The organism is Azorhizobium sp. AG788 (genome assembly GCF_943371865.1).
Taxonomy (GTDB): Bacteria; Pseudomonadota; Alphaproteobacteria; order Rhizobiales; family Xanthobacteraceae; genus Azorhizobium.
The window spans coordinates 1-46,580 of the sequence record NZ_CALRWL010000051.1; the positions used below are offsets into that span (position 1 = coordinate 1).

At 64.8% G+C, this 46,580-nt stretch carries 35 protein-coding genes and 5 pseudogenes; 23 read left to right on the plus strand and 17 right to left on the minus strand.

The window, feature by feature from the left end:
• The 6 genes and pseudogenes from AAG816_RS22430 to AAG816_RS22455 all read left to right on the plus strand — a co-directional run.
• On the plus strand, positions 1 to 1,117 hold a 1,117-nt coding region (locus tag AAG816_RS22430; protein ID WP_341991916.1), incomplete at its 5' end, for an ABC transporter substrate-binding protein.
• A 36-nt stretch (positions 1,118 to 1,153) separates the two neighbouring features.
• Positions 1,154 to 2,095 (plus strand): ABC transporter permease, encoded by a 942-nt coding sequence (locus AAG816_RS22435; RefSeq protein WP_341991917.1) that lies wholly within the window; start codon positions 1,154 to 1,156, stop codon positions 2,093 to 2,095.
• Positions 2,092 to 2,979: an ABC transporter permease gene (locus tag AAG816_RS22440; protein WP_341991918.1), complete on the plus strand. Its 888-nt coding sequence runs from the start codon at positions 2,092 to 2,094 to the stop codon at positions 2,977 to 2,979. The genes AAG816_RS22435 and AAG816_RS22440 overlap by 4 nt, the downstream gene beginning before the upstream one ends.
• Before the next feature lie 26 nt (positions 2,980 to 3,005).
• Complete coding sequence (locus AAG816_RS22445; protein ID WP_341991919.1) at positions 3,006 to 3,980, plus strand: ABC transporter ATP-binding protein; 975 nt, start codon at positions 3,006 to 3,008, stop codon at positions 3,978 to 3,980.
• A complete protein-coding gene (locus tag AAG816_RS22450; RefSeq protein ID WP_341991920.1) occupies positions 3,977 to 4,978 on the plus strand; it encodes an oligopeptide/dipeptide ABC transporter ATP-binding protein in 1,002 nt (333 codons plus the stop codon). The genes AAG816_RS22445 and AAG816_RS22450 overlap by 4 nt, the downstream gene beginning before the upstream one ends.
• Positions 4,979 to 5,411: 433 nt before the next feature.
• Positions 5,412 to 5,513: pseudogene (locus tag AAG816_RS22455) on the plus strand (IS5/IS1182 family transposase); the annotation flags it as partial.
• Between the two features lie 81 nt (positions 5,514 to 5,594).
• Here AAG816_RS22455 and AAG816_RS22460 read toward each other — a convergent pair.
• A complete protein-coding gene (locus tag AAG816_RS22460) occupies positions 5,595 to 9,668 on the minus strand; it encodes a CheR family methyltransferase (protein WP_341991921.1) in 4,074 nt (1,357 codons plus the stop codon).
• Here AAG816_RS22460 and AAG816_RS22465 point away from each other — a divergent pair.
• The 4 genes from AAG816_RS22465 (at position 9,667) to AAG816_RS22480 (ending at position 13,021) form a co-directional block, all read left to right on the plus strand.
• Positions 9,667 to 9,981 carry a zinc-binding dehydrogenase gene (locus tag AAG816_RS22465; RefSeq protein WP_341991922.1) on the plus strand — a complete coding sequence of 105 codons (315 nt, stop codon included), beginning with the start codon at positions 9,667 to 9,669 and terminating at the stop codon, positions 9,979 to 9,981. The two genes, AAG816_RS22460 and AAG816_RS22465, sit on opposite strands and share 2 nt — an antisense overlap.
• 199 nt (positions 9,982 to 10,180) lie before the next feature.
• Positions 10,181 to 11,164, plus strand: coding sequence for a zinc-dependent alcohol dehydrogenase family protein (locus AAG816_RS22470; RefSeq protein WP_341991923.1), 984 nt, complete (start codon positions 10,181 to 10,183; stop codon positions 11,162 to 11,164).
• A 79-nt stretch (positions 11,165 to 11,243) separates the two neighbouring features.
• Positions 11,244 to 12,041, plus strand: coding sequence for a mechanosensitive ion channel family protein (locus AAG816_RS22475; protein ID WP_341991924.1), 798 nt, complete (start codon positions 11,244 to 11,246; stop codon positions 12,039 to 12,041).
• Positions 12,042 to 12,355: 314 nt separating this feature from the next.
• The gene (locus tag AAG816_RS22480; RefSeq protein ID WP_341991925.1) at positions 12,356 to 13,021 is read left to right on the plus strand and encodes a VIT family protein; all 666 of its coding nucleotides are present in this window, start codon (positions 12,356 to 12,358) and stop codon (positions 13,019 to 13,021) included.
• A 33-nt stretch (positions 13,022 to 13,054) separates the two neighbouring features.
• Here AAG816_RS22480 and AAG816_RS22485 read toward each other — a convergent pair whose 3' ends face one another.
• The 4 genes from AAG816_RS22485 to AAG816_RS22500 all read right to left on the minus strand — a co-directional run bounded on the left by AAG816_RS22485 (position 13,055) and on the right by AAG816_RS22500 (position 20,690).
• Positions 13,055 to 14,053 (minus strand): dihydroorotate dehydrogenase-like protein, encoded by a 999-nt coding sequence (locus AAG816_RS22485; RefSeq protein WP_341991926.1) that lies wholly within the window; start codon positions 14,051 to 14,053, stop codon positions 13,055 to 13,057.
• Between the two features lie 91 nt (positions 14,054 to 14,144).
• Positions 14,145 to 17,735: a pyruvate:ferredoxin (flavodoxin) oxidoreductase gene (nifJ, locus tag AAG816_RS22490; RefSeq protein ID WP_341991927.1), complete on the minus strand. Its 3,591-nt coding sequence runs from the start codon at positions 17,733 to 17,735 to the stop codon at positions 14,145 to 14,147.
• 16 nt (positions 17,736 to 17,751) lie between these two features.
• Positions 17,752 to 19,404, minus strand: coding sequence for an NAD(P)-binding protein (locus AAG816_RS22495; RefSeq protein WP_341991928.1), 1,653 nt, complete (start codon positions 19,402 to 19,404; stop codon positions 17,752 to 17,754).
• The gene (locus tag AAG816_RS22500) at positions 19,401 to 20,690 is read right to left on the minus strand and encodes an MFS transporter (protein WP_341991929.1); all 1,290 of its coding nucleotides are present in this window, start codon (positions 20,688 to 20,690) and stop codon (positions 19,401 to 19,403) included. Before AAG816_RS22500 ends, AAG816_RS22495 begins: the two co-directional genes overlap by 4 nt.
• Before the next feature lie 333 nt (positions 20,691 to 21,023).
• Here AAG816_RS22500 and AAG816_RS22505 point away from each other — a divergent pair, with 333 nt between their 5' ends.
• Entirely contained in the window at positions 21,024 to 22,247 is a 1,224-nt protein-coding gene (locus AAG816_RS22505) for an SbmA/BacA-like family transporter (protein WP_341991930.1), read from the plus strand.
• A gap of 230 nt (positions 22,248 to 22,477) precedes the next feature.
• Positions 22,478 to 22,730 (plus strand): annotated as a pseudogene (locus tag AAG816_RS22510) (hypothetical protein); the annotation flags it as partial.
• A 73-nt stretch (positions 22,731 to 22,803) separates the two neighbouring features.
• On the opposite strand, the pseudogene AAG816_RS22515 reads toward AAG816_RS22510, so the two are convergent.
• Positions 22,804 to 23,200, minus strand: a pseudogene (locus AAG816_RS22515) (ATP-binding protein); the annotation flags it as partial.
• Between AAG816_RS22515 and AAG816_RS22520 the strand changes: the two are divergent.
• Positions 23,195 to 23,336: pseudogene (locus AAG816_RS22520) on the plus strand (DUF932 domain-containing protein); the annotation flags it as partial. The pseudogenes AAG816_RS22515 and AAG816_RS22520 sit on opposite strands and share 6 nt — an antisense overlap.
• 513 nt (positions 23,337 to 23,849) lie before the next feature.
• Here the strand turns inward: AAG816_RS22520 and AAG816_RS22525 are convergent.
• The 7 genes from AAG816_RS22525 to AAG816_RS22555 form a co-directional block, all read right to left on the minus strand.
• Positions 23,850 to 25,067 carry a carboxymuconolactone decarboxylase family protein gene (locus AAG816_RS22525; protein WP_341991950.1) on the minus strand — a complete coding sequence of 406 codons (1,218 nt, stop codon included), beginning with the start codon at positions 25,065 to 25,067 and terminating at the stop codon, positions 23,850 to 23,852.
• A gap of 87 nt (positions 25,068 to 25,154) precedes the next feature.
• Positions 25,155 to 27,356 carry a molybdopterin cofactor-binding domain-containing protein gene (locus AAG816_RS22530; protein WP_341991931.1) on the minus strand — a complete coding sequence of 734 codons (2,202 nt, stop codon included), beginning with the start codon at positions 27,354 to 27,356 and terminating at the stop codon, positions 25,155 to 25,157.
• A 14-nt stretch (positions 27,357 to 27,370) separates the two neighbouring features.
• Positions 27,371 to 27,838, minus strand: coding sequence for a (2Fe-2S)-binding protein (locus tag AAG816_RS22535; RefSeq protein WP_341991932.1), 468 nt, complete (start codon positions 27,836 to 27,838; stop codon positions 27,371 to 27,373).
• A gap of 94 nt (positions 27,839 to 27,932) precedes the next feature.
• Positions 27,933 to 28,316, minus strand: coding sequence for a c-type cytochrome (locus AAG816_RS22540; protein WP_341991933.1), 384 nt, complete (start codon positions 28,314 to 28,316; stop codon positions 27,933 to 27,935).
• Positions 28,317 to 28,540: 224 nt separating this feature from the next.
• Positions 28,541 to 28,714, minus strand: coding sequence for an FAD-dependent oxidoreductase (locus AAG816_RS22545; RefSeq protein WP_341991934.1), 174 nt, complete (start codon positions 28,712 to 28,714; stop codon positions 28,541 to 28,543).
• Between the two features lie 135 nt (positions 28,715 to 28,849).
• Positions 28,850 to 29,545 (minus strand): RibD family protein, encoded by a 696-nt coding sequence (locus AAG816_RS22550; protein ID WP_341991935.1) that lies wholly within the window; start codon positions 29,543 to 29,545, stop codon positions 28,850 to 28,852.
• Positions 29,546 to 29,602: 57 nt separating this feature from the next.
• Entirely contained in the window at positions 29,603 to 30,670 is a 1,068-nt protein-coding gene (locus AAG816_RS22555) for an NAD(P)-dependent alcohol dehydrogenase (protein ID WP_341991936.1), read from the minus strand.
• Positions 30,671 to 31,078: 408 nt separating this feature from the next.
• On the opposite strand from AAG816_RS22555, the gene AAG816_RS22560 reads away from it, so the two are divergent.
• Positions 31,079 to 32,275: an MFS transporter gene (locus AAG816_RS22560; protein WP_341991937.1), complete on the plus strand. Its 1,197-nt coding sequence runs from the start codon at positions 31,079 to 31,081 to the stop codon at positions 32,273 to 32,275.
• Between the two features lie 267 nt (positions 32,276 to 32,542).
• Here the strand turns inward: AAG816_RS22560 and AAG816_RS22565 are convergent, their stop codons facing one another.
• From AAG816_RS22565 to AAG816_RS22575, 3 genes are all read right to left on the minus strand, one after another.
• Positions 32,543 to 34,756: a xanthine dehydrogenase family protein molybdopterin-binding subunit gene (locus AAG816_RS22565; RefSeq protein ID WP_341991938.1), complete on the minus strand. Its 2,214-nt coding sequence runs from the start codon at positions 34,754 to 34,756 to the stop codon at positions 32,543 to 32,545.
• An 11-nt stretch (positions 34,757 to 34,767) separates the two neighbouring features.
• On the minus strand, positions 34,768 to 35,214 hold the full coding sequence (locus AAG816_RS22570) for a (2Fe-2S)-binding protein (RefSeq protein WP_341991939.1): 447 nt from the start codon (positions 35,212 to 35,214) through the stop codon (positions 34,768 to 34,770).
• A 228-nt stretch (positions 35,215 to 35,442) separates the two neighbouring features.
• Positions 35,443 to 35,880, minus strand: a complete 438-nt coding sequence (locus tag AAG816_RS22575; RefSeq protein ID WP_341991940.1) for a cyclophilin-like fold protein — start codon at positions 35,878 to 35,880, stop codon at positions 35,443 to 35,445.
• Positions 35,881 to 36,199: 319 nt separating this feature from the next.
• Between AAG816_RS22575 and AAG816_RS22580 the strand changes: the two genes are divergently transcribed.
• Entirely contained in the window at positions 36,200 to 37,093 is an 894-nt protein-coding gene (locus tag AAG816_RS22580; protein ID WP_341991941.1) for a LysR family transcriptional regulator, read from the plus strand.
• Between the two features lie 161 nt (positions 37,094 to 37,254).
• Positions 37,255 to 38,373, plus strand: a complete 1,119-nt coding sequence (locus AAG816_RS22585) for an alpha/beta hydrolase (protein ID WP_341991942.1) — start codon at positions 37,255 to 37,257, stop codon at positions 38,371 to 38,373.
• 172 nt (positions 38,374 to 38,545) lie between these two features.
• Here the strand turns inward: AAG816_RS22585 and AAG816_RS22590 are convergent, their stop codons facing one another.
• Positions 38,546 to 39,451, minus strand: coding sequence for a LysR family transcriptional regulator (locus tag AAG816_RS22590; RefSeq protein WP_341991943.1), 906 nt, complete (start codon positions 39,449 to 39,451; stop codon positions 38,546 to 38,548).
• A 113-nt stretch (positions 39,452 to 39,564) separates the two neighbouring features.
• On the opposite strand from AAG816_RS22590, the gene AAG816_RS22595 reads away from it, so the two are divergent.
• From AAG816_RS22595 to AAG816_RS22625, 7 genes and pseudogenes are all read left to right on the plus strand, one after another.
• Positions 39,565 to 40,209: a DsbA family protein gene (locus tag AAG816_RS22595; protein WP_341991944.1), complete on the plus strand. Its 645-nt coding sequence runs from the start codon at positions 39,565 to 39,567 to the stop codon at positions 40,207 to 40,209.
• A 75-nt stretch (positions 40,210 to 40,284) separates the two neighbouring features.
• On the plus strand, positions 40,285 to 41,181 hold the full coding sequence (locus AAG816_RS22600) for an MBL fold metallo-hydrolase (protein WP_341991945.1): 897 nt from the start codon (positions 40,285 to 40,287) through the stop codon (positions 41,179 to 41,181).
• Position 41,182: 1 nt separating this feature from the next.
• Entirely contained in the window at positions 41,183 to 41,581 is a 399-nt protein-coding gene (locus AAG816_RS22605) for a nuclear transport factor 2 family protein (protein WP_341991946.1), read from the plus strand.
• 63 nt (positions 41,582 to 41,644) lie between these two features.
• Positions 41,645 to 42,451 (plus strand): annotated as a pseudogene (locus tag AAG816_RS22610) (TrbI/VirB10 family protein); the annotation flags it as partial.
• A 94-nt stretch (positions 42,452 to 42,545) separates the two neighbouring features.
• Positions 42,546 to 43,055 (plus strand): hypothetical protein, encoded by a 510-nt coding sequence (locus tag AAG816_RS22615; RefSeq protein WP_341991947.1) that lies wholly within the window; start codon positions 42,546 to 42,548, stop codon positions 43,053 to 43,055.
• Positions 43,056 to 43,540: 485 nt separating this feature from the next.
• Complete coding sequence (locus tag AAG816_RS22620) at positions 43,541 to 44,899, plus strand: integrase arm-type DNA-binding domain-containing protein (protein WP_341991948.1); 1,359 nt, start codon at positions 43,541 to 43,543, stop codon at positions 44,897 to 44,899.
• A gap of 495 nt (positions 44,900 to 45,394) precedes the next feature.
• Positions 45,395 to 46,423 carry an AraC family transcriptional regulator gene (locus AAG816_RS22625; RefSeq protein ID WP_341991949.1) on the plus strand — a complete coding sequence of 343 codons (1,029 nt, stop codon included), beginning with the start codon at positions 45,395 to 45,397 and terminating at the stop codon, positions 46,421 to 46,423.
• Positions 46,424 to 46,580 lie beyond the last annotated feature (157 nt).

Genomic DNA, 46,580 nt, shown 5'->3' on the forward strand with positions numbered 1-46,580 from the left:
GGCGGTCGCCATCGACGATACCACCGTCGAATTCCATCTCGCCTATCCCTGGGCCGCCTTCCCGAGCATCTTTCTGATCGACAACTTCCTGATCTGGGTGATGCCCACCGAGCATGCGAAGTCCGCCGGCCCAGACCTCAATCGCCGGCCGATCGGCGCCGGCCCCTACATGATGACGGAGTGGAAGCAGGACGACAGCATTACCTTCGAGAAAAATCCCAACTACTGGAATCCGAAGGCGCAGCATCTCGACAAGATCGTCATCCGTTTCCTGCCCGATGCCACTGCACGTTTCACGGCTCTGAAGACTGGCGACATCGACATTTTCTATGAGCCCCTCGGCAAGCAGGTCGTGGCGGCACGCAGCGACAAGTCTTTGCGGATCGTGGAGTATGTCGGCACCGGCGCCTCTACCGTCAACATCAACACCTCGGTGCCGCCGTTCGACGATGTCCGGGTCCGTCAGGCGCTGGCCCATGCCTTGGACCGCAACATCGAGCTCAAGGTCGGTTTCGACGGCGTCGGCAGTCTTGCCACCAGCTTCTGGGGGGTGAACTCCGAGTGGCATTGTGCGGACGTGGGCTATCCCGAATACGATCCGGAGAAGGCCAAAGCGCTCCTCCAGGCGTACGGCAAGCCTGTGAAGATCGTGCTCCAGGTGCAGCCGACAGCAAACATGACCATTCCTGCGCAGCTCTACCAGAGCTTCTGGCAGAAGGTCGGTATCGAGACGGAGATCAAGAGCATTCAGGGCGGTCCCTCCTACATCAAACCAGTGCTGGGAGGCGACTATCAGCTTGCGATGTGGGAAGTGGCGGATGTGCCCGACCCCGACTTTCAGGTCTATCAGGCCTTCTTTTCGAAGAGCGGTGGCAACATCACCAAGATCAAGGATCCGGTTCTGGACCAGGCCATCGAGACCGGCCGGCGCAGCCTCGACGTCGACGTCCGCAAGAAGGCATACTGCGATTTCAGCAAGGAGATGGCCAAGCAGATGCCGATCCTCCTGCGGCTCCAGTCGAACTATTTCGCCATCACGCTGCCGCGGGTCCACGGCATCCCGCTGATGCGGCGCGGGCTCGTGCGACTCAACGAAGTCTGGGTCGATCCCAAATAGTCTTCGCTTGCAGGAGCGCACCGCAGGGTGCAGGCCATGACCCACTATTTCCTGCGCAAGCTGTTGCCACTGGTCGTCGTCCTGCTGGTGGTTGCCGCGGCAAGCTTCCTGCTCATGAACCTGCTCCCGGGTGACGTCGCCTTAACCCTGCTCGGCAACGAGGCGACGCCGGCAGCGGTCGCGCAGGTCCGCGCCGAGCTCGGCCTCGACCAACCGCTCCTGCTGCGCTACCTGCACTGGCTGGCGGACTTCATGCGGGGCGACCTCGGCCGCTCCTACATCACGCAGGTCCCGGTGATGGAATCGATCCTCGATCGCCTTCCGGTGACGGTCGAGCTGATGCTGCTGAGCCAGGGACTGGCGCTGCTTATCGCGGTTCCCACTGGCGTGCTGTGCGCCTACCAGGCCGGTAGCAGGATCGACCAGTTCGCGAACGCGGTGGCGATGTTGCTGCTCGCGGCGCCCGTGTTCATTATCGCGATCCTCCTGATGTTCCTGTTCGCGCTCAAGCTGCGCTGGCTGCCGTCGACCGGCTACGTGCCGTTCACGACCGATCCCGTCGGAAACCTCGCGCATCTTGCGTTGCCTGCGCTCGCGATCGCGCTGGCGGAATGGCCGTCACTCTTCGCCGTGCTCCGTGCCGACATGATCAAGACGCTGCAGCAGGACTATATCGCCCTCGCCAAGGCCAAGGGCCTAAGTCCCGCTTTCATCCTGTTCCGCCACGCCTTGCGGCCATCGTCGTTCACGCTTGTGACGATTTCAGGCCTGCAGATCGCCGCGACGATTGCCGGCGCGCTGGTGGTGGAGACGATCTTCGGATTGCCCGGGATCGGCCGCATGCTGACAGGCGCGGTCTATAATCGCGACATGATGCTGGTGCAGGGATGTGTCGCGACCATCTCCATCGGTTATGTCCTGATCAACTTCGGCGTTGATCTCATCTACGCGCTGCTCGATCCGAGAGTGCGGCAATGACCTTTGTCGCCGACGATCCCGGACGTGAGACCTCATCGGCGATCGGCGCGCCGCGCCCGATGGTCGTGCGCGATCGGCTGGGACTTCGCTTCTGGATCCCAGTGGCCTGGATCGCGATCGTGGTCGCGCTGGCCGTGACGGCCAACCTTCTGCCGCTGCCGGGGCCGATCGAGACGGACTTCACCGCGCTCTCCACCTGGCCCGATCGCACCCATTGGTTCGGCACCGACCAACTCGGCCGGGACATCCTCTCCCGCGCGATCTTCGGCGCCCGGATCTCCCTGACCATCGGCCTGCTGGCGCCGGCTCTCGGGCTTGGCATCGGCATGGCCCTGGGCATGGCAGCCGGCTACTTTCGCGGGCGCGTCGAAGTCGTCATCGTCGCCGCCATGGACGCGGTCATGGCGTTTCCCGGCATTCTCGTCGTCCTGGCGGTCACAGCGTATGTCGGGGCCAGCGTCCCGCTTCTGATCATCCTGCTCGGCATCCTGACGGTCCCCATGTTCATGCGGGTGGCGCGCGCAAATACGCTGGTGTTCGCCCAGCACGACTTCGTCCTGGCGGCGCGCGCCATGGGCGCGACCCACTGGCGGGTCCTGTCGCTCGAAATCCTGCCGAACGTCGTGATCCCGATGCTGATCTACGCGCTTCTCGTGGTCTCGCGCATCATCGTGGTCGAGGGCGTGTTGTCCTTTCTCGGCCTGAGCCTGCCGGCGCCGTGGCCGACCTGGGGCAACATGATCGCGGACGGGCAGGTCGATCTTGCCACCTTGCCCTACATCCCCTTCATTCCCGCCGCGCTGATGTTTCTCACGGTGCTGTCGATCAATCTGATCGGCGAGCGCCTGCGGGCGGGGACAGATGTTCGTGGCAGCGTGCTGTGACGGACGCAGGCCCGGCGCTCCTTGAGGTGACCGACCTTGCAACGCAATTCCACACGCCGCGCGGCCCGCTGCGCGCGGTCGATGGCGTGTCATTTTCGGTCCGGCGGGGGCAGACGCTGGGGATCGTCGGCGAGTCGGGGTCCGGCAAGAGCGCTCTCGCCCGAACGATCATCGGCATCCTGTCGAAGCAGCGCACGACCACCACCGGCCGCATCACGTTCGAGGGCCGCGATCTGCTGAAAATGTCCGAACGGGACATGCGCGACATCCGCGGCCGGGACATTGCGATGGTCTTCCAGGATCCGACATCGTCGCTCAATCCGGTCAAACGGGTCGGTGTTCAAATCGAGGAGGTCCTCACCCGGCATCTTGGCCTGCGCGGCCGCGCCGCCCGGGCCCGGGCCACCGAGCTTCTCACATCCGTGGGTCTGTCTCTCCCCGAGGAGCGCCTGCACCATTATCCGCATCAGCTATCCGGCGGCATGCGCCAACGGGTCGCCATCGCCATCGCGCTCGCCTGTGAGCCCAAGCTTCTGATCGCCGACGAGCCGACCACGGCCCTCGATGTCACCATCCAGGCGCAGATCCTCGACCTGCTGCAACGCCGGCAGAAGGCCCACAACATGGCGTTGATCCTGATCTCGCACGACCTCGGCGTGGTGGCCGGATACACCGACGCGGTCGCGGTGATGTATGCGGGGCAGATGGTCGAACAGGCTTCGACACGATCGCTCTTCCGCAACTGCCGCATGCCCTATACGGCGGCCTTGATGCGGTCCGCGCCGAACCTGTCCGATCCGCCCCACACGCGGTTGCGCGCGATCGCGGGACGGCCGCCGGACATGTTGCTACCGCCGCCAGGGTGCCGCTTCGCACCGCGCTGCGACTATGCAACCGACATCTGCCGAAGCGACCAGCCGCCGCTGTCAGCGTCCGATGCGACCGGTACGCACCGCTATGCCTGCTGGCACCCGGTCGCCTCCCCCGGAGCAACCTCGTGAGCCCGGCAGAACTCCTCGTCATCGACGACCTGTCCGTCACCTACAAGCTGCCAGGCGGGCGACGGCTGACGGCGGTCGCGAACGTCAGCTTCACGGTCTACAAGGGTGAAACCCTCGGACTGGTCGGCGAATCCGGCTGTGGCAAATCGACGATTTCACGCGCGATCATGCAGCTTCCGCCGCCGACGGGGGGCTCGGTGATCTTCGAGGGGCGCAACCTCGCAAGCCTTGATACCGCGACGCTGCGCCGGACGCGCACACGCCTGCACATGATTTTCCAAGATCCGATCTCCTCGCTCAATCCGCGCCGCAAGGTGCGCGACATCGTCGCGGAGCCGTTGGCGATTGCCGGGATCGGCGACGCCGAAGACCGCACACGTCGCGTCCGCGCCGTGCTCGAAACCGTCGGCCTCGATCCCGATCAGGTTATGGACCGCCGGCCGCACGAATTCTCGGGCGGCCAGTGCCAGCGCATCGCCATCGCCCGGGCGCTCGTCACGGAGCCGCATCTCGTGATCTGCGATGAACCGGTTTCCGCGCTCGACGTCTCCGTACGCGCGCAGATTCTCAACTTTCTCGAGGATATGAAGGCGCGCTATGGCCTGACGCTGCTGTTCATCAGTCATGACCTCGCCGTGGTCAAAAACATCAGCGACCGCGTCGCGGTCATGTACCTCGGCCGCCTGTGCGAACTCGCGCCATCGGCCCGGCTCTACGAGGCGCCATTGCACCCCTACACGGCGGCATTGATGGCCGCCATTCCTGTCATGGACCCGGATTGGCGCCCCTCACCGTCACACCTGCTCGCCGGAGAGCTGCCCTCTCCCATGAACCCGCCGAGCGGCTGCCGCTTTCGGACACGATGCCCGCGCGCGGCGCCGCTCTGTGCGGCGCGCGAGCCGGCATGGCAGGAGGCCGAAGCCGGCCATTTCGTCGCCTGTCATTTTCCGCTCGTTGCATCGGAAGGCGCGACGATCTCCGCGGCGCGGCAACCATGATTTCCGCCAGTCGTTCCATGCGGGATCACGGACGTTGTGCGCCAACGCGGGTCACCGCGCATCCACTGCCGGCTTCGCTGCACTCAAGCGACAGATCGAAACCAGGCCAGCCGCTCACACATTCGACCAACGCCTAATTGCAGTCATGATCGGACACAACGGACATTACATCAAGCATCTCCGGATACCCACTGTTCACGGGGTAATAAACATAGGTTTCGGCTGTACCAGATACCCCTATCATGTTCGCGAGTTCGGCACCTCCCCCGAACGGCGGCGCAAGCTCGAGCAACTGGAGCTGATGCTTGGGGACGCCCGGGAGACCCTCATCGACCTGAAGCAGGCAGAGCTGATGCTCGACTGGTGCGCAGACGTGCTCGACACCGGATCGAAGGCCAGCAACGAGAGTCCCATGGCCAAGGTGGCGGTGAGCGAAGCGCTCAAAGGCTTCCATGTCCTGCCGCGTCGATGGGTGGTGGAGCAGACCTTCGCCTGGATCTTCAAGAACCGACGCCTCGTCCGCGCCTACGAGCAGATCACCGTCGTCGCCCCCCCCTCATCACGATCGCCGCTTCAGCCGCCCTGCTGCGCAGATGGCAGTGAACCACGCCCCTTCTCAAATGCCCTCCGAGATAGCTTCGTCCGGCTCCGCGGAGGTCGCAGCCACAGCCAGCCGCGCGAGGGCCGGAAGCGATCGGGCGCCGGTCTTGCGCATGATGGCGGCGCGATGGTTTTCCACCGTGCGCTGGCTGATGTGAAGATCAGCAGCGATGTTCTTGCTCGGGTGACCTGCGAGCACAAGGTTCATGATCTCCCGCTGGCGCGCGGTGAGCGCGGCGAGATGACCTGCTGCGTTCGCCCGCCAGGCCGATAGTTTTGACGTGTCGTGCGCCTGGTCCAGCGCGCGCCGGACACCGCTGGACAATTCGTCGTACGCCACCGGTTTCTCGATGAAGTCCGATGCCCCGGCCTTCATCGCGGCGATGGCCATGGGCACGTCGCTATTGCCGGTGATCATGATCGCCGGCAATCCGAAATTCCCGCTCTGAAGCCGCTTGAGCAGTTGAAGCCCGGTCATTCCCGGCAGGCAGGCATCCACCAGGAGGCACCCTTCGTGCCCAGGCCGATACGCCTCCAGGAAGGCCTCGCAGGTCTCGAAATCCTCGACCAGATGACCATCCGCCTCCAGCAGAGCGCGGATGCCATCGCGCACATGGCGATCATCATCGACCACATATATGATGGGCCGCGCCGTTGCGGGCGGAGCCTCCACACGACGTTCCACGGCGGGCGCAGGGACCGAGCTGGAGAGCAGGCGACGGATGTTCTGGACCACGTCCGCGGCCTTGATCGGCTTATTGAGCTGGACGCACTCCTGCCCGGCAATCCGCCGCAGGGTTTGTGTCGAGATATCGCCGGTCAGGATCAAGACCGGGATGGGGCGATGGAATCGCTCCCGGATCTTGGTCGCGGCGGCAAGCCCGTCCATGCCATGGGGCAGATTGTAGTCCGCGAGAATGAGGTCCGGAGCGATGGTGGCACGGGCCATCAGGTCCACCGCGGCAGCGCCGTCGGCCACAAGGATCGGCCGATGCCCCGCGTCCCGCAGCACCACCGCCAGCAACTCCCGCAGTTCCCGGTCGTCCTCGATGACGAGGATCGAACCGGACGGAGCGGCGCCGGCATCTGCAATGTCTGATGCCGTGTTGGACGCGCGCACCTCCGGACGACCATCGCGGCCCGTGGGCAGCATGACGTTGATGGAAAAGACCGACCCCCGTCCCGGTTGCGAGCGCACCTGGATCGGATGCCCGAGCAGGTTCGCCAGGCGCTTGACGATGGACAGGCCAAGCCCAAGGCCGCGCGCGTTTTCACGGGCCGCATTGTCGAGCTGGTGGTACTCATCGAAGATGGCATCGAGCTCCTGGGTGGCAATGCCGATGCCCGTATCCAGGATCTCCACGCTCAGCATGCCGCCGCGCCGACGGCAGCCCAGCAGCACTTTGCCACGCTTGGTATATTTCAGCGCATTCGACACCAGATTGCGGATCATCTGCTCCAGCAGGCGCGGATCGCTATGCACGGACAGGCCGCACGGCACCACGCGCAGGATCAGCTTCTGCGCACCGGCAGGATAGGAGAACTCGTCCCGCAGCCGTTCCAGCAGGTCGTTGATCGGGAAGGTCACAAGCTCGGGCCGAACGGTGCCCGCTTCCAATTGGTTGATGTCGAGCAGGGTGTTGAGCATCCCCGCCATGGCGGCCGCCGTCAGGTCGAGCCGCCCCACCAGTGCCAGGGCCTCCTCCTTCTTGTCGTCGCGGATCTTCCGCGCCAGAACGCCCCGCATCAGGCTGAGGGCTTGCAGCGGCTGGCGCAGATCATGGCTTGCCGCCGCCAGAAAGCGGGACTTGGCGACATTGGCCCGCTGCGCCTCACGGCGCGCCACCTCCAAAGCCTCATTGGTGTGACGGCGCTCGGTGATATCGGCGAAGGTGATGACCACGCCCTCGACAGCATCATTCTGGGCGCGATAGGGCAGGATGCGGCGGATGTACCACTGGCCATTGCGGGCCTGGATCTCGCATTCCAAGGGCGCGAGCGTTTGCAACACGGTGCGCGCGTCGGCCAGGAGCGCGCGGTCGGCCGCCAGCGAATTGAGGTCGGCGAGCGGCCGGCCGACATCGCTCGGAATGATGTTGAACAGCGCCCGGGTCGCCGGGGTGAAGAAGCGGATATGCAGGCCCATATCGAGAAAGATGGTCGCCACGTCGGTGCTGTAGAGGATGTTCTTCAGGTCGCTGGCGGTGGTGCGCTGCCGTTCCAGGGTTTCCTGGAGCTGGCTGTTCAGGGCCGTCAGCTCCTCGTTGAGCGACTGCAATTCCTCCTTTGAGGTCAGCAATTCCTCATTGGTGGACTGGAACTCCTCATTGACGGACAGCGCCTCTTCATTGACGGATTTCTGCTCCTCGTTGGATTTTTCCAAGCTGAGGATTGCCGCTTGCAATTCGCCCTGGGTGGCTTCGAGTTGCTGCTCCAGTTCGACAATCTGCGCGGTGCCATGGGGGGCATCCCCGCCCGCGCGCGAAGCGGCGGGTACCGGATCATCAATGAAGCAGATCAGCACCAGATCCTCGCCGTCGATCAGGGCGGGCTGGACCGCGATCCGGAACGATCCGGGCTTGCCTTCATGGGTGGTTCGCCCGCCGGAAATGACGACCAGCCTGCCCTCCAGCACGGTCTGCCGGATGGCGGCGCGCAGCTTGATGCGCAGATGCGGGCGCACCATGGCGAGCAGATCATAGCTGGGATGGCCCTGCGGCACGCGGAGATAGCGCTCCGTCGGTCCCAGTGAATACAGCCATTCCAGTTTTCGGCTGATCAGCACCGCCGCCGGTGCATAGGACTCCAGCACCAGCCGGCGGCATCCCTCGGCCAGAGTGGCATGCCGGGACGCGGCCGGGCCTTGCGCGGCGCGGGCCGGCAGCCGGGCGCCATCGGCGGTCCCGAATAGAAAGCCCGCCTCGCCGGGGCGGCTATGGCCGATGTGGCGATAGAGGCGCGCTTCCTTCGAGATCACCTCGAAGCGGCCATTGCTCTCCCCCACCGTCTCCGCACTGCCCAGCAGCAGCACGCCGCCCTGGCGCAATGCGAAGTGAAAGAACGAGATCACCTTGTGCTGCGCCTCGGGGCGCAGATAGATCAGGACGTTGCGGCAAGACACCATGTCGAGCCGCGAGAACGGCGGATCGGCCAGCACGTCCTGCACGGCGAAGACGATGGTGGCCCGCAACTCGGGCAGCACCCGGTAGCCATGGTCATCCTTCGAGAAAAAGCGCGTCAGCCGTTCGGGCGAAACCTCGGCCTCGATCGATGCGGGATAGAGCCCATCCCTGGCCGTCGCCACCGCTTCGACGTCCACATCGGAGGCAAAGATCTGCAGCTTGATCTCCCGCTTCGCCGCGGTCACCGCTTCCCGAAAGAGCATCGCCAGCGAATAGGTTTCCTCGCCCGTACTGCAGCCGGCGATCCACAGACGCAGCGGCTGATCGACCGAGTGGCTGCGGACCAGTTCGGGAATGATGGTTTTCGCCAGAACATCGAACACGCCGGGATCGCGGAAGAAGCTGGTGACGTTGATGAGCAGGTCGTTGGCCAGCTGCTCGAGTTCCTTGCCGTCGTTCTTCAATACCTCCGCGTAACGCGCCATGTCGTCGGCTGCGATGGAGGCCATGGCCATGCGGCGCTCGATCCTCCGCCGCAGAGTCCCTTCCTTGTAAAGCCTGAAATCATGGGCTGTGGCAGTGCGCAGCAATTCGATGATCTCAGGCAGCCAATCCGCGCGCGGATCCGGCGCTCCCGTCGGCGCCGGCGCCTCTGATTGGCCGGCGGGGCGCTTGGAATGCACCAGCGCATCGGGAATATCCGCCAATGGTAGGACGAGGTCGACGGCGCCGGTCTGGATCGCACTTTGCGGCATGCCGCCAAACGCGGCTTCTTCGGGATCCTGTGCGATGACGAAGCCGCCATTTTCCGTGATGGACTTGAGACCGAGACTGCCATCGGCTCCGGTTCCCGACAGGACCACGCAACGGGCTTTCTCGCCATAGGCCTCCGCCAGCGAGTGCAGCGGCGCCCATGGGGTGCTGATCACCGCCCCCACGCTCAGCGCCTTCAACCAGGGGGTCGGCATGACCCGCAAGCGCGGCACCTGCGTCCTGGTCGGCCTGCCGCCGGGCGATTTCCCGCTGCCGTTGTTCGACGTGGTGGCAAACTGCATCACCGTGCGCGGCTCATTCGTGGGCACCCGCGAGGATATGGCCGAATGCCTGGCGTTCGCCGCCGACGGCAAGGTCAAGGCCGACATTGAGTTGCAGCCGCTCTCCGCGATCAACGCGGTGTTCGATCGTCTGGAACGTGGCGATGTGCCCTCCCGCGTGGTGCTCGACTTCGCCCCGACGGTGGCATCCAGCTCCGCCCTGGCCCGGCCGCTTGAGACTGCGTGAAGTCAATGTGTCATCCCTCACTACATGAAACATCAGTGATCAGAAGCGCCTGATCGAAACACCGTCGCGCCGTTGCGACGGTGTCCTCTGCCCCCCTCTATTGCCCGGATCAGACGACGATGAACCATGGATGGCTGTTCGATATCTTCGCCCCTGGTGCGCAGGTTTCGGCACCGTCCGAGATCGTAGAGCGGCCCTCATGCAAGCCATGGTCCTGAACCGCCTCAGGACTCCGCTTGAATGGACCACCCTGCCGGATCGACAGCCCGGACCGGGGCAGATCCGCGTGAAGGTGCTGGCCTGCGGTGTCTGCCGCACGGATCTGCATGTGGTCGATGGCGAACTGCCCAACCCACAGGTGCCGATCATCCCCGGCCATGAGATTGTCGGTCGCATCGACGCCATCGGGGCCGGCGTTGAAGGGCTGAGCATGGGCGAGAGGGTCGGCATTCCCTGGCTGGGACACACCTGCGGCACCTGCGCCTATTGCCGCATGCAGCGGGAGAACCTGTGCGACACGCCGGTATTCACCGGCTTTACCCGCGACGACGGCTTTGCGACCGCAACCATCGCCGATGCGCACTTCGCGTTTCCATTGGGCGAACGTGGGAGCGACGTCGCCCTGGCACCCCTGCTGTGCGCCGGGCTGATCGGCTGGCGGTCGCTGGCCATCGCCGGCGAGGGCAAGAACGTGGGGCTCTACGGCTTCGGCGCCGCCGCCCATATCATCGCCCAGGTCGCCCGCTGGCAGGGGCGCAGCGTCTTTGCCTTCACCACGCCGGGCGATACGGTAACCCAGGATTTTGCGCGTTCTCTGGGCGCGCTCTGGGCCGGCGGCTCCGATGAAGCCCCGCCCGAGGCGCTGGATGCGGCCATCATCTTCGCGCCGGTGGGCGCTCTGGTGCCCATGGCGCTGACGGCGGTGCGCAAGGGTGGGCGAGTGGTGTGCGCCGGCATCCACATGAGCGACATCCCCAGCTTCCCCTATGCGCAGTTGTGGGAGGAACGGCAGATCCTGTCGGTGGCCAATCTCACCCGACAGGACGGCCTCGATTTCCTGCGCCAAGCTCCGGAGATGGGCATCGTCACCCACACCACGACCTATCGGCTGGAAGACGCCAACCAAGCCCTCGCGGACCTGCGTGCCGGTCGCTTCGATGGCGCCGCTGTCCTGGTGCCATGAGGCGGATGAGCATTCGCTCATTCCAGACGGCGCAACGTCGCCAGTGACATATTCACACGGCACAGGAGGCTGAAGCACCATGTTCGGTTGGATCGCCATATCCCTGCTCGTCGCCGCCGCAGGGCTGCTGGCCCTTCGCCTGCTGCCCCGCCTGCGGCCGTATCACTCGCTGTTGGGTGGTGGCTGCGTTCTGCTGCTGGTGACGACCCTGTTTCTGCGCACCAGCAATCCGGTGGGCGAGTTCCTGTTAGGGACCAGTGCCGGCGGTCCGTTCCTGCCGCGGCAAGTCTTCGGCGTCCTGTGGTGGATCCTGGGGGCGTGGCTGTGCAAGAGCCTGCTCGACCTGGTGCTGACGCGCACCTTCTTCCCCGACAATGACGAGCCCCATGCGCGCCGGCTGTTCGCCGATCTGGCTTCGGGCCTGATCTATCTGTTCGCGTTTTTCGGCATCGTCGGCACGGTGTTCAACGAGCCGGTCTCCACGCTGCTGGCGACCTCGGGCGTGCTGGCCATCGTGCTCGGCCTGGCGTTGCAGAACACGCTCGGCGATGTTCTGTCGGGCCTCGCCATCAACATCGAGCGCCCCTTCGGCGCCGGGGACTGGATCAGCCTCGCCGATCAGACCTCGGGCCAGGTCATGCAGGTCAACTGGCGCGCCACGCGGCTGCGCACCTGGGCCCATGACATGGTGGTCATCCCCAACAGCGTGGTGACGAAAGCCATCGTCACCAACCATAGCCGCCCGGCCGGCGCCCATCACTGCAACATCAGGCTCAGCGTCGATCCCGTGACCCCGCCCTCGCAGGTCATTGCTGCATTGGTGGCAGCGGCCACCGGCAGCTCGCACATGGCTCATGCCACCCTGCCCCAGGCCTAAGCCATCGGCATTTCTGACGCGCAGATCGACTATGAACTGGTGTTTGCCATCGACAGCTTCGCGCGCATGCCCAGCGCGCGGTCGGAGATGGTGGGGCGCATCGCGGATACCTTCCGGACCCTCGGCATCAGCCTCGGCGCATCCATTGTGGATGTCCGGATCCACCAGCCGCACGCTCCACATGACGGCGCCTATGGGCCGGCGCACCCGGACCAGACTGGCGGGCCCGTTGCGCACCTGGACCCGCCGCTCCCGCCCCGCCTTCAAACCACGGCCGCACGGTGATCCCGCTTGGACGTCCGGAACGCCACCGCATGGGGCGCAGCGGCTGGCTGCGGGCGGCGGTTCTGGGCGCCAATGACGGCATCCTGTCCACCTCAAGCCTGATCCTGGGGGTCGCGGCAGCGAACGGCACCCATGCCAGCATCCTCATCGCCGGGGTGGCCGGCCTTGTGGCCGGCGCCATGTCGATGGCGGCGGGGGAATATGTCTCGGTCCATTCACAGGAAGACACCGAGCAGGCGGATCTGGCGCTCGAACGCACCGAACTGCGCACCGACGATGTGGGTGAGCACGCCGAACTGGCCGCCATCTATGTGGACCGCGGCCTGGACGTGCCGCTCGCGCGGCAGGTGGCGGATCAATTGATGACCCACGACGCGCTCGGCGCTCACGCCCGCGACGAACTGGGCCTGTCCGAGGCCCTCAAGGCCCGCCCGATTCAGGCGGCTCTCGCCTCCGCGGGCACCTTCGCCGTGGGAGCGGCCCTGCCGCTCCTGGTCACGATCTTTGCACCCGAGCCACAGATGAGCACCCTGGTCTCCGGCGCGTCGCTGGTGTTCCTGGCGTTTCTCGGTGGCCTGGCGGCCTTTGTCGGCGGTGCGGGCGTGGTGGCGGGCGCCATCCGGGTCGCCTTCTGGGGGGCGGTTGCGATGGCCATCACCGCCGGCGTCGGCAATCTGGTCGGGTGGGTGATGTAACGGCTACGGTCTTCACGGGGGAAGCCTCCGGCGTCAGGCGTCCGCATAGCGCTCCAGGATGCGCAAATAGTTCGCGCGGGTGTAGAGGCTGCGGTCCGCGCTGCGGGCCCAACTCAGCATGCCGCGCATCTCGCAGAGGGAGGCGAACTCGCGCTCGTCCATCCAGTGCTTGAGGCCGGCCACCAGGGTCTTCATATAGCTTATGTCATGGCGGAGGAGAGCGGAGGTGGTCATCACCACGTCGGCCCCCGCCAGCAGGCACTTCACCACATCGGCGGAGGTGGTCACGCCGGTGGAGGTGGCCAGCGAGGCCGGGGTCCGCCCGGCCAGGATCGCGGTCCACAGCAGCGGCAGGCGGATTTCCGCGGGCTGGCTCAATTCCAGCACATCGGTCAGGCTGAGGTGCGCCACATCGATGTCCGGTTGCAGCAGTCGATTGAACAGGACCAGGCCGGATGCCCCGTGCGTCACCAGCGTGGTCGCGAAATTGCCGACGGAGCTGAGAAACGGCGTCAGCTTGATGGACACCGGCAGGTTCACCGTCGCGCAAACCGCATCGACGATCTCCAGATACCGGGCCTCGATGTCCTGACCGGTCTCCATGAGGTTGGTGGGCACATGGTACATGTTCAGTTCAAGCGCCGCGGCACCGGCCTTCTCCAGATGGCCGGCATAGTCCACCCAGCCCGCCAGGGAGGATCCGTTGAGGCTGGCAATCACCGGGATCTCCAGCGCCTCCGTGGCCCGCCGCACCAGATCCACATAGCGCTCCGGCCCGACGCCATAAGGGCCGGATGCGGCGCTGGGGAAATAGGTCAGGGCCTCCGGCGAGCTGTTGGCGTAGATCTGCCGATCGTCGATCGCCTGCGCTTCCGCCTCGATCTGCTCCTGGAACAGGGAGGGCAGGACGATGGCCGCTGCACCGGCATCTTCCAGCAACCGCAGATTATCCAGCTTCGCGCTCAAGGGCGAAGCCGAGGCCACCAGCGGGTTCGACAGATCAAGGCCGAGGTATTTTGTTTTCAAAGACATGTCGGCTCCTGATCGACCTTCGCTGGGGACTGGCAGATGCTGCGATCGGAGCTACTGCGACCTGCGCCGCCCGCACTCCGGAGCGCTTTGGCTAGGCCGGGATGACCGGCGCCGGCGTCGGGGCGTCGAGGGCAAAACGGCTGCCGTCGCGGGCCGCCAGATCCTCATATTGCCGATACTTCTCGCCCACGCTGGCCTGGGCCATGGCCAGCAGCCTGTCCGCCTCCACCGGATGGGTCTGGGACAGGGAGCGGTAGCGCAGCTCGTTATAGGCGTAGCTCTTCAGCGGGATGCGGGGACGCGGCGAATCCAGACGGAACGGGTTCTCCCCCACGGTCCGTATGGCGGGGTTGAAGCGGAACAGCGGCCAGTAGCCGCTGGCGGTGGCCAGATCCTGCTGCTTCATGCCGAACCGCATGTCGATGCCGTGGGCGATGCATTGGCTGTAGGCCAGGATCAGCGATGGCCCGGCATAGGCCTCCGCCTCGCGAAACGCCTGCAAGGTGTGCTGCGGGTTCGCCCCCATGGCCACCTGGGCCACATAGACATTGCCATAGGCGATGGCTTGCAGGGCGAGATCCTTGCGGGCGGTGCGCTTGCCGCCGGCGGCGAACTTGGCCACCGCCCCCAGCGGCGTCGCCTTGGAGGCCTGGCCGCCGGTGTTGGAATAGACCTCCGTATCCAGCACCAGAACATTCACATCCCGGCCGGTGGCGAGCACGTGGTCGAGGCCGCCATAGCCGATGTCATAGGCCCAGCCGTCACCACCCACGATCCAGATGCTGCGACGGATCAGATGGTCCGCCACCGAGAGCAGGTCGCGGGCCTGCGGCAGGTCCAGCGTGGCCAATCGGGTCTTCAATTGCGCCACCCGCCCGTGCTGGGCGCGGATTTCGCTTTCCGCCACCTGGGGCGCCTTGGCGATAGCCGCCGCCAGTTCCGCGCCGACATAGGGCGCGAGAGCCGCCAGCAGCGACAGGGCCAGATCCAGATGCTTGTCCGCCGCCAGCCGGAAGCCGAGGCCGAACTCCGCATTGTCCTCGAACAGCGAATTGGACCAGGCCGGCCCGCGCCCTTCGGCATTCTTGGTCCAGGGGGTCACCGGCAGATTGCCGCCATAGATGGAGGAGCATCCGGTGGCATTGGCCACCTGCAGCCGGTCGCCGAACAGCTGGCTCATGAGCTTGAGATAGGGCGTTTCCCCGCAGCCGGCGCAGGCGCCGGGAAACTCGAACAGCGGCTCCAGGAACTGCACCCCCTGCACGTCGCTGGCATTCACCCGCGCCCGGTCGTTGACCGGCAAGGTCTCGAAAAAGCTGATGTGGATCCGCTCCTGCGCCAGCAACGGCAATTTCTCGGCCATGTTGATGGCCTTGATGCCGGCTTCCTTCGGGCTAATGGCCGGGCAGGCTTCCACGCACAGGCCGCAGCCGGTGCAATCCTCCACATAGAATTGCAAGGTGAAGCGGGCTTCGGGAAAGCCGCGCGCATTCATCGGCGCCGACTTGAAATGGTCCGGTGCACCGACCAAGCGGACTTCATCATAATAGCGCGCCCGGATGACGCTGTGTGGGCACACAAAGCTGCACTGCCCGCACTGGATGCACAGATCCTCCCGCCACACCGGCACGGTGTCGGAAACGTTGCGCTTTTCATAAGATGCGGTGCCGGAGGGAAAGGTGCCGTCGGCGGGAATGAGGCTCACCGGGATCTCGTCGCCAAGGCCCGCGAACATGCGCGCGGTCACCTCACGCACGAAGTCCGAGGCATCGGCGGGCACCAGCGGCGGCATCTCGATGGTGCTGGTGAGGGTCGCCGGGATCTTGACCTCGAACAGATGTGCCAGCGCCGCATCCACCGCCGCATCATTCTTGTCCACCACGCTCTGGCCCTTGCGGGCGTAGGATTTGCGGATGGACGCCTTGATGTGGGTGATGGCCTCATCCCGCGGCAACACGCCGGAAAGGGCAAAGAAGCAGGTCTGGAGCACCGTATTGGCGCGCCCACCGAGGCCCGCCGCCTCGGCCACCGCCGTGGCGTCGATGGTGTAAACGCGCAGCTTCTTGTCGAGGATGGTCTGCTGCACCGGTCGGGGCAGCCGATCCCAGATGACATCGGCGGCATAGGGCGCATTGAGCAGGAAGATGGCGCCGGGCGCGGCGACGCGCAGCAGATCCTGGCGCTCCAGGAAGCCGAACTGATGGCAGGCGACGAAGCCCGCCTCCGCGATCAGATAGGGCGCGCGGATGGGATCGGGTCCGAAGCGCAGATGGGAAATGGTCTGGGCGCCGGACTTGTGGGAATCATAGACGAAATAGCCCTGGGCATAGAGGCCGGCATCCTCGGCGATGATCTTCACGCTGTTCTTGTTGGCGCCCACCGTGCCGTCCGCCCCCAGGCCATAAAACACCGCCCGGGTCACATCGGGCTTCTCGATCATGAAATCGGGATCGGTGGTCAGGCTGGTGCCGCTCACATCGTCGATGATGCCGAGGGTGAAGCCGGTGCGTGGAGCCTCCTGCTTCAGCTCATCGAAGGCCGCCTTGGCCATGGCCGGGGTGAAGTCCTTGGATGACAGGCCGAAACGGCCGCCGATCACCAGCGGCATGGTGGCCCGCTCGCCGCGCCCCACCGCGCCCGCGAGGCTCGCCACCACATCCAGGAACAAGGGCTCGCCGGTGGCTCCGGCCTCCTTGGTGCGGTCGAGCACCGCGATGCGCCGCACGCCGGCAGGCAAAGCGGCGAGCAGATGCTCCACGGCGAACGGCCGGAACAGCCGCACCTGGAGCACGCCGACGCGCTCGCCGCGCGCCCGCAGTTCGGTTGCGGCCTGACGCGCGGTCTCAGCGCCCGATCCCATGACAATGAGCACACACTCAGCTTCTGGATCGCCGTCATAATCGAACAGATGGTAGCTGCGCCCGGTCATGGCGGCGAAGCGTTGGAACGCTCCCTCCACAATCTCCGGCACCTTGGCGTAATAGGGGTTCACCGCTTCGCGCGCCTGGAAGAAGGTATCGGGGTTGTGCGCCGTGCCGCGGATGAAGGGATGCTCGGGGCTGAGGGCTCGGCCGCGGTGTGCACGCACCAGATCGTCGTCGATCATGGAGCGGATCTGGGCATCGCTGAGCAAGTCCAGGGTGTTGAGCTCGTGCGAGGTGCGAAAGCCATCGAAGAAATGTACGAAGGGAATGCGCGATTCCAGCGTCGCCACCTGGGCGATCAACGCAAAATCATGCGCCTCCTGCACCGAGGCGGAACACAGCAGCCCGAACCCGGTGGTGCGCACCGCCATCACGTCCGCATGATCGCCGAAGATGGACAGTGCCGAGGTGGCCAGCGAGCGCGAGGCCACATGGAACACCGTGGAGGTCAGTTCCCCGGCGATCTTGAACATGTTCGGCAGCATCAGCATCAGGCCCTGGGAGGCCGTGAACGTGGTGGTCAGCGCCCCCGATTGCAGCGCCCCATGCACTGCGCCGGCGGCGCCGCCTTCGCTCTGCATCTCCTGCACCACCGGGACGTTGCCCCAGATGTTGGCCAGGCCCTCGGACATCCACTGGTCAGCCAGTTCCGCCATGGTGGAGGACGGGGTGATGGGATAGATGGCGCAGACTTCATTGACCCGATAGGCCACATGCGCGGCGGCGGTGTTGCCGTCCATTATGGTTCGCGTGCTCATCAAAGCAGTCCTCAACTCAGGCGCGGAGCTGCGCGACGGCGGCGGTGGTTTCCGGCTGCATGTCGATGGCGTGGCAGGGGCATTGCTCGAAGCACACGGCGCAACCGGTGCACAGGGTCATGTCCACGCGGAAGCCCCGGCCTGGCCCGAGCTTGACGATGGCCTGTTCCGGGCAGGCGGCAAAGCAGATGTCGCATTCATAGCAATTGCCGCAGGACAGGCAGCGGCGCGCCTCATGCAGCGCGGCCGCGGCGCTGAGGCCGCCGGTGACTTCGGAAAATCCCGTACGCAGCGCGGCCGGCACTTCCGCCTGCCGCGCGGGCGCGGCATCCGTATAGACCGGCAGATGCAGGTCGGCGAAGCGTACCAGAGCATGGGCCGCGGCGGGCACATAGGCCTGATGGCGCAGCCAGCCGTCGATGTACCGGGCCGCCTTCTTGCCGTGGCCGGTGGCGGCGGTCACTGTGTGGGCGCCGGGGATGACGTCGCCACCGGCGAAGATGCCCGCATGGCCGGTCATCAGGTCCGGCCCCACCACCACCGCGCCATCGGGATGCAGGGCGATGCCCGGCACGTTCCGCAGAAAGGCGCTTTCCGCCCGCTGGCCGAGGGCCAGCACGACGCTGTCGGCGGCGAGGGTTTCAAACGTCCCGGTGGGTTGGGGCACGCCGGCGGCATCCAGCGCCATTACCTCCACCTGGATGGCGGCAGGATCGATCTGGCGGATGCTGCTCAGCCAGCGGAAGGTGACGCCTTCCGCCTGCGCCTCCTCCATCTCGAACCGCTCCGCCTCCATATGGGCGCGGTCGGAGAAGAACACGATCATGGCGTCTTCCGCGCCCAGCCGCCTGGCGGTGCGGGCCGCATCCATGGCGGTGTTGCCGGCGCCATAGATCACCACCCGGCGGCCCAGCTTCGGCGCGTCGCCGGCGCTCACCTCATGCAGCAGGCTGACGGCGGTGAGCACGCGGGCCGCATCCCGTGCGGGAATGTCGATGTGCCGTCCGGCCTGGGCACCGATGGCCACGAACACCGCATCGAAGCGCCCCGCCGCCTGTTCGGCGAGCACATCCGTCACGGGGTGATTGAGCACGATGCGCACGCCCATGGCTTCGATGCGCGCAATCTCCCCCATCAGCACATCCCGCGGCAAGCGGTAGGCGGGAATGCCGAACTGCAGCATGCCGCCGGGCAGCGGGCCGGCCTCGTGAATCTCCACCTGATGGCCGAGGCGGGTGAGGTGATAGGCCGCCGACAGGCCGCTCGGCCCCGCGCCCACCACCAGCACCCGCTTGCCGCTGGGCTTGGCATCCACCGGCAGGGTCCAATGCTCCGCCGCGGCAAGATCCCCGAGGAAGCGCTCCACCGCATGGATGCTCACCGTGCCGTCGAGATCGCCGCGGTTGCAGGACGTTTCGCACGGATGGTAGCAGACCCGCCCGTGCACCGCCGGCATGGGATTGTCGCGCACCAGATGCGACCACGCCTCATGGTCCTTGCCCGCTTGCGCCAGCGCCAGCCAGCCCTGGATATCCTCCCCGGCCGGACAGGCGTGATTGCAGGGCGGCAGATGGTCGGAATAGATCGGATGACTGCTGCGGGCGGGGCCGGTCATCCGCAGTTGGGTCAGGTCCACCGGCGGACTGATGTCGTGGAACGGCGGGCTCATGATGCGGCTTTCCAGACTGAGATGCCGCGCGCAGTGGGCTGGGCCGCGCTGCCGGTTTCCTTGAGAAAGAACGCCATCCCGATGGCCAGCAGGATGCCGGCAATGCCGGCGGCGCCCGAGATCTGGAACGCCCCGAGCGTCAGTCCGCCGCCGTCGGAGAGGTAGTACAGCAGCCAGCCATAGACCGGTGCCAGCAGAGCGCTGAGGGTGAAGACGAGGAAATTGATGGCGCCGGTGGCGCTGCCCTTCACCTCGTCCGGGTTCACCTCCTTGATGATCGCATAAGGGATCATGGCCGCACCGGAGCCGATGCCCAGCAGCAGCCCCATAGCGTAATGGGGCATGAGGGTCGGCAGATAGAGCGTGATGGAAGAGGCCAGCAGCATCACCACTGCGCCGCCGATCAGCACCGGCTTGCGGCGGCCGAGGCGATCGGCCAGATATCCTAGCAGCGGGCAGCCGATGACCCAGCCCAACGGCACCATGGTCGCGCGGTTCACCGCCTCAGTGTAATCTACGCCGAGACCATCCCGCAGGAACGGCACGCCCCAGATCATGTCGCCGATGGTGGTGGGCAGGAACAACAAGCCGGCGCAAAATCCGCACAAATAGGATTGCGGATTGGACAGGACCACCTTGTAGGGCGCGAACATGGACAGCAGCGAGGTGCCCCCCGCCTTGCGCTCATCATGCCCCGCGGGCGTGGCCAGGAAGATCAGCACGGCCAGCACCACCATGGCGACCCCGGACAACAGCCAGAATTGCTGCCAGGTGATGACGCCGTGGACCAGCGGCCCCACCGCGAACTGTCCGGCGGAGCCGCCCAGCATGCCGAAGCATTGGGTAAAGCCCACCGCTGTCGCCAGATAGGCGGCCCTCAGCCCATGGGTTGCCAGATAGACCGCACCGGTAAAGGCAAACGCCGAGCCCGCGCCTTGCAGCAGCCGACCGGCTTGCGCCCCACCGGACGAGCCAAGGCCGAACAGGATGGCGCCCGCCGCCGTCATCAGAATGCCGGCGGGAATGACATATTTCGGCCCGAGCCGATCAAGCGCGGCACCGGCGATGATCGCGAACGCCGAATATGTATAATAATACAAGCCGATCAGCGCACTGACGCCAAGCGCATTCAAGCCGAAGGCGCCGGTGAGCTCGGGGATCATGACACCGGGCGCAGACCGCAGGGCGTATTGCGCGAAGTAGAACAGCAGGCAGAAGCCCCAGGCGATCGCAAAGCCCATGCGCACCCGTGGCGTGGCGCCTTGGGCCACCGTATTGACGGACATATAACGGCCCTTTCGGAGAGGCAGCGTGCGACGCTCGCTCCTCGCATCCGAAATCATAGCCCGGCTCCCTTGCCTCGCTGCAGGTTCGGAAAATACTCAGAACCAGATCCGCCCAGAGCAGAAGCATCCGTGAAGTCCACAGTCTCGACGAAGCGCGGCAAACATGGGATGTTGTTCGAGCATCAGGCGCTGCGTCCTGCGGATCATTGATCATCTGATCAGGATTTGACTTGCCGTCGCAGTCCCAGCTGCACAGCCGGTGGCACGAGAACGCAAGACAGGTCCCGTCCGCGCTCCCAGATGACGTAGAGGCTTGGCGGTGGAGGCCATCTCATGGGCGAGGACGTACCCGCCCTCAAGCGGCGTAGAGTTGAGAACGCGACCACCGAGACGATCCGCGTCGCGGTACTGCTTGAGACACTGGCGCCGACGATCTTAAATGTGCCGACGGAACGACGCCTGATCCTGCGTTTCTGGAAAAGCGCCGGTGGCTTCTGGCGCGGAGAGACCGCACGGCAGGCCTGGCTGCTGGTGGCACTGCTCATCGCCACCATGCTGCTGCAGCTCCTGGTTCAGTATCACCTTAATTTTTGGAACCGCGACTTCTTCAACGCCATCGGCCGCCGTGATCAGGCGGAGCTTTGGGGGCAGGCTCTGCTTTTCGTGCCGTTGATCAGCGCCAGCCTTGTCCTGGCCGTCACATCGGTGTGGGGGCGTATGACCATTCAGCGCCAATGGCGGGCCTGGCTGAGCAACCACCTCTACGATCACTGGCTGGGCGAAGACCGTTACCGCCGCCTACGGTTCGTGCCCGGCGACCATCAGGCGCCGGAATATCGGATCGCGGAAGATGTGCGCGTGGCGACAGACCTCCCCATCGACCTTCTGCTCGGCCTGCTGTCCTCGATGCTCATCGCCATGACCTTCATCAGCATCCTGTGGTCCATCGGCGGCAGCATCGATATGCATGTCCTTGGTGTCGCCGTCGCCATCCCCGGCTATCTGGTGATGTCCGTCATCGCCTATTCGGTCGTGATCACGGCGGCGACCATGGGCATCAGCCGCCACCTCACACGGGTGATCGAGGTCAACAAACGGGCCGAAGCGGAGTTGCGCACCGTCGGTGCGCGCTTGCGGCAGGATGGCGAGTGTGAGGGGGGCCCTTCGATCATCGGCGCGCCGCGCGTCCTGATCGCGCTGGCACTGAAAGACGTGATCGTACGCTGGCGCGACCTGTGCTGGCAATTGATGCGGATGACCCTGGTCTCGCACAGCAATCTGCTTCTCACGCCCTTCATCGCGCTGCTGCTGTGCACACCGAAATATGTCGCGGGGAGCATGAGCCTCGGCGAGCTGATCCAAGCCGCAGCTGCTTTTGTGGTGGTCCAAGGTGCGTTCAACTGGATGACGGACAGCTATTCCCGGATCGCGGAGTGGGTCTCGTCCGCCAACCGCGTCGCCTCGCTCTTGCTCGCGCTCGACCAAGTTTCCGCCGAGGCCTACGGCGATCACGCACCCTTTTGCACATGTTCGGGTGTCCCGATTTGCGCACCGTAGCCGTGAGATTTGTCGCGTCCGCCCGCACACACGGACCGCGCAAGCCCATAAGGGGGAAGCACACTTCAAACTGCTGAAAAGCCCCTGCGCTTTCCGAGCCCGGCTGTCATACTTCGCTTCTTTCTCAAGGCGAGTGTTCCTGGCCAAAGAGTGAGAGCACCGGGGTGAGGCACTGACGGTTTGAGCACCGGGAGAGAGGCTTCCGGCGCCCGTCATGGAGAGTGATCCCCATGAATATGCAGGTTCTGAATGCCGGTCGCGACGCCAGTGGCGGCTACAGCGTGGATGTCACCCGCTGCGAGCGGCTGGCGCTGGTCCTGCCGGCAGCGGACGCACCGGTCGAGACGACCCTTTGGTCTTTCCGCCAACTCGCTGCCCCAGATCGGGGCGCCGGCCGCCTATCTGCGCCAGCTTCCCGCCGCGCTGGCCGGTATCAATCTGCAATATAGCCTGATCGCGCCCCGCGCCGAGCAGATCAAGACTGTCAGCGGGCTCCGAAGTCTCCCTGGATGTGGGCTTCCAAAATTCCCTACCCAGCAGGGTTGGGTTTCGGGGATCAGCCGACATCGTGGTCGGATTGGATCCTCCCTGGCGGGCGTCCGCAGCCTTTGGGCGCCGGTGGCGGCGTGATGAGGGCTTTCGAGCGAACATGCTCGGGAACGAGATCTGCATGCTGGCGCAGGCGGTAGCTTGAGCCCTCGATCTGGACGACCACCGGCGTGGTGCAACAGCCTGTCGAGTAGCGCGGTCGCGACGACGGGATTGCCGAAGACCTCGCCCTATTCGGCAAAGCCCCGGTTCGAGGTGAGGATCATGGCGCCCTTCTCGCAGCGGGCGTTGACGAGCTGGAAGAACAGATTGCCGCCGCCGGGCACGACCGGCAGATAGCCGATCTCGTCGACGACCAGCAGCGAGGCGCGGCAGAGATAGCGGATGCGCTCGCGCAGCTGGCCGAGGAATGGCGCAAGCCCGAAAGCATCTTTGACTTCGTGCAGGGCATCACCGCACTCGCGCGCGACAAGCCCCACCAGGGATGCCCGGCTCAACCTCGAGGGCCGGGCCAAGAAGCTGCTCGATCGGGCAGCTTGATTTCACCAAAGCCGGAGAGGCACGTCTGGCTATTCTGTTGTTGCCCCTGCGAATGCCTCTTTCGAAGCGCGGGCTTCCGCCTTCGTGACCTGGATCAACTGGTCGAGGTGATTGGGCGGGCCATACCGAGTGTAAAGCCTGAGCGATTTGTCGCCCGTGTTGATCAGGTTGTGCCGCGATCCAGCCGGCACCACGATGGCACTGTTCCCCGTCGTCCTTGCTGTCTTCACGGCGATGGGCGCGTGGCCCATCTCACAGGTGCGCGTTCTGACACGGCGCGCAAGTGCCATCGAATCTCTCGGGTCCGCGCCGCGCAGGACCATCACACACCGCGCTCGAACAGATGGCACGCTTGGGTGGGCCGTTGCTCCCGCTTGATGCGCACCAGCAAACTGGTCCGCACGTCGTGTTCGAGCCGGGCGACCTGCTGACTCACCAACGCCTGCGCGGGAAGCGAGCCCTCAACGGCGCCTTTAGCCCAGGGGGATGCTTCTCATAAGGGGTGGGCTCACCTTATTCATCTAGACCCTTCGCATCCGTCACCTTCTCCATCCAGGTGACCACCTTGCCGTCAAGTTCCTCGGCCACGGCCAGATGCGACATGGCCTGTTTGGCGCTGGCCCCGTGCCAGTGGCGCACATTTGGCGGAATCCAGACCAAATCGCCGGGCACCACCTCCTCCACCGGTCCGCCTTCCTTCTGAACCCGGCCACGCCCGGAAATGATGAAGAGGGTCTGGCCCAGCGGATGCGTGTGCCAGGCCGTGCGGGCGCCCGGTGCAAAGGTCACCGTCGCGCCGCTGACGCGCGCGGGGGCGTCGCCCTTGAAATTGCCGGAGACGCGGACACTGCCGGTGAAGTAGTGGGCCGGTCCCGGTACCGATGGTGCATCCTTGGCGCGCACGATCTTAAGCTCCCCAGCGGAGGCGGCAGGCGCGCCGGGCGCAGGCGCAGCAGCTTGAGCCGGTGCTCCGGCCCGGCTGTCGAACACGCGCTGCAAGACCGGCACAGCGGAAAAGGCGCGCGGCCAGCCGGCGTAAAAGGCAAGATGCGCGACCGTTTCCGCGACCTCGTCGCGCGTCAGCCCGCTGTCCATCGCCCGGTTGGCATGGAAGGGCAATTGCTCCGGTTGGCCGATGGCAATCAGCGCCGTGATGGTAATGAGGCTCCGGTCGCGGGCCGTGAGTTCCGAGCGCCGCCAGAGATCGCCGAACAGAACCCGGTTGGTCAGCTCGGCCAGTTCGGGCACGGTCGGTGCAACAGTGGCGGTGACGGTGGCGGAGCGGGCGGCCTCGGCGGCCCCATTCAGTTCGATCCGGGCGGCCGCGCTCGGGTCCACCGGGCCGATGCCGCGGTCGACATACACCCGCTGCACCTCGGTGACCGCCGAGAGCGCATTCGGCCAGCCGCTATAGAAGGCGAGATGGGTGATCACCTCGCCGATCTCCACCGGGGTTACTCCGGTATCGAGCGCGCGGGCGGTATGAACCCCGACTTCGGCGGTCTTACCGGTCGCGATCAGCGCGGCCAGCGTGACAAGGCTGCGATCACGCGGCTTGAGGGCATCCCGCACCCAGACCTCGCTGAACAGGACGCCATCCGTGAACTGCCCCAGACCCGGCGCGACCTGGTAGACGGCCTCCGGCGCAACGCGGGGGCGGCGCAGCTCTTCGGCAGCGACAGCGGTGGTGGCAAGCGCGGACAGGGCGAGGCTGGCAGCAAAATTATTCACAAGCGAACTCCTGGTTTTCAATGTCGTTTCCCCGCCCGAAGCATGCGGGCGGGGGCGCTGATGGGCGCGGCGCCAGGCGACGGCGGATCAGCTCACATTGAGGTCGACATTCTTGAGCGGAAGCTGGCGCACGCGCTTGCCGGTCGCGGCAAACACCGCGTTCAGCACGGCTGGGGCGGCGACGGCGATGGTCGGCTCGCCGACCCCACCCCAGAAGCCCCCGGACGGCATGGAGATCACCTCCACCTCCGGCATTTCGTCGAGCCGCAACACATTGTAGGTGTCGAAGTTTTCCTGCTCGATCCGCCCGTCCTTTACTGTGCACTCGCCATAGATCATGGCCGAGAGCCCATAGACGAAGGAGCCCGCAACCTGCGCGTCGACCTGCTGTGGGTTCACCACATGCCCCGGATCGGTCGCCGCGACGATGCGATGCATCTTGAGCTGTCCGTTGGTGACGGAGACTTCCGCTGCGGCGGCGACGTAGCTGCCGAAGCCCATGATCTGCGCGATGCCGCGCGCCCGGCCCGGCGCCGGCGGGGTATCCCAGCCGATCCCCTTGGCCGCCGCCTCCAGCACCGCCAGGTGCTTGGGATGATTTCGCATCAGTCGGCGGCGGAACGCCAGCGGTTCCTGGCCGGCGGCAGCGGCCAGTTCGTCGATGAAGCACTCCATATAGATGGCATTCTGATTGAGGTTGACGCCCCGCCAGAAGCCCGGCCGGATATGCGGATTGCGCATCGCATAGTCGATCAGCAGGTTCGGGATCGTGTAACCCAGATGGCCTTCGGGGCCGTCTGCCAGCAGGCCCTGATACACGATGGGGTCGCCGTTGGCGGTCATCAGATTGGGCAGGGCGTAGCTCAAGATGGATTGGCCGGAGAGGCGCATGTGCAGCGCCTCGACATTGCCCTGTGCATCTAGCGAGGCCCGGAACCGGGCCTGCGTCACCGGGTGGAACCGTCCCTGGAGCATGTCCTCCTCGCGGGTCCACATCATCTTCACCGGCGTCCCCGGAAGCGCCTTGGCGATCCGCGTCGCGATCCGCACATATTCGGCCGACAGGCGCCGGCCGAAACTGCCGCCGATGCGCATGACATGCAGGTCGCACGATTGCGCGGGCAGACCGGCGGCTTCCACCACGGCGGTCAGCGCTGTGTCCGGTGCCTGGGTCGGAACCCAGGCCTCGCAGCGCTCGGGCGTCCAGCGAACGGTCGCGCTCAGGACCTCCATCGGCGCATGGTTCTGGAACGGGAAACCATAGTCCGCCTCCAGGACGCGTCGCGCCCCGGCCAGCACCGCCTTGGCATCCCCGGAACGGTTGCCGACAAAGGCCTCGGGTGCGGACAGCCCCTCGCGCAAGGTTGCGGCGATGGTCTCACTGGTAACCTTGGCATTCTCGCCCTCGTCCCACACGATCGGCAGGGCATCGAGCGCACTCTTGGCGCGCCAGAAGGTGTCCGCGACCACAGCCACCGTCTCGTCGTCGACCTGCAGCACGAGCTTCACGCCGCGCATGCTGGAGACGGCCGCAGCACCGAAACTCTTGAGCTTGCCCCCATGGACCGGGCAGGCCTTGGGTATGGCCACCAGCATGCCGGGCATGGAGAGGTCCATGCCATAGACGAGGGACCCGTCGAGCTTGTCGAGGGTGTCGATGCGCTTCACCGGCTGGCCGACGATGGTCCAGTCCTTGGGGTCTTTCAGCTTGACGTCCGCAGGAGGCGCGATGCCGGTCGCAGCCGCGGCAATGGCACCATAGGTGGTGCTGCGGCTGCTGGCGGCGTGGCGGATGACGCCCTTGGACACACTGCATGTACCGGGCTGAACACCCCATTGGCGGGCCGCCGCCACGATCAGGATCGCGCGGGCCTGAGCCCCACCGAGGCGCAGATAGTCATGCGAACCGCGGATCGAGCGCGAGCCGCCGGTCTGCTGCGATTTCCACACCATGGCACGCGCCTTGTTGACGCCGGGATCAACCAGTTCGTAGCGCACCTTGCTCCAGTCGCAGTCGAGGTCCTCCGCCACGAGCTGGGCAAGGCCGGTGAGGGCGCCCTGGCCCATCTCGATGCGGGCAATGCGGATGATGACCGTGTCGTCCGGCTGGATCACCACCCAGGCATTGACCTCTGGGGTGGCAGTCTGCGCCACGGCGTTCTGCGGCAAGGGGAAGGAGAAGCCGAAGGTAAAGGCGCCCGCAGCTGCAGCGGCGCCTCCCAGGAAATTGCGACGCGTGACGCGGCTGGCGGCGGCGGTGTTGATAGGAGAGGCGTGCTTCATGGTCATGGTGTCGCTCCTTCTCAACCGCGGCTCGCTGCCATGCGCTCAGCCGCAAGCTTCACGCCGGCTAAAACCCGCGTGTAGGTGCCGCAACGGCAGATATTGGTGATCTCGCTGCGAATATCGGCGTCGCTCGGATTAGGATTCTGGGCGAGGAGCGAGGCTGCGGCCATGATCATGCCGACCTGGCAGTAGCCGCATTGGGCGACGTCCAGTTCGGACCAGACCTGCTGCACCGGATGCGGCTTCTGCGCTCCGAGCCCTTCGATCGTGAGGATCTTCTGCTCCGGCGTGATCGCGCTCACCGGCAGCGCACAGGAGCGGGTCGCGACCCCGTCGAGATGGATGGTGCAGGCGCCGCACTGGGCAACGCCGCAGCCATATTTGGTCCCGGTCAGGCCCACATGCTCCCGGATGACCCAGAGCAGCGGAGTGTCGTCTTCCACGTCGATCTCGAGGAGATTTCCATTGACGTTGAGCTTTGCCATCGTGCGCTCCCGGCTGGATCGGTTTCTTGAGTGGGTCTGATGTGTCGTTCGGAAACCTCGAATGGGGGCGCTTTCCCCCGATCGGATGGCCGCCTCAGTTTCTGGTGGGCTGGCTCTCGAGATATGCGGTGAGTGCTGCCCGGTCGGCGGCGTTCGTGACCGCAATCGCCATGGTGGTGCCCGCGACCATGGCGCGGGGATTGGCGAGGAAGCGGTCGATCTGCGCCGCATCCCAGGTGATGCCAAGGTCTCGCAGGCCGGCCGAATAACGGGCGCCCTCGACGCTTCCCGCCTTGCGTCCGATGACGCCGTTCAGGCTGGGGCCGATCCGGTTCTGTCCGGCCTCAAGGGAGTGGCAGGACGCGCAGCGCGCGCGAAACAGGCGCTCTCCAGCGGCGTCCTGCGCGCGGACCGACGGCGCGAGCGCCGAAAGGGCGAGAAACGAGCAGGCAAGTACGGCGAGGAATCGAGAGGACATCCTGTCTCCAGCAAGGTTCGCTATCGTCGGGCCGGACGGTGGCGAGCGCCACGCAGGCCTTAGAAGGCTGGAACTTACGCAGAGGGATGAGGAGAGATTAGACAGGCTCTCCCGCATGGCGCTATGTGGGAGATTCATTAATCCCACGATCAACTTATCGTTATTAAGCAAGGCCGACGAAGTTCGGGACGTGCGACTTCGGAAGCACTTGCGATGGGCGGCATCTATGACCGTTCACGACTGAAGCCTTCTGCCGCCTCGTCTGCGGCGCGAATCCCGCTCAGCAGCGCGCCGTGTGCGGTGGAGACGTCCGTGGGATGCGTCGTCTCGCCGGCGAAGACGAACCGATCCTCATAGGGACTCGCCAACCGGGCGCACGCGCTTCGGTTGCCAGGCAAAGCATGGCTTTAGTCGCCGCCAATGGAAGGTGTTGTGCCCCACGAAGAAGTTAGGGCCGGGTGCAACGCGCGGCGCACCTGCGCGCCGATGGCGATATCACAGGCGTCGGTCAGGGGCGGATGCAGGAAAGGTCGCTAGGCGGGCCTCACCGCGTAGCGAAGATGGACGATCCCGTGATCGAGCGTCTCGGAGGAGAGGAACGACAAGGTGACCTTGCCGGCGAGACCGTCGGGGCCGGCGTCGACGATGGCTTCGCTGCCCGGCCGGGCATCGAGCGCGGGGGCGATGAGCACGCTGAACTCGTCGACGAGGCCGGCGGCGAAGAAGGCGCCATTGGCGCGCGCGCCGCCCTCCACCGCAAGGCGCTTGATGCCGAATTCCCTGCCTAGAATCCCCAGCATTGCCGCGAGGTCGATCTCAGCGCCCTCGGCGACGATGTAGGACACGCCATCGGCCGCGAGCTCGGCGAGGTGGCTGTCCGGCGCATCCCGACCGAGCAGGGCGATGGCATGGTCACCGCCGACGCTTGATCCCTTGAAGTGAACCTTGCCGGAGGGATCGAGCGCGATGGCGTAGCTCTCTGCCCGTGCCGCCACATGGAGCGGGCGCGCGACCGCGCCGACAGTCGCCGGCGGATGTGGCACGCCCTTGGCCATCTCGGCCATTGTGATGCGCCCGACCAGCCAGGCATCGGCCTTCAGAGTGCCATGGACCTGCTCATAGAGCCGGCCCCAATCGGCGCGGCCGCCCTGTGGGCTCGCGGTGAAGCGGCTCGGGTGAAGGCGCCCATCGAGCGAGGTTTCCATCAGGCAAACGACATAGGGCTTCACGGGCACACCTCGGGCGAAGGAACCGCCGGCGATGGCGCCGGCGGTCGGGAAACTGTCTCAGGCCGCTTCGGGAAGTGGAAGCGAGGCCATGTCGATGACGAAACGATAGCGCACATCGGCTTTCTCCAGCCGCTCGAACGCGGCGTTGATGTCCTGGATGCGGATCATCTCGACATCGGGGAGAACGCCAGCCTTGGCGCAGAAGTTCAGCATCTCCTGCGTTTCCGCGATACCGCCGATGGGCGACCCGGCGATCCGGCGCCGTCCGAGCAGCAGCGGCACGGTGCTCGGCTCGGCCAGCGGGCCGATCTGGCCGACGATCACCAGCGTCGCGTCGACGTCGAGCAGCGGCACATAGGGGTTGATGTCGTGCTTCACCGGCACGGTATCGATGATGAGGTCGAAGCTGCTGGCGGCCTCCGCCATGGCTTCGGCATCGCTTGATACCAGCAGGCGGTCGGCGCCCAGCGCCAGCGCGTCGGCTTCCTTGTCCTTGGTGCGGCTGAGCACAGTTACGTCGGCGCCCATGGCAGCGGCGAGCTTCACCGCCATATGGCCGAGTCCCCCCAGGCCCACCACGCCGACCCGGTTGCCCGGGCCGACGTTCCAGGTGCGCAGCGGCGAATAGGTGGTGATGCCGGCGCAGAGCAGCGGCGCCGCCTTGGAGAGGTCGAGCCCTTCCGGCACGCGCAGCACGAATTCCTCGCGCACCACCAGATGCTTGGAATAGCCGCCCTGGGTGGGCGTGGTCGGCTCGCAGGAAAAGCGCTCGGTGTCGCTATAGGTCTGCACCGGCATCTTGCGGCAGAGCTGTTCCTGCCCCTTCCGGCACTGGTCGCAGCTCTGGCAGGAATCCACCAGGCAGCCGACCGCCACATGGTCGCCGACCGCATAGTGCTTGACCTCATTCCCGACGGCAGTCACGCGGCCGATGATCTCGTGGCCAGGCACCAGCGGGTATTGGCTCCAGCCCCAGTCATTGCGCGCCTGATGCAGGTCCGAATGGCAGACGCCGCAATAGAGCACGTCCATCGCCACGTCGTTCGGCCGCAACGCACGCCGCTCGAAATCATAGGCACTGAGCGGGGTCGTCTCCGAGCGCGCCGCATAACCAACGGTCTTCATGAACTCTCTCCTGTACAACGCCGACACAAGCGGCATGGCTCGCGGCCGGGCTCGAGTCGGAGAAGAATTATGGTGGCGGCCTGCTGAGGAATAGGGCCTCAAACAGCAAGCTCTTATGAGGTAAGCTCATCAATCAAAGTCCTAGCTTTCAACCGGCGGACTGCCGAGACGGCCAATGATGTCTCATTGATGATTGTGATTCATAATGACATGGCTTCTGCGGCCATAGTGCAGCAGTTTGCCGAGCCTTAGGATCTTCTCTCACTCACACGGCCTTGCGCTGGCGCCAGCGATGGAAGCGATCCTCCCCTTCCTCGGCGCCGACCAGTGTTCGGCCGACATCCTTCCGATTTTCAGAGCTTGCGCGGCCTCTGGCCCCTGCACTGACGTCTTTTGGTTAGAAGCTCCATGCAGTTTGAAAACACCTCAATCGCCCAACGCGATGAATCATCATCCTCCTGGGGTGGAGTCTTTGCGCTCTCGCTCTGCGTCTTCACGCTGATCGCGTCTGAGTTCATGCCCGTCAGCCTGCTGACGCCGATCGCTAACGAATTGCACATCAGTGAAGGGCAAGCCGGGCAGGCCATCTCGGTGTCCGGCGGGTTCGCGGTGCTCACGAGCCTCTTCATCTCCGCCATCGCCGGCCGCCTCGATCGCAGGTCCCTTTTGCTCGCGCTCACCGGTCTGATGATCGCCTCGGGCGTGATCGTGGCGACCGCGCCGAGCTATATGGTGTTCATGATCGGGCGTGCGCTGATCGGCATCGTCATCGGCGGCTTCTGGTCTCTGTCAGCTGCGACCGCGATGCGGCTGGTGCCCGAACAACAGGTGCCGAGGGCGCTTGCCATTCTCAATGGCGGAAATGCCCTGGCAACCGTCGTCGCGGCTCCGCTGGGCAGCTTTCTTGGCGGCATCATCGGCTGGCGCGGCGCCTTTTTCTGCATTGTCCCGGTCGCCGTGGTGGTCTTCATCTGGCAATTCATAAGCCTGCCCTCGATGAAGACTGAAGAGCGCGCCACCTCCGGCCATGTGTTTTATCTGCTCTGCCGGCCCGTGGTGTGCCTGGGCATGGCGGCTGTCAGCGTATTCTTCATGGGCCAGTTCGCGCTGTTCACCTATCTGAGACCCTTCCTTGAGACGGTGACGCAGGTCGATCTGTCGGCGCTTTCGCTCCTCTTGCTGCTGATCGGTGTGACCGGCTTCATCGGTACCCTGCTGATCGAACGCTTCGTGCGCAACGGCCTTTACCGCACCCTCATCGTCATCCCTGCCGTCATGGCGGTGATCGCAGCGGCGCTGATCGGCTTCGGCACGTCCCTCCTTGTGACCGCCGGCCTGCTGGGCCTCTGGGGCCTGCTTGCGACCTCCGCGCCGGTCGGGTGGTGGACCTGGCTGTCGCGCACCATGCCGCGTGACGCGGAAGCGGGCGGCGGACTGATGGTCGCGGTGGTCCAACTCGCCATCACCGTCGGCGCGACGGTCGGCGGCGTGCTGTTCGATGCCAGCGGCTATCAGGCGACATTCGGGGCCGCCGCCGTGCTGCTGGTGATCGCGGCTTGGCTCGCGGCGAAGACGGCTCAGCAGAGCGCTCTCCTCGCGTCCTGACGGCGGCAAACGCGGCGGAATACTGTGTCCGTGAATGCCTTTTGACTCGATGATGAGCATCACGAAAACCCGCAGGATGGGTGATCCTGCGGGTTTTCGTTTGTCAGGGTCAGGGTCTGGAAGGCGGGGATTTGCATCGGCCGTTTGGCCGCTGCCCGAACTCGATCCTTAATATGCTGCAGCCGCCGCCTCGTCATTGCGAGGGGGCGGCTGCTTTCGGTGCCGGGCTGTGGGGGGCAGTGGCACCGAAACGTTTGACCTCGTTCGTTAACCTGCCGCGTCCGTCAGCTTCGTGCGCGAGAGTGGCAGGCTACGGATCCTCTTGCCGGTCAAGACCGAGGCCGCGTTCACTACGGCGGGCGGCACGCCTGGAAGGCCGGGCTCACCAATGCCGCCCATGGGAGCGCCGCTCTCGACGATGCGCACATGCACCCTCGGCATCCGGTCGGGCGGCAGGATCGGGTAGCCGTCATAGTTGCGGGCGCGGGGGACGCCTCCCTCATAAACGACTTCTTCCAGCAGCGCCGAGGAGAGCCCGAGCGCCACAGCGGAATTCACCTGCGCTTCGATGATCGCGGGATTGACGATGCTGCCGGGATCGATCGCCACCCAGACATCATGGACCACGACCTCGCCATCCTTCAGCGACACCTCGGCGATGGTCGCCACCTCGCTGCCAAAGGGCGAGGCCATGGCGACTCCGCGGGCACGCCTTGTGCCGTCCTCGGCGGTGAAGGGGCCACGCTTCCAGCCACCGGAAAGCGCGGCCACGGCCTCGATCAGGTTACGATGGCGCGGGCTGTCCGCCAGAAGCCGGCGGCGCAGTTCGTAGGGGTCTTGTTTACCGGCATCGGCCATCTCGTCGAAGAAGGTCTCGTAGAAGAAGTCGTTCATCGAATGGCCGACCGAACGCCAGAAGCCGATGATCGCGGGATCATCGACATGGATCTGGCCCACCCGGCGGTTGGCGATGGCGTAGACTTTGCCGGCGATGCCCTCCACGGCGGAACTGTCCACCTTGTCCACCGTCCGGCCGAACCAGCGCCCGGTCGCGCCCTCGCCGACGGCGACAGCGCTTAGCGCGATCGGCATGCCGCTGGCGTCGAGGCCGGCGCGGAAGCGGGCGACGCCCATAGGCCGCAGCGCATCGCGCAGGAACTCCTCTTCCCGGGTCCAGACGAGCTTCACCGGCCGGCCCGTCGCCTTGGCCAACATGATCGCCTGCTGGTAGGGATTGGCGGTTTGATAGAGGAAGTGCCGACCGAAGAAGCCGCCGAGAATTGGCGAGTGGATGATGACCTTCTCAGGCGCGATGCCGGCCACCTTCGCCGCATCGGCCTGGAACATCTCAGGCGCCTGGTTGGGCGCCCAAATCTCCAGCGTGCCATCCGCGTTGCACCGGGCGATCGCCGAGGGCGGCTCCAGCTGCGCATGGGCGAGATGCGGGGCATCGAAGCTTGCCTCGACGATCCGCGCGGCGCCTGCCAGCGCCGGGCCAACCTCACCATGGGTCTCGAAGGCGATGCCGTCGCCGGTGCGCGCCTTGAGCTCGGCGAGGTGCTTCTCCGAGGAGTAGTCCGCCGGCATGACCCGGACCGTGCTGCCGGGAGCGGCCTCGGTCCAGGTGATCTGAAGGGCTTCCACGGCGCGCCGCGCCCGCCACCAGCTGTTGGCCAGAACGGCGACGGCGCCGGGCAGGTGGTGCACGGAGTGAACGCCCGGCATCGCCTTGACCTGATCCTCGTTTAAGAGGGCGCCAGGTTCCATGCCGAGACGAACGCCATGCTGGACGGCGCCGTACAGCATGCCTTCGACCTTCAGGTCGATGGCATAATGTGCCTTGCCGGTCGACTTGTCGCGGATGTCGATGCGGGCGACCGGCTTGCCGATCCAGCGGAAATGACTGGACGAGCGCAATGCCACGTTGCTGGGCACAGGAAGCGCAGCTGCTGCCTTGGCAAGATCACCATATGCGACCGAACGCTCCGATGCCGCGTGGATCACTCGTCCGGGCTGCGTGGTAAGAGACTCAATCGGGACCCGCCACTGCGTTGCAGCTGCCTGAAGCAACATACGGCGCGCGGATGCGCCGAGCTTGCGCATGGCGTCGTAGCTCATGCGCACCGACATGCTGCCGCCGGTGAAGCGGGCGCCGCCGATCAGCGTATAATCGGGGCCGGGAGGCGCGCCTTCGACGACGAACTGCGTGGGATCGACATCAAGTTCCTCGCCCACGATCTGCGCCATGGCGGTGAAAATGCCCTGGCCGCCCTCAATGAAGGCGCTGCGGAACAGCACCTTGCTGTCCGGCTGGATCTGAATATAGGCATTGACCCGCGTGCCCGGTACGATGGCGGGCGTGGCCTCCTGCGCGAAAGCGCGCCCGCCGGCCGGAAGGGCGACGCCCAGAACCAGGGCGCCGAGCGAGGCGCCGAGGAAGCTGCGCCGCGAGAGGTTGAGGGGCGGGCTCATCTCATTCATCGCACCGCTCCTTAGGCCTGAGCCGCGTGCCGGATGGCCGCGGCGATCGCGTTATAGGTGCCGCAGCGGCAGAGATTGATCATGGCCGCCGCAATGTCCGCATCGCTCGGTTTTGGGGTCTGCTTCAGCAGGGCAGTGGCCGCCATGACCTGGCCGGACTGGCAGTAGCCGCACTGAGCGACCTGCTGCGACACCCAGGCCTCGACCACCTTCTGGCCCACGGGATCCTGCGTCACCGCCTCGATCGTCATGATCGGGCTGCCCGCAACCGCCTCGACCGGCGTCACGCAGGAGCGCGTGGCCTGACCGTCGACCAGCACGGTGCAGGCGCCGCACTGGGCAAGGCCGCAGCCATATTTGGTGCCGGTCATGCCGAGTTCATCGCGCAGCACCCAGAGCAACGGGGTATCGGGCTCGATATCCAGCTGGTGCAGCTGCCCATTAATGGTGATGTCCACTAAAGTTCTCCTTGGATAGATAGATGGTATAAATAACCAGCGCTAAAATGCTTATGATCTCATCTGATCGAAAAAACATGTAAGTGAATGTATTTCGATCTCAGGTCAGCCCAACTCGACGCGGGCCGGGAGGCGAATGATCCTGACTAAGAGTGCATTTAACTGCAGCGCGCTCTGCGCTGATCGGCGCTGGCCTCGGGCACCGCGCATTGCGAACGCCTCGCTGCGTCAGCCCGGCAGTCTGGCCAACAGCGGGAACTCTCCGCGGGTCATCAGCGGCTTGATTCCGGTCGTGAGGCGCCCGAGCCGGATCAGGCCGGGAGAATAGTGATAGGGGGCATAGTAGAAGACCAGATTGCCCCAGGGTGCGTAATAGGCGAGATCTCCGGGGGCCTCGTTGGCGAACCGGCCACTGCCCGCCTGTGTGAGCTTGCGCGGGAGATAGGCGATCTTTTCGTTATTCGCGTAATCGCTGATCTTCAACTCCAGCGGCAGCATCGCGGCGAAGTCGCGCGCGGTAGGATTGTCGGAGAGGGTCGCGGTAAACACGTGCTCGGCAAACGAAAATTGTACTGTCATGAGCGGCGTCTCCGGACCAAGCGCGGCGGAGGGAGTGGCGATGCCCGCAGCCATCGCCCCGAGCAGTGTCCTGCGCGAGATGAGCATGGCGTTTCATTCCATCTGTTCGTGGTTGGGGTCTTCGATCCCATCGGCTGCGGCACGCCCGTGTCCGGTGCGAACGCATCGGCTAATTTAAAGGTGATCAGCCTGCCCCATTAGCCGTCAGCTTCTGTTTGTACTTATGAGTGCAGTTCATCAGTCGCGTTGTGCGTCCTGGCTGGAGCCGACCGGTGCCTCGTCCGCGTCCGGCCGGTGCCGCGCGGAGGGAGGCAGAAAGCACCTCAGCGGCCTTCGCCACGCTTGAGCCTTTCTACTTTTATGGCGGACGATATAATCGTCCTAGTTTGATGAGGGGAGATCATGGGTGGCGCGCGAGAACATCAATGATCTGTTGGCTTTCATCGCCGTCGCCCGGGAACGCAGCTTCACGCGCGCGGCCGCGCGCATGGGCGTCTCGCAATCGGCTCTCAGCCACACGATCCGCCAGCTTGAGGCGCGGCTTGGTGTCAGACTGCTGACGCGCACCACCCGTGCCGTCTCGCCGACCGCGGCCGGGGAGCGTCTTTTGCAGGGCATCGGGCCGCATTTTGACGAGATCGAAATTCAGGTGGATGCGCTGAATGATCTGCGGGAGAGGCTGGCCGGCACCATTCGCATCAGCGCCTCGGACTATGCCATCAGCAGCGTCCTCTGGCCCAAAATCCAGGCGTTTTTGCCGAAATATCCCGATATCAAAGTCGAACTGATGCTCGACAATGGCCTCACCGACATCGTGACCGAACGCTACGACGCCGGTGTGCGCATGGGCGAGCAGCTTGCCAAGGACATGATCTCGGCCCGCATTGGGCCCGATTTCCGCTTCGCCGTGGTCGGAACCCCCGCCTATTTCGCGGAACATCCGGCGCCTGAGCACCCGCAGGATCTCGTCCAGCATCGCTGCATCAACTACCGCTTCCAGACCTCCGGCGGACTGTGGGCCTGGGAGTTCGAAAAGGACGGTCGCGAATTGAAGATCCGCGTGGAGGGCCAGCTTGCCTTCAGCAATATCTTCCATGTCCTGGACGCGGCGCTTGGCGGCGCAGGCCTTGCCTTCGTGCCCGAAGAGATCGCCCGCGACCACGTGCGCGCCGGCCGCCTCGTCTGCGTGCTGGAAGACTGGTGCGCCTATTGGGATGGCTTCTATCTCTACTACCCGAGCCGACGTCAGTCCTCGCCAGCCTTTGTCGCTTTGCTGGACGCCCTGCGCCATCGCACCTGAGACCAAAGGCGCGGCGCCGTCGGCAGAGTCTCTTTGATAAATATTGATCGATTAATGAGAGGGCCTCATAAGCTCTAGCCCGTTTCCAAGCCTACTGTCCGCACCTGCCTCCCATCATATTTCCGGGACAGAGCCGCCGCCGGCTCTCACAGGAGATGGCAATGGATCGGCATGAGGAACACGACAACACGACATCCGATGCGCGTGACGAGCAGATCGACCGGCGCGCTATGCTCAAAATTGCCGGTGTTGGCATCGCCACCGTAGGCATGATGTCCCTCGCGAACACGCGATCGGCCGGAGCGCAGGATATGTCGCGCGGCGCTGCGAATTTCTACACCAGCGACAAGGTTACGCTTGAGAAGGTCACCTTCAAGAGCCAGTACCAGATGGACGTTGTCGGAAACCTGTTTGCTCCGAAGGGACTAAACCGGAGCGCACACAACCCAGCCATCATCGTCGGCCATCCCATGGGCGCGGTGAAAGAGCAGAGCTCCAACCTCTACGCGACCAAGATGGCGGAGCAGGGCTTCGTCACGCTGGCCATCGATCTGCCCTTCTGGGGTGAGAGCGCCGGACAGCCGCGTAACATGGTCTCGCCGGACCTTTACGCCGAAGCTTTCAGCGCTGCGGCTGATTATCTCGGCCGTCAACCCTTCGTCGATCGCAACCGCATCGGCGTTCTCGGCATTTGCGGCAGCGGCAGTTTCACTGTCAGCGCCGCCAAGATCGATCCACGCCTTCGCGCCGTGGCAACGGTCTCCATGTACGACATGGGATCCGCCAACCGGAACGCGCTCAACCATTCGCTCACCGTTGAGCAGCGCAAGGAGATCATCGCCGCCGCCGCCCAGCAGCGGTATGTGGAGTTCGCTGGCGGCGAGGTCGCTGTCGCCGGTGGAACCGATCTCGTGCTCACCGCCGATACCCATCCGATCCAGCGCGAGTTTTACGACTTCTATCGCACGCCGCGCGGTGAGTTCACCCCGGCCGGCGCGTCCGCGCAGAGGACGACGAAGCCGACGGTGACGAGCAATGTGAAATTCATGAACTTCTATCCCTTCAACGACATCGAGACGATTTCACCGCGTCCGATGCTGTTCATCAGCGGGGATCAGGCGCACTCGCGCGAGTTCAGCGAAGACGCCTACGCGCGCGCGGCAGAGCCGAAGGAACTGGTCTGGGTTCCGGGCGCCGGCCACGTGGATCTGTATGATCGTGTCGATCTGATCCCCTTCGCCAAGCTCACGAGCTTCTTCAAGCAGAATCTCGCAGCCTGAGTCGCCGGCGTTTCCAAAGGCGGGGATCGCAGCTATGTATCCATCCCCGCCGAGGGCGAACCGCGCGACAGTTGGGCTGTGCTGCGACATCGCGAAAGATACAGCGACCATGCATGGCTTACTGCACTTGGCTTATCCTTTCAGGACATCCACAGATTTTATAGTCAGAACATTAAGGCACGGCGGCAATTGAAGTCTTCTTCTGTGCCGCCACGAGCAAGTCCACGAAGGCAGTCACCTTGGGCGGGCGGAAGCGGGCGGTGGGATAGACGGTGTGGATGCCGCCGGAGGGCAGTTCCCACGCGGGCAGCACATGGATCAGTCTCCCGTTTGCCAGATCCTCCGCCACGAGAAAATCTGGCAGGATGGAAAGCCCACCACCGGCCTTCACCGCCGCGAGCACGCCGGGTGTCGTGTCGATGGCAATGCTCGCCTGCAGGCGTGCGGTCCGCTGCTCGAGATCGCCGCGCGTGAACGGCCAGAGCAACGGTTCGCGCAGGGCGAGATTGGCGATGAAGGGCAATGTCGACAGATCGTCCGGTGCGCGCAGCGGTGCGATCCGATCTGCGAAGACCGGACTTGCGACCAGCAACTGATCAAACGAACCGATCTTGCGCGCCTGAAGGCTGGAATCCACCAGCCAGCCGACACGGATGGCCAGATCGATGCGCCCGGAGATCAGGTCGAGCGTGTCGTCGCTCAGCGTCAGCTCTACCCGGCAGGCGGGAAAACGGGCGGTGAAGGCGGACGCGAGCGGGGCGACAATGGCCGTGCCATAGTCGTTCGGGGCGGTGATGCGCAGCGTGCCCGTCGGCGCCGCCGCAGCTTGTGCCAGTTCATCGAACGCATCTTCCGCGTCGCGCAGGATCATCACGCACCGCGCATGAAAAAGACGACCAGCCTCGGTGGGCCGGACTTGCCGTGTGGTGCGCACCAGCAGGCTGGTGCCCAGGTCCTGTTCCAACTGCGCGACCTGCTGGCTCACGACCGCCTTGGTGATGCCAAGTCGCTCGGCGGCGCGCGTGAACGAGCCGGTGTCGACCACCGCCGTGAAATAGGCCAAGCGGTTGAGGTTCATAGGTCGCTCTTTCCTGTGCGCGTGAGTGTTTGCCGTTAGCATACAGAGTATCATTTTTGTTGGTCTTTTGCGGTCAGTTCTCCCGTGCCATTTTCTTGGCGGAGGAGACGGCCATGACCAATCAGACCCGCATCACCTATCTGTTCGACCCGCTCTGTGGCTGGTGCTACGGCGCATCCGCCACGATCGAAAATCTGATGCGCGAGCCGGATATGGATGTTGAGCTGGCGCCAACGGGCCTCTTCGCCGGGCCCGGCGCCCGGCCGATGGATGCGGGCTTCGCGGACTATGCCTGGAGCAATGACCAGCGCATCGCCCGCCTGACCGGCCGGCCCTTCAGCGACGCCTACCGTCACAAGGTTCTGGCCGACCACACACGCAGGTTCGATTCCGGCCCGGCAACGCTGGCGATCATCGGGGTTGCCGTTGCCGCCCCGGAGCGGGCGTTCCATGCGCTCAAGGCCATCCAGCACGCCCGCTATGTGGAGGGCCGCGACATCACCGACCTCACCGTCCTCGCACAGGTGTTGCGGACCCTGGACCTGCCCGAGATCGCCGACCGTCTCGAAACGCCGGATGAGGCATGGATGGCCGCGTATCGCTCACGCCTCGATTCCGCACGCACTGAGATGCATCGGCTCGGTGCCGAAGGCGTGCCGGCGCTGATTGTCGGTACGGGAGACAGCCGCCGGCTCCTGCGGGCCAACGCCCTGTTCGGCAGCATGGACATGCTGGTCGCCGGACTGAAGGCGGCCTGAGCCTGCACCATCATCGCGCGCCCATCTGCCCCGCGTTTTTCCATTCCAACTTCAACGCCCCATCAGGAGACATCCATGCTCACCCGGAGATCCCTCATGAAAACCACCCTCGCGGCCGGCGCCGCCGCTGTCTTCGCGCCCGCAGGTCTTGGCCATGCCGCCGGCGGCCTGTCCTGGAAGCATTTCCCCGCCGGGGAAAAAGGCTTCTATCGCGCCCCCGTGCTCATCTCCGGCGCCTCCGAGGCGCTGCTGATCGACGGTGGTTTCACCTATGCCGACGGGCGGGCGGTGGCCGAGGCTATCAAGACCAGCGGCAAGACGCTCACCGCCATCTATATCAGCCAGTCCGATCCCGACTATTACTTCAGCCTCAAGCCCATCAAGGAAGCCTTCCCCACCGCGAAGGTGATCGCCGCCTCCGAGACGGTCGCGGCCATCAAAGCCAGCGTCGAAAAGAAGCTCGCGGTGTGGGGACCCCAGCTCAAGGAGAACGGCCCGCAGACACTGGCCGACATCATCATCCCCGAGGTGTTTGATGGCCCCTCGCTCACCGTCGACGGCCAGACCGTCGAGATCGTGCCTGCCGAAGGGCTGGCCAACCGCCGCTATCTCTTCGTGCCGTCGCTGAACGCGGTGTTCGGAGGGGTGATGATCTTCTCCGGCGTCTATGTCTGGACCGCCGACACGCCGACCAAGGAACAGCGCGCCGCCTGGATCGCCACTCTGGACAAGATCGCGGCCCGCAAGCCGGCCATCGTGGTGCCCGGCCATATGGTGCCGAGCGCCGCCACCGATCTTTCGGGTGTCGAATACACTAAGGCCTATCTCCTCGCCTTCGAGGAAGAACTCGCCAAGGCCAAGGACTCGGCCGCGCTCAAAGCCGCGCTGATCGCCCGCTTCCCCGGCCTCGGGATGGGCGTCGCGCTCGATATCGGCTCGAAGGTCGCCACCGGCGAGATGAAGTGGGGCTGAGATGGGCGCAAATCTCGATCTGATCCGCGCCACCTATGAGGGGACGTCGGAAGAGAACGGCCGGAACCTCTTGGCCGCTCTTGCGCCGGATGCCACCTGGACCGAGGCAGAGGGATTCCCCTACGCGGGAACCTATGTCGGCCCGGAAGCGATCATCGCCGGTGTCTTCCGGCGCCTCGGCACCGAATGGACCGGCTATCGCGCCGAGGTCCATACCTTCCTGGAGGACGGCGCCCGCGTCGCCGCCTTTGGCGTCTATTCCGGCACGTACAACGCCACCGGCAAGTCCATGCGTGCCGCCTTCGCGCATCTGTACGAGGTGAAGGACGACAAGATCGCCACCATGACGCAATATGTCGACAGCGCCATGGTCCGGCAGGCCCTTACGCCGACCGCATGACCTTCTGATGCCTCAAGCCCCGACCGAGCCTTCGCTCCCGAACCCGGTCGGGGATCGGAATCGATACGGCCACCGTCGCCCCAGACCATTGGAGTCACGTCGCCCACCGCGTCAGCGTCGGCTTCGAGCCGCGCGCCTAAAGGAACCGGCGGCGAGGAACTCTACTCCACCCAGAACCGCTCCACGGCCGACGGCCTTGCCGGCCTGCCGCGGGATTACACCGGCCCCATCCTGGGTCCGCCACGGCCCGGCGATCTCGGACGGCCGATCCTTGACGCGCAAAACCGCGGCCAGCCCGTCGTGCCGCCGACAATGACAGCGCCACAGGTCGATCCCGAGCAGCAGCGCCATCTTGCGGAACAGGAAGCCGCGCGGACCAGCCGCGTATTCTTCCAGGCTGCGCAGGCTCGCGCGCAGGCGGCGCCAGTGACGGGCGCTCCCGGCTTCAGCTGCCTTGGCGCAGCGGGACCGGGTGGCGCCCCCTCGACCCAGGATCGCCAGCTCGCCTTCCTCAATGCCGCCGTCGATCGACGCGTCGTCGCGACCGATCGCGTCATGGCACCGGCGTCGCCCTATGTGCTGCACGCCGGCGCTGTCATCCCCGCCGCGCTCATCACCGGCATCCGCTCCGACCTGCCGGGGCAGATCACCGCCCAGGTCACCGAGAACGTCTATGACAGCCCGACCGGCCGCATCCTGGTCATTCCGCAGGGGACCCGGCTGCTCGGCCAGTACGACAATGGTGTCGGCTTCGGCCAGCGCCGGATCCTGCTGGTCTGGAACCGGCTGATCTTCCCCAGTGGTCGCTCCAACGTGCTGGAGCGTCAGCCCGGCACGGATGCGCAGGGCTATGCCGGCCTCGAGGAAGGAAGCCGCGCACCTCATTGCCGGAGCCTTCGGTGCGGACGAGAAAGGTCTCATTGACGAGATCGCGCCAAGACAGCGCATCCTTTTGGACCAGAGGATGAAGCCGCGGCAGCGCGAACAGGAGCGGTTCGCTCCACGAGGCAATCGCATCACAGTCCGGCCAGCTTTGCCGGCCCAGCACGAATGCAGCGTCGAGATCAAACCGCCGTATCGCGGCCGCGTGACTTTCGGCAGGCGCTTCGACAAAGTCGATGTGAACACCCGCATAGCGGCTGTCATAGGTCTGGAACAGGTCGGCCAGGAAGCCGGAGGACAGCTTCGAGAACAGTCCGATTTTAAGGTGCCCTTCTTCCGCCCGGCCGAACGCTGCGGCCTCCTCGCCGGCTTCTTGAATTTGATCCAGCGCCTGCCGTGTCCGGCTGAGATACCTTTGCCCCGCCAGAGTGAGATTGACGCCGCTCGAATGCCGGATGAACAGCGAGACGCCGACCTCATCCTCCAGATCCCGGACGCTCCGGCTGACAATTCCTTGACCTTCAAGTGCCACCCCCGCCTTGCGGAAGCTCCCGTGCTCGGCGGCGGCAACGAAATAGCGCAGGTGGCGTAGTTCGATCGAGGGCGACAACATCGCAGCCGCCCGGGCTCCGGCGTGTTGAAGAGCTCCTGGATATTGGTACCCAAAGTTATGGGGAGGGTCGAGAGTCGCATAGCCGGCGGCACCGCCCTCGCGACGACGCCTAGAGATGCTCGATATGGGGATTTCCAATGCGCCGCCTAGCGTGGCGTGTGGGCGCTTTCTGACAGACGAGATACGGCTCGTTTTGACGGCCTTGGCTCCTTCAGAACCTGCGCAATCAAAAGTTGCAGTGGCGCACCCGAAGGGATTCGAACCCCTGGCCTCTGCCTTCGGAGAGATTACTCGTAGCTCCGTCGAATTTGCGATGGAGTGAGCAATGATACGCTATCATACTGTTTATAAAAATGAATTTGAGACGCGCCCTAGCCGAGGTTATCCTTCTGCTCGCTACGATTTTCGCCCACCTGCTTACGTGGTGCTTACGCGAGACGTGGCGCTCAGGTCGGAGAAACACCATGGCTAAGCTCACAAAACGGGCCGTCGATGCAGCAGAAGCCGGCGCCAAGGATTACGTGATCTGGGACGATGAGCTACCCGGCTTTGGTCTCCGAGTCTTCACATCCGGCAAGCGAAGCTATGTCCTTCAGTACCGGTCGGCGGGCAGATCACGCCGGTTCACGATCGGACTGCACGGGGTATGGACACCGGAACGCGCGCGCCAGGAAGCCAAAGCGCAATTGGGTCGGATCGCGCAAGGCGATGACCCTGCCGAAGAACGGCTGCTCGATCGCAAAGCGCTAACGGTCAAGGAGCTCTGCGACCTCTACTTGGCCGACCTACAAGCGGGTCTCATCCTCGGAAAGGGCGGGCGCCCCAAGAAGCGAGGCACGATCGTTTCCGACCTGGGTCGTATCCACCGCCATATCGTTCCTCTCCTCGGCCCGCGTCGCGTCAGGGACCTGACGAAAGCCGACATTACGAAGGCCATGAAGGACATCATGGCGGGGAAGACGCGCGTCACGGTCAAGACGAAGAGCCTGCGCGGCAAGTCCATCGTGCGAGGCGGTGTCGGCACAGCCACGCGGACAATCGGCCTGCTGGGTGGCATCCTCACGTATGCGGTTGAAGCCGGGATCATCGAAACAAACCCCGCACATGGTGTCCGGCGGCCGAAGGACAATGTGCGCACCCGCCGGCTGAGCGAAGCCGAATATCGCGTCCTCGGCGACCTGCTCAAGGCGGCGGCCGAGAACGAGAGCTACCGGATGTCGGTCGAGATCATCCGCCAAATCGCGCTCACCGGATGCCGCCGCATGGAGATGGTCACGTTGCGATGGGCGGAAGTCGATACCAATGCGAGCTGTCTCCGCCTGATCGACAGCAAGGAGGGAAGCTCCGTCCGGCCCATCGGGCTGCCCGTGGTGGAATATCTGGAGAAGCGCCGGAAGGAGGCGGTCCGCGATTACGTCTTTCCCGGCCGTGACGGCCAGAACGCATTCGGCAGCTTCCCCAATCACTGGAGTAAAATCTTCGAGGACTCGCCCCTCGCCAATGTCACCCCGCACATCCTGCGCCATAGCTTCGCCAGCGTCGCGAACGATCTTGGGTTCACGGAGGTCACCATCGCCGCCCTGGTCGGCCATGCGAAGGGATCGGTTACGAGCAACTACATCCACACGCTCGACACCGCCCTGATCATGGCAGCCGATACGATCTCCGGCTACATTCAGGGGCTGCTCGACGGGATCGAGTTCAAGCAGACCGCCTATGCGCTTGATCGAGGGTCCCGGAAGGCGGCATTGGCCCGGTTTCTCCGGAGGGCCGCCGGCGATGAGGATCAGGAACAGGACCCAAGTGAGCATCTTGCCGCATGACTCGGTGAACTTCCCCGGAGCATCATTCGCCCCCGACTGGTCGAGGGGTCCTTCCTACCAAGGCGTTCCTCATCCTGGTGGCCGTGTCCAATTACCTGCCCTTCGCCCAGTCCGGCGGCCAGCTCCTCTTCCACCTCGTCAGCAGGCCAGCGTGACCCTGGGCAGTCCTGTGCGCACGGTCATGACATCGCGACTGAGAAGGTCCGCGCTGGTCTACAGCCATGACGCGACAACGATGATGGCGAGACACAATCGGTATGCTCTCGCCCTCGAAGTCGCAGGGCCCGCAGTGAAGTGCGTCGATGCCTCGGCTGCCGCCCGACATCTGATAGGCAGGCTTCGCCGCTTCCGACGCGGACAAAGACATTGCCATGCCTTTCCCGCTCGACGACGATGCGCTTCGCCGATGAAGGGAAAAGACGGCGATTTAAGGACTTACGGCGCGATTCAAAGATAAATTAGAGCTTAGGATATGCTTCAAAGGGAGCAATAGAAGTGCGCTTCATCCGTAGTGCGACCTTGTTTGGCCTTCCTGAAGCGATCAAGGAGGTCGGGCTGGATCCGACAACCGTTATGGAGCAGGCCGGATTGGAGCCGAATGAATTAGATGATCCAGATCATCTAATTTCGCTCGATCGGTTTCTTCGAGCGCTCGCCTTGGCTGCCCGATTGTCGGGGACCGCCGACTTTGCGGTCCGGGCAGCGTTTCACCGGGGAGTCCCGGACCTCGGCGCTGTCAGCCTCCTCATGCGAGAGGCCGAATCGGTCAAAGAAGCAATCGGCTACTATGCGACGCACATCGCCATGCATTCCGACGATTTCATCGTGCAGATCGATCATACCTCCTTTGATCCAGTCGTTGTGGTCCGCCTCCGTGGAGGCACGGAAGAAGAGTCTATACAGGCGTCCCTCTTTGCGGTCGCCGGCGTGACAATGGCGATCCGGTGGCTCGCCGGGAATGATTTTAGGCCGGAAATGGTCTCGCTTTCCCATCCTCGGTTAGAACGCACGCACTACGCGCAGCGGTTCTTTAGCTGTCCGATCTCTTTCAACCAGGCGCTATCTGGCTTGATCATCCGGAACTCAGACTGGCTGCGTCCCACCATCACCTCATCGCCGCGACTGAGACGGCAAGCCCTGAAGTATCTTGCCCCGGTCCTCATGCCACCCGGAAGTTTTGCGTCTCGCGTTGCCCGGATCATTGATCGAACGATCGCCGATGGTGATAGTAGCGCCGTCAATGTCGCGGCTTATCTCGATGTGGATCGACGGACCATGAACCGTCGCCTGGAAAAGGAGGGAGAGACCTTCTCGACCATCCTACAGAAAGTGAGGGTCGAAGTTACTCTGCGGCTGATCACCAATAACGCGATCTCACTGACGGATCTGGCGGGCCATGTCGGCTTTGAGGGGCTTAGTTCCTTTTCCCGCTGGTTCTTTTCGACCTTCGGATGCAGCGCGTCGGACTGGCGCTCGCGCGACAGTCATCCAGTCTGGCAGGGCGATGAAAAACGCCTGCTTTAAAGGGCCAGCCTTCGGGATCCGTTTTTTTTGCCGCATAGCGTATGGGCATCGTCCCTACGGGTGCCGCCGGAGGTGGGGGCTTATACCCCTCTTCCGCGTCAGCCGGCGAGGCGCTTGGGCAATCGGACGCGATCGTAGGCCGCCACCGTGAAGGTGA

Bases quoted from the DNA above. Each gene is read 5' to 3' on its own strand.
- AAG816_RS22615 (WP_341991947.1), top strand. From the start codon at position 42,546: ATGAAGCCGCGGCAGCGCGAACAGGAGCGGTTCGCTCCACGAGGCAAT.
- AAG816_RS22620 (WP_341991948.1), top strand. From the start codon at position 43,541: ATGGCTAAGCTCACAAAACGGGCCGTCGATGCAGCAGAAGCCGGCGCC.
- AAG816_RS22435 (WP_341991917.1), top strand. From the start codon at position 1,154: ATGACCCACTATTTCCTGCGCAAGCTGTTGCCACTGGTCGTCGTCCTG.
- AAG816_RS22460 (WP_341991921.1), bottom strand. From the start codon at position 9,668: ATGCCGACCCCCTGGTTGAAGGCGCTGAGCGTGGGGGCGGTGATCAGC.
- AAG816_RS22560 (WP_341991937.1), top strand. From the start codon at position 31,079: ATGCAGTTTGAAAACACCTCAATCGCCCAACGCGATGAATCATCATCC.
- AAG816_RS22495 (WP_341991928.1), bottom strand. From the start codon at position 19,404: ATGAGCCCGCCGTTCCACGACATCAGTCCGCCGGTGGACCTGACCCAA.
- AAG816_RS22480 (WP_341991925.1), top strand. From the start codon at position 12,356: ATGGGGCGCAGCGGCTGGCTGCGGGCGGCGGTTCTGGGCGCCAATGAC.
- AAG816_RS22540 (WP_341991933.1), bottom strand. From the start codon at position 28,316: ATGTCCTCTCGATTCCTCGCCGTACTTGCCTGCTCGTTTCTCGCCCTT.
- nifJ (WP_341991927.1), bottom strand. From the start codon at position 17,735: ATGAGCACGCGAACCATAATGGACGGCAACACCGCCGCCGCGCATGTG.
- AAG816_RS22595 (WP_341991944.1), top strand. From the start codon at position 39,565: ATGACCAATCAGACCCGCATCACCTATCTGTTCGACCCGCTCTGTGGC.
- AAG816_RS22485 (WP_341991926.1), bottom strand. From the start codon at position 14,053: ATGTCTTTGAAAACAAAATACCTCGGCCTTGATCTGTCGAACCCGCTG.
- AAG816_RS22530 (WP_341991931.1), bottom strand. From the start codon at position 27,356: ATGACCATGAAGCACGCCTCTCCTATCAACACCGCCGCCGCCAGCCGC.
- AAG816_RS22465 (WP_341991922.1), top strand. From the start codon at position 9,667: ATGACCCGCAAGCGCGGCACCTGCGTCCTGGTCGGCCTGCCGCCGGGC.
- AAG816_RS22505 (WP_341991930.1), top strand. From the start codon at position 21,024: ATGGGCGAGGACGTACCCGCCCTCAAGCGGCGTAGAGTTGAGAACGCG.
- AAG816_RS22575 (WP_341991940.1), bottom strand. From the start codon at position 35,880: ATGCTCATCTCGCGCAGGACACTGCTCGGGGCGATGGCTGCGGGCATC.
- AAG816_RS22440 (WP_341991918.1), top strand. From the start codon at position 2,092: ATGACCTTTGTCGCCGACGATCCCGGACGTGAGACCTCATCGGCGATC.
- AAG816_RS22475 (WP_341991924.1), top strand. From the start codon at position 11,244: ATGTTCGGTTGGATCGCCATATCCCTGCTCGTCGCCGCCGCAGGGCTG.
- AAG816_RS22600 (WP_341991945.1), top strand. From the start codon at position 40,285: ATGCTCACCCGGAGATCCCTCATGAAAACCACCCTCGCGGCCGGCGCC.
- AAG816_RS22500 (WP_341991929.1), bottom strand. From the start codon at position 20,690: ATGTCCGTCAATACGGTGGCCCAAGGCGCCACGCCACGGGTGCGCATG.
- AAG816_RS22535 (WP_341991932.1), bottom strand. From the start codon at position 27,838: ATGGCAAAGCTCAACGTCAATGGAAATCTCCTCGAGATCGACGTGGAA.
- AAG816_RS22565 (WP_341991938.1), bottom strand. From the start codon at position 34,756: ATGAATGAGATGAGCCCGCCCCTCAACCTCTCGCGGCGCAGCTTCCTC.
- AAG816_RS22590 (WP_341991943.1), bottom strand. From the start codon at position 39,451: ATGAACCTCAACCGCTTGGCCTATTTCACGGCGGTGGTCGACACCGGC.
- AAG816_RS22555 (WP_341991936.1), bottom strand. From the start codon at position 30,670: ATGAAGACCGTTGGTTATGCGGCGCGCTCGGAGACGACCCCGCTCAGT.
- AAG816_RS22470 (WP_341991923.1), top strand. From the start codon at position 10,181: ATGCAAGCCATGGTCCTGAACCGCCTCAGGACTCCGCTTGAATGGACC.
- AAG816_RS22605 (WP_341991946.1), top strand. From the start codon at position 41,183: ATGGGCGCAAATCTCGATCTGATCCGCGCCACCTATGAGGGGACGTCG.
- AAG816_RS22585 (WP_341991942.1), top strand. From the start codon at position 37,255: ATGGATCGGCATGAGGAACACGACAACACGACATCCGATGCGCGTGAC.